The sequence below is a fragment of the Terrabacter sp. MAHUQ-38 genome (genome assembly GCF_014518425.1).
Taxonomy (GTDB): Bacteria; Actinomycetota; Actinomycetes; order Actinomycetales; family Dermatophilaceae; genus Terrabacter.
Genome location: NZ_JACVCU010000003.1, coordinates 687,545 through 745,215 on the forward strand (window position 1 = coordinate 687,545; position 57,671 = coordinate 745,215).

49 protein-coding genes (3 of these 49 only partly in view) are annotated in these 57,671 nt (G+C 71.5%); 24 read left to right on the top strand and 25 right to left on the bottom strand.

Annotated features, from left to right (window positions below):
* On the top strand, window positions 1-3 hold the end of the coding sequence (locus tag H9I49_RS14190; RefSeq protein WP_223128680.1) for a hypothetical protein. Its footprint begins 1,224 nt before the window's first position; 3 of the gene's 1,227 nt are visible here — the last part of the coding sequence; its start codon lies beyond the left edge, outside the window; its stop codon occupies window positions 1-3.
* On the top strand, window positions 1-2,450 hold the 3' portion of the coding sequence (locus H9I49_RS14195; protein ID WP_188030996.1) for a serine/threonine-protein kinase. 1 nt of this gene lie to the left of the window's left edge; the window shows 2,450 of its 2,451 coding nt (coding positions 2-2,451); only part of the start codon is in view: it crosses the left edge, with 2 bases visible at window positions 1-2; the stop codon is at window positions 2,448-2,450. Before H9I49_RS14190 ends, H9I49_RS14195 begins: the two co-directional genes overlap by 4 nt.
* A complete protein-coding gene (locus tag H9I49_RS14200; RefSeq protein WP_188030997.1) occupies window positions 2,447-3,736 on the top strand; it encodes a PP2C family serine/threonine-protein phosphatase in 1,290 nt (429 codons plus the stop codon). The genes H9I49_RS14195 and H9I49_RS14200 overlap by 4 nt, the downstream gene beginning before the upstream one ends.
* Entirely contained in the window at window positions 3,729-5,018 is a 1,290-nt protein-coding gene (locus tag H9I49_RS14205; protein WP_188030998.1) for a VWA domain-containing protein, read from the top strand. Before H9I49_RS14200 ends, H9I49_RS14205 begins: the two co-directional genes overlap by 8 nt.
* Complete coding sequence (locus H9I49_RS14210) at window positions 5,015-5,911, top strand: FHA domain-containing protein (RefSeq protein ID WP_188030999.1); 897 nt, start codon at window positions 5,015-5,017, stop codon at window positions 5,909-5,911. The genes H9I49_RS14205 and H9I49_RS14210 overlap by 4 nt, the downstream gene beginning before the upstream one ends.
* Before the next feature lie 439 nt (window positions 5,912-6,350).
* Window positions 6,351-6,914 (top strand): AAA family ATPase, encoded by a 564-nt coding sequence (locus H9I49_RS14215; protein WP_188031000.1) that lies wholly within the window; start codon window positions 6,351-6,353, stop codon window positions 6,912-6,914.
* Window position 6,915: 1 nt separating this feature from the next.
* The gene (gene soxR, locus H9I49_RS14220; protein ID WP_188031001.1) at window positions 6,916-7,347 is read left to right on the top strand and encodes a redox-sensitive transcriptional activator SoxR; all 432 of its coding nucleotides are present in this window, start codon (window positions 6,916-6,918) and stop codon (window positions 7,345-7,347) included.
* Between the two features lie 87 nt (window positions 7,348-7,434).
* Here the strand turns inward: soxR and H9I49_RS14225 are convergent, their stop codons facing one another.
* The 5 genes from H9I49_RS14225 to H9I49_RS14245 all read right to left on the bottom strand — a co-directional run bounded on the left by H9I49_RS14225 (window position 7,435) and on the right by H9I49_RS14245 (window position 14,248).
* Complete coding sequence (locus H9I49_RS14225; protein WP_188031002.1) at window positions 7,435-9,558, bottom strand: ABC transporter ATP-binding protein; 2,124 nt, start codon at window positions 9,556-9,558, stop codon at window positions 7,435-7,437.
* Window positions 9,558-11,288 (bottom strand): ABC transporter ATP-binding protein, encoded by a 1,731-nt coding sequence (locus H9I49_RS14230; protein ID WP_188031003.1) that lies wholly within the window; start codon window positions 11,286-11,288, stop codon window positions 9,558-9,560. The genes H9I49_RS14225 and H9I49_RS14230 overlap by 1 nt, the downstream gene beginning before the upstream one ends.
* Before the next feature lie 59 nt (window positions 11,289-11,347).
* Window positions 11,348-12,157: a TetR/AcrR family transcriptional regulator gene (locus H9I49_RS14235; protein ID WP_370587577.1), complete on the bottom strand. Its 810-nt coding sequence runs from the start codon at window positions 12,155-12,157 to the stop codon at window positions 11,348-11,350.
* Between the two features lie 142 nt (window positions 12,158-12,299).
* A complete protein-coding gene (locus H9I49_RS14240; RefSeq protein WP_255523999.1) occupies window positions 12,300-13,883 on the bottom strand; it encodes a methyltransferase in 1,584 nt (527 codons plus the stop codon).
* A complete protein-coding gene (locus tag H9I49_RS14245) occupies window positions 13,880-14,248 on the bottom strand; it encodes an anti-sigma factor antagonist (RefSeq protein ID WP_188031247.1) in 369 nt (122 codons plus the stop codon). The genes H9I49_RS14240 and H9I49_RS14245 overlap by 4 nt, the downstream gene beginning before the upstream one ends.
* Before the next feature lie 193 nt (window positions 14,249-14,441).
* Between H9I49_RS14245 and H9I49_RS14250 the strand changes: the two genes are divergently transcribed.
* From H9I49_RS14250 to H9I49_RS14280, 7 genes are all read left to right on the top strand, one after another.
* The gene (locus H9I49_RS14250; RefSeq protein ID WP_255523935.1) at window positions 14,442-16,907 is read left to right on the top strand and encodes a DEAD/DEAH box helicase; all 2,466 of its coding nucleotides are present in this window, start codon (window positions 14,442-14,444) and stop codon (window positions 16,905-16,907) included.
* Between the two features lie 233 nt (window positions 16,908-17,140).
* A complete protein-coding gene (locus H9I49_RS14255) occupies window positions 17,141-17,314 on the top strand; it encodes a hypothetical protein (protein WP_188031004.1) in 174 nt (57 codons plus the stop codon).
* A gap of 211 nt (window positions 17,315-17,525) precedes the next feature.
* Complete coding sequence (locus H9I49_RS14260) at window positions 17,526-18,557, top strand: sulfate ABC transporter substrate-binding protein (RefSeq protein ID WP_188031005.1); 1,032 nt, start codon at window positions 17,526-17,528, stop codon at window positions 18,555-18,557.
* Window positions 18,554-19,552 carry a sulfate ABC transporter permease subunit CysT gene (cysT, locus tag H9I49_RS14265; RefSeq protein ID WP_370587578.1) on the top strand — a complete coding sequence of 333 codons (999 nt, stop codon included), beginning with the start codon at window positions 18,554-18,556 and terminating at the stop codon, window positions 19,550-19,552. The genes H9I49_RS14260 and cysT overlap by 4 nt, the downstream gene beginning before the upstream one ends.
* The gene (gene cysW / locus H9I49_RS14270) at window positions 19,549-20,355 is read left to right on the top strand and encodes a sulfate ABC transporter permease subunit CysW (RefSeq protein ID WP_188031006.1); all 807 of its coding nucleotides are present in this window, start codon (window positions 19,549-19,551) and stop codon (window positions 20,353-20,355) included. Before cysT ends, cysW begins: the two co-directional genes overlap by 4 nt.
* Window positions 20,352-21,362 carry a sulfate/molybdate ABC transporter ATP-binding protein gene (locus H9I49_RS14275; RefSeq protein ID WP_188031007.1) on the top strand — a complete coding sequence of 337 codons (1,011 nt, stop codon included), beginning with the start codon at window positions 20,352-20,354 and terminating at the stop codon, window positions 21,360-21,362. Before cysW ends, H9I49_RS14275 begins: the two co-directional genes overlap by 4 nt.
* Window positions 21,363-21,584: 222 nt before the next feature.
* Window positions 21,585-22,049, top strand: coding sequence for an Rrf2 family transcriptional regulator (locus H9I49_RS14280; protein WP_188031008.1), 465 nt, complete (start codon window positions 21,585-21,587; stop codon window positions 22,047-22,049).
* Between the two features lie 35 nt (window positions 22,050-22,084).
* Here the strand turns inward: H9I49_RS14280 and H9I49_RS14285 are convergent, their stop codons facing one another.
* From H9I49_RS14285 to H9I49_RS14325, 9 genes are all read right to left on the bottom strand, one after another.
* Complete coding sequence (locus tag H9I49_RS14285) at window positions 22,085-22,462, bottom strand: Rv3654c family TadE-like protein (RefSeq protein WP_188031009.1); 378 nt, start codon at window positions 22,460-22,462, stop codon at window positions 22,085-22,087.
* On the bottom strand, window positions 22,459-22,800 hold the full coding sequence (locus tag H9I49_RS14290; protein WP_188031010.1) for a TadE family type IV pilus minor pilin: 342 nt from the start codon (window positions 22,798-22,800) through the stop codon (window positions 22,459-22,461). The genes H9I49_RS14285 and H9I49_RS14290 overlap by 4 nt, the downstream gene beginning before the upstream one ends.
* A 41-nt stretch (window positions 22,801-22,841) precedes the next feature.
* The gene (locus H9I49_RS14295; RefSeq protein ID WP_188031011.1) at window positions 22,842-23,063 is read right to left on the bottom strand and encodes a DUF4244 domain-containing protein; all 222 of its coding nucleotides are present in this window, start codon (window positions 23,061-23,063) and stop codon (window positions 22,842-22,844) included.
* A 236-nt stretch (window positions 23,064-23,299) separates the two neighbouring features.
* Window positions 23,300-24,025: a type II secretion system F family protein gene (locus H9I49_RS14300; protein WP_188031012.1), complete on the bottom strand. Its 726-nt coding sequence runs from the start codon at window positions 24,023-24,025 to the stop codon at window positions 23,300-23,302.
* Entirely contained in the window at window positions 24,022-24,936 is a 915-nt protein-coding gene (locus tag H9I49_RS14305; protein WP_188031013.1) for a type II secretion system F family protein, read from the bottom strand. Before H9I49_RS14305 ends, H9I49_RS14300 begins: the two co-directional genes overlap by 4 nt.
* A complete protein-coding gene (locus H9I49_RS14310) occupies window positions 24,933-26,132 on the bottom strand; it encodes a TadA family conjugal transfer-associated ATPase (RefSeq protein ID WP_188031014.1) in 1,200 nt (399 codons plus the stop codon). Before H9I49_RS14310 ends, H9I49_RS14305 begins: the two co-directional genes overlap by 4 nt.
* Before the next feature lie 82 nt (window positions 26,133-26,214).
* Window positions 26,215-27,021 carry a hypothetical protein gene (locus H9I49_RS14315; RefSeq protein ID WP_188031015.1) on the bottom strand — a complete coding sequence of 269 codons (807 nt, stop codon included), beginning with the start codon at window positions 27,019-27,021 and terminating at the stop codon, window positions 26,215-26,217.
* Between the two features lie 10 nt (window positions 27,022-27,031).
* Entirely contained in the window at window positions 27,032-27,199 is a 168-nt protein-coding gene (locus tag H9I49_RS14320) for a hypothetical protein (protein ID WP_188031016.1), read from the bottom strand.
* Window positions 27,200-27,731: 532 nt separating this feature from the next.
* Window positions 27,732-28,604: a Fic family protein gene (locus H9I49_RS14325; protein ID WP_188031017.1), complete on the bottom strand. Its 873-nt coding sequence runs from the start codon at window positions 28,602-28,604 to the stop codon at window positions 27,732-27,734.
* Window positions 28,605-28,868: 264 nt separating this feature from the next.
* On the opposite strand from H9I49_RS14325, the gene trpS reads away from it, so the two are divergent.
* The gene (gene trpS / locus H9I49_RS14330; protein ID WP_188031018.1) at window positions 28,869-30,032 is read left to right on the top strand and encodes a tryptophan--tRNA ligase; all 1,164 of its coding nucleotides are present in this window, start codon (window positions 28,869-28,871) and stop codon (window positions 30,030-30,032) included.
* Between the two features lie 79 nt (window positions 30,033-30,111).
* Here trpS and H9I49_RS14335 read toward each other — a convergent pair whose 3' ends face one another.
* On the bottom strand, window positions 30,112-31,776 hold the full coding sequence (locus tag H9I49_RS14335; RefSeq protein WP_188031019.1) for an alkaline phosphatase: 1,665 nt from the start codon (window positions 31,774-31,776) through the stop codon (window positions 30,112-30,114).
* A gap of 319 nt (window positions 31,777-32,095) precedes the next feature.
* On the opposite strand from H9I49_RS14335, the gene acs reads away from it, so the two are divergent.
* Window positions 32,096-34,084, top strand: a complete 1,989-nt coding sequence (gene acs / locus H9I49_RS14340; protein ID WP_370587579.1) for an acetate--CoA ligase — start codon at window positions 32,096-32,098, stop codon at window positions 34,082-34,084.
* Between the two features lie 206 nt (window positions 34,085-34,290).
* Here acs and H9I49_RS14345 read toward each other — a convergent pair whose 3' ends face one another.
* On the bottom strand, window positions 34,291-35,253 hold the full coding sequence (locus H9I49_RS14345; protein ID WP_188031021.1) for a YafY family protein: 963 nt from the start codon (window positions 35,251-35,253) through the stop codon (window positions 34,291-34,293).
* A 62-nt stretch (window positions 35,254-35,315) separates the two neighbouring features.
* Between H9I49_RS14345 and H9I49_RS14350 the strand changes: the two genes are divergently transcribed.
* Window positions 35,316-36,173: an SDR family oxidoreductase gene (locus H9I49_RS14350; protein ID WP_188031022.1), complete on the top strand. Its 858-nt coding sequence runs from the start codon at window positions 35,316-35,318 to the stop codon at window positions 36,171-36,173.
* Between the two features lie 166 nt (window positions 36,174-36,339).
* Here the strand turns inward: H9I49_RS14350 and H9I49_RS14355 are convergent, their stop codons facing one another.
* The 4 genes from H9I49_RS14355 to H9I49_RS14370 all read right to left on the bottom strand — a co-directional run bounded on the left by H9I49_RS14355 (window position 36,340) and on the right by H9I49_RS14370 (window position 41,217).
* On the bottom strand, window positions 36,340-37,848 hold the full coding sequence (locus H9I49_RS14355; protein ID WP_188031023.1) for an alpha-N-arabinofuranosidase: 1,509 nt from the start codon (window positions 37,846-37,848) through the stop codon (window positions 36,340-36,342).
* 46 nt (window positions 37,849-37,894) lie between these two features.
* Window positions 37,895-38,812 (bottom strand): carbohydrate ABC transporter permease, encoded by a 918-nt coding sequence (locus H9I49_RS14360; RefSeq protein ID WP_188031024.1) that lies wholly within the window; start codon window positions 38,810-38,812, stop codon window positions 37,895-37,897.
* Window positions 38,809-39,780, bottom strand: coding sequence for a carbohydrate ABC transporter permease (locus H9I49_RS14365; protein WP_188031025.1), 972 nt, complete (start codon window positions 39,778-39,780; stop codon window positions 38,809-38,811). The genes H9I49_RS14360 and H9I49_RS14365 overlap by 4 nt, the downstream gene beginning before the upstream one ends.
* A gap of 81 nt (window positions 39,781-39,861) precedes the next feature.
* Window positions 39,862-41,217, bottom strand: coding sequence for an ABC transporter substrate-binding protein (locus H9I49_RS14370; protein ID WP_188031026.1), 1,356 nt, complete (start codon window positions 41,215-41,217; stop codon window positions 39,862-39,864).
* 283 nt (window positions 41,218-41,500) lie between these two features.
* On the opposite strand from H9I49_RS14370, the gene H9I49_RS14375 reads away from it, so the two are divergent.
* The 3 genes from H9I49_RS14375 to H9I49_RS14385 all read left to right on the top strand — a co-directional run bounded on the left by H9I49_RS14375 (window position 41,501) and on the right by H9I49_RS14385 (window position 43,673).
* Window positions 41,501-42,526, top strand: a complete 1,026-nt coding sequence (locus H9I49_RS14375) for a LacI family DNA-binding transcriptional regulator (protein ID WP_370587580.1) — start codon at window positions 41,501-41,503, stop codon at window positions 42,524-42,526.
* Between the two features lie 130 nt (window positions 42,527-42,656).
* The gene (locus H9I49_RS14380) at window positions 42,657-43,256 is read left to right on the top strand and encodes a hypothetical protein (protein WP_188031028.1); all 600 of its coding nucleotides are present in this window, start codon (window positions 42,657-42,659) and stop codon (window positions 43,254-43,256) included.
* A gap of 123 nt (window positions 43,257-43,379) precedes the next feature.
* On the top strand, window positions 43,380-43,673 hold the full coding sequence (locus H9I49_RS14385; protein ID WP_188031029.1) for a hypothetical protein: 294 nt from the start codon (window positions 43,380-43,382) through the stop codon (window positions 43,671-43,673).
* A gap of 63 nt (window positions 43,674-43,736) precedes the next feature.
* Here the strand turns inward: H9I49_RS14385 and H9I49_RS14390 are convergent, their stop codons facing one another.
* Both H9I49_RS14390 and H9I49_RS14395 read right to left on the bottom strand, forming a co-directional pair.
* Window positions 43,737-44,462 (bottom strand): response regulator, encoded by a 726-nt coding sequence (locus tag H9I49_RS14390; RefSeq protein WP_370587581.1) that lies wholly within the window; start codon window positions 44,460-44,462, stop codon window positions 43,737-43,739.
* Entirely contained in the window at window positions 44,455-46,635 is a 2,181-nt protein-coding gene (locus H9I49_RS14395) for a histidine kinase (protein WP_188031030.1), read from the bottom strand. Before H9I49_RS14395 ends, H9I49_RS14390 begins: the two co-directional genes overlap by 8 nt.
* A 205-nt stretch (window positions 46,636-46,840) precedes the next feature.
* Here H9I49_RS14395 and H9I49_RS14400 point away from each other — a divergent pair, with 205 nt between their 5' ends.
* The 3 genes from H9I49_RS14400 to H9I49_RS14410 all read left to right on the top strand — a co-directional run bounded on the left by H9I49_RS14400 (window position 46,841) and on the right by H9I49_RS14410 (window position 53,266).
* Entirely contained in the window at window positions 46,841-47,545 is a 705-nt protein-coding gene (locus H9I49_RS14400) for a hypothetical protein (RefSeq protein WP_188031031.1), read from the top strand.
* Between the two features lie 212 nt (window positions 47,546-47,757).
* Entirely contained in the window at window positions 47,758-51,261 is a 3,504-nt protein-coding gene (locus tag H9I49_RS14405; protein ID WP_188031032.1) for a hypothetical protein, read from the top strand.
* 19 nt (window positions 51,262-51,280) lie between these two features.
* Window positions 51,281-53,266: a DEAD/DEAH box helicase gene (locus H9I49_RS14410; RefSeq protein ID WP_188031033.1), complete on the top strand. Its 1,986-nt coding sequence runs from the start codon at window positions 51,281-51,283 to the stop codon at window positions 53,264-53,266.
* Between the two features lie 158 nt (window positions 53,267-53,424).
* On the opposite strand, the gene H9I49_RS14415 is transcribed toward H9I49_RS14410, so the two are convergent.
* Window positions 53,425-54,660 carry an HNH endonuclease signature motif containing protein gene (locus H9I49_RS14415; RefSeq protein WP_188031034.1) on the bottom strand — a complete coding sequence of 412 codons (1,236 nt, stop codon included), beginning with the start codon at window positions 54,658-54,660 and terminating at the stop codon, window positions 53,425-53,427.
* Between the two features lie 218 nt (window positions 54,661-54,878).
* On the opposite strand from H9I49_RS14415, the gene H9I49_RS14420 reads away from it, so the two are divergent.
* The gene (locus H9I49_RS14420; RefSeq protein ID WP_188031035.1) at window positions 54,879-55,424 is read left to right on the top strand and encodes an NADPH-dependent FMN reductase; all 546 of its coding nucleotides are present in this window, start codon (window positions 54,879-54,881) and stop codon (window positions 55,422-55,424) included.
* 64 nt (window positions 55,425-55,488) lie between these two features.
* Here H9I49_RS14420 and H9I49_RS14425 read toward each other — a convergent pair whose 3' ends face one another.
* Both H9I49_RS14425 and H9I49_RS14430 read right to left on the bottom strand, forming a co-directional pair.
* Complete coding sequence (locus H9I49_RS14425) at window positions 55,489-56,589, bottom strand: acyltransferase (RefSeq protein ID WP_188031036.1); 1,101 nt, start codon at window positions 56,587-56,589, stop codon at window positions 55,489-55,491.
* A 128-nt stretch (window positions 56,590-56,717) separates the two neighbouring features.
* Window positions 56,718-57,671, bottom strand: the 3' portion of a protein-coding gene (locus H9I49_RS14430; protein WP_188031037.1) for a hypothetical protein. It continues 3 nt past the right edge of the window; only the last 954 of its 957 coding nucleotides appear in the window; its start codon lies off the right edge, out of view; it ends in the stop codon at window positions 56,718-56,720.

The window sequence follows — 57,671 nt, forward strand, 5'->3', positions numbered from 1 at the left end:
TGAACTGCACGCAGCCGGGCTGCACCGGAACGATCGTCGACGGCTACTGCGACGTGTGCGGTATGGCCGCCGGGTCGACGCCTGCCGTCGCCCCCGCGGCAGCCAGTGCCTCCGGCGCCGGCTCCGCGAGCGCCGGAGGCGGCGCCGCAGCTCTCCCGGCCCCGGCGGCCCCCTCGGCAGTGACGGGCACGACGCTGATCCCCGAAGGTGGTGCCTGCCGGCAGCCCGGGTGCGCGGGCACGATCGAGTCCGGCTACTGCGACGTCTGCGGGACACCGGCCGACCAGCCGGGCGTCGCGGCGTACGCCGGTCCTCCCGCCGCCGCAACGGTCGGCGCCGACGGGGGCACCGCGGGCGTCGACCCCGAGATCTCCACGCGGTCCGCCGCATCGAGCAACCTCGCGTCCGCGGCCTTGGGCTCCAAGCGAGCCCGCGAGTCCGGCTCCATCGCGACCCGCCGCACCGGCGGCTCCCAGCGGCTCCGTTCAGCGCGGCTCGGTGGCGGCATCACGACGGTGCGCCCCGCTCCCGAGATCGACGCCGCGAAGGCGCTCCTCACCAACCCGTCGGTGCCCGAGAACAAGCGCTTCTGCCCCAAGTGCGGCGAGCCCGTCGGCCGCGGGCGGGACGGCAAGCCCGGCCGCACTACCGGCTTCTGCGCCAAGTGCCGCCACCCGTTCTCGTTCGACCCCAAGCTCAAGGCCGGCGACCTCGTCGCCGGCCAGTACGAGGTCGCCGGCTGCCTCGCCCACGGAGGTCTGGGCTGGATCTACCTCGCGCGCGACAAGAACGTCTCCGACCGCTGGGTGGTGCTCAAGGGCCTGCTCAACTCGGCCGACCCCGACGCCCTCGCCGCGGCCATCGCCGAGCAGCGCTTCCTCGCCCAGGTGTCCCACCCGAGCATCGTCGAGATCTACAACTTCGTGACGCACGAGGACGCCGGCTACATCGTCATGGAGTACGTCGGCGGCACGTCGCTCAAGTCGATCCTCAAGCAGCGCCTCCAGGCGGCCGGCCGGTACGACCCGCTGCCCGTCGACCAGGCCCTCGCCTACATCCTCGAGATCCTGCCGTCGTTCCAGTACCTCCACGACCTCGGGCTCGTCTACTGCGACTTCAAGCCCGACAACATCATCCAGGTCGGCGACGAGGTCAAGCTCATCGACCTCGGTGGCGTGCGCCGGGCCGACGACGAGGACTCGGCGATCTTCGGCACCGTCGGCTACCAGGCGCCGGAGGTGGCCGAGCTGGGCGTCTCCGTCGCGTCCGACATCTACACGATCGGGCGCACGCTCGTCGTGCTGACGATGGAGTTCCGCGGCTACCAGACGACCTACCTCAACACCCTCCCGGCGCAGGACACCGTGCCGGTTTTCCAGAGGTACGACTCGTTCTACCGGCTCGTCGCCAAGGCGTGCGCGCCCAACCGCGACGACCGGTTCGTGTCCGCCGACGAGCTGCGCTCGCAGATGATCGGCGTGCTGCGCGAGGTCGTCGCCCTCGACCGAGGGTCCGGCGCCGCCACGACGACCGTCAGCTCGCTCCTCTTCGACGTACCGACGCCCGGGGTCGAGCCCGACGACTGGCGCAACCTCCCCACGCTGCGCCGCGACCCCCACGACCCGCTCGTCGGCTGGCTGCAGACGGTGAGCGGCACCCCGATCGAGCGGCTCGACCGGCTCATGAACCCGCCGAAGCCGTCGACCGAGGTGCTCCTCGAGCGCGCCCGCACGGCCCTCGACGCCGGCAAGCGTGACGTCGCCGAGGCCACCGCGAGCGAGCTGCTGACGGCAGACCCGTGGGAGTGGCGGGCGGTGTGGATCCAGGGTCTCGCCGCCCTCGAGCGCGGCGACTCGCGCGCGGCGCAGGCGGCGTTCAACGCCGTCTACGGGCAGGTCCCCGGCGAGCTCGCGCCGAAGCTCGCGCTCGCCCAGGCGTCCGAGCAGGCCGGTGACGACGCGGTCGCCGAGAACCTCTACGTCGCGTGCGCGCGCACCGACACGACGTACGTGCCGATGGCCGCGTTCGGCCTCGCCCGCATCCGTGCCGCGCGCTCCGACGTCGACGGCGCCGTCGCGGCATACCGGCTCGTCCCCGCCCAGTCGAGCGCCTACCGAACGGCGCGCGCGGGGCTCGCCGAGCTGCTCACGAAGGCGAACCGCGGCCTGCCCGACCTCGCCGAGGCGCTGCGTACGCTCGACGACACGTCCCTGACGGCGCGGCGGCGAGCCGAGCTCACGACGCTGATCTACCGTGAGGCGCTCGAGACCGTGGAGAAGAGCGGCAACAAGGCCGACATCCGCCTCGGCGCCCACAAGGGCACTCCCAACGGCCTGCGCATCGGGCTCGAGGAGGCCCTGCGCGAGCTGGCCAAGCGCACCCCCGACCTGTCCGAACGCGTCCCCCTCGTCGACGAGGCCAACGCCATCCGACCCTGGAGCCTCTGGTGACCGACAGCCCGACGACGGGAAGCCCTCAGCCCGCGGGCACCGCATCGACCGTGCAGGCCGCCTCGGCGGCTGACGCCGGAGCGCTCCACTGCCCGACGTGCGGCACCGCCCACCCGGCGGGCGCGAGCTTCTGCGAGGCGTGCGGCGCTGACCTCTCGGCTCCCACGGCCGGCGCACCGCTGCCGCAGGCCTCGGAGGCGGGCACCGTGGTCGGCTCAGCCACCCCGCAGACCGCCCCGGCGGGCGAGGAGTCTCCGCTCGACGTGGGCTGGACCGGCGCCGTGCCCTCCGCGGCCGTCGCCCCCGCCGCCGCTGCCGACGACCTCACCTGCCGGGCGTGCGGGCAGGGCCGCATCGTCGACGGCTACTGCGACCACTGCGGCACCCCGCCACCGGACCCGCGCAACCACTTCGTCGAGACCCCCACGTCGTGGGTCGGCGGCGTGTGCGACATCGGCAGGCGCCACGCGCGCAACGAGGACGCCATGGCGCTCAGCGCCGCCGAGGCCCCCGGGTCGCGCGCCGTCCTCGTCGTGTGCGACGGCGTCTCCATGGCCACCGACTCGCACATCGCGTCGCTCGCCGCCGCCAAGGCTGCCCGATCCGTGCTCGACCAGCCGTTCCCCAAGGGCGTCGGCACCCGGGACGCCTGGGCGGCAGGTGCCGGACGCGCGCTGACGGCCGCCGTGACGCGGGCCAACGAGGCGGTGGCCGGGTCGGTCGTCGAGGACGTGCCCAACCCGCCGTCGTGCACGTTCGCCGCGGCCGTCGTCGAGGACGACGTCATCGTCGCCGGCAACGTCGGCGACAGCCGCGTGTACTGGCTGCCGGATGCCGCCGCGGAGCCCGCCGTGCAGCTGGGACGCGACGACTCCTTCGCGCAGGAGCAGATGGCTGCCGGCGTGCCACGCATCCAGGCCGAGAACGGCCCCCACGCCCACTCGATCACCCGGTGGCTCGGCAGGGACGCCCCCGACGACCTCACGCCCCACCTGACGACGGTCGACGCCACGGCCGGCTGGCTCATGGTCTGCTCCGACGGCCTCTGGAACTACTGCTCCGAGGCCGAGGAGCTGCGCACGCTGCTCCACGAGGCGACCGCGAAGCTCGACGGTGCCGCGACGCCGACCACGGTCGCGGAGGCGCTCGTCGACTTCGCGAACGAGCAGGGCGGACGCGACAACATCACGGTTGCCCTCGCCAGACTGGCTGGGCGAGGATCGAGAACGACGACTGAGGCGCCTGCCGCGGCGGCGCCGGAGGAAGGAATCCCCAGCGATGGCTGACTTCACGGCAGAGGTGTTCCAGAACGAGTTCCTCCCCGACGGTGGCACGGACGTGCACGCGATCGTCCGCGTGACGTCGACGGGTGCCTCGGCCGGCGATGGTTCGGCTGGGCTGACCGACCCGGGTTCGGCCGCCGAGGTCATCCTCATCGACACGTCCGGCTCCATGGGGCGGCGTGGTGTGCAGGCCGCGGGCGAGGCCGCCAAGGCTGCGCTGGGTGAGATCGTCGACGGCACGCTCTTCTCGATCGTGTCGGGCAACGGCACCGCCCAGATCGTCTACCCGTACAGCCACCAGGGCGCGCTCGTGCCGATGTCGGCGCACACCCGCGGGGAGGCCACCCGCGCCATCGAGGGCCTGCGCGCCAACGGTGGCACCGCGATGGGCACCTGGCTCACGCTGGCGCGCCAGATCTTCGAGACCGTGCCGCACGTGACGAAGCGTCACGCCATCCTGCTCACCGACGGCGTCAACGAGGGCGAGACGCCGCAGTCGCTCCAGGCGGCCGTGCAGAGCTGCATCGGCGCGTTCCAGTGCGACTGCCGCGGGGTCGGCGACCAGTGGCGCGTCGACGAGGTGCGCGGCATCGCCTCGGCCCTGCTCGGCACCGTCGACCTCATCCCGGCGCCCGAGGAGATGGCCGCCGAGTTCGAGGCGATGATGCGGGCGTCGATGTCGCGCGGCATCGCCGCCTCCGAGCTGCGTGTGTGGGTGCCGCAGGGCGCCGAGCTGCTCTTCGTCAAGCAGGTCTCCCCGACGCTCGAGGACCTCTCGTCCCGTCGGGCCCCCATCAACCCGCTGACCGGTGCCTACCCGACCGGGGCTTGGTCCGACGAGAGCCGCGACTACCACGTCGCCGTACGCCTCCCGGCCCGCACGCTCGGTCAGGAACAGCTCGCCGCCCGCGTCCAGCTATCGCTCGGTGGCGACCCGGTCGCCCAGGCCCTCGTCAAGGCGAAGTGGAGCAACGACGACTCCTTGACGACGCGCATCGACCCGGCCGTCGCCGCCTACACCGGCCAGGCCGAGCTCGCCACGGTGATCCAGGAGGGCCTCGCGGCCAAGGCGGCCGGGCAGGACGACGTCGCCACCTCGAAGCTCGGCCGCGCCGTCCAGCTGGCCGACCAGACCGGCAACGAGGAGATGACGACGCGGCTCAAGAAGGTCGTCGAGATCGACGACGCCGACACCGGCACGGTGCGCCTCAAGAAGGGCGCGTCGAAGATCGACGAGATGTCGCTCGACACGGCGTCGACGAAGACGAGCCGGGTGCGCCGGTGAGCGCGGTCTGCCCCAACGGGCACACCTCCGAGGCCGACGACTACTGCGACACGTGCGGCTCTCCCATCGACGCGAGCGCCCAGCCCGCGGGTGGTGCGTCCTCCGCCGGCGCGGCCGCCGTGCCCGCCGCGGCGCCGGCCTCGACCGGCTCGTCGCTCGACCTCGACGCACCTGCCGAGACTGCTGCCCCCGGATCGGGTGACGGCGGCCCTGGGGGCAGCGGTGGTGGCCCGGCCGCCCCCAGTGCCCTCGAGTGCCCGAACTGCAACACCGAGAACCCCGACGGCGCGCTGTTCTGTGAGGCGTGCGGCTACGACTTCACGACCGGCGCCATGCCGCGTGACGCGGCCGGCGCCGGCGAACCCGCTTCCGACGAGGCCTCGGCTGCGGGTGGCGTCCCGACGAGTGGTGCGGCCGCGGGTGGCGCTGCCGCCGGTGGCGCTGCCGAGGGCGCTGGTAAGGGCTCGGGCAGCACGACCTTCGAGTGGCTCGCCGAGGTGTGGGTCGACCCCGACTGGTACCAGACCCAGGAGGCCGAGGACCCGTGCCCGTCGCCCGGGCTGCCGACGATCATGCCGCTGCGCCACCGCAGCGTGCTGCTCGGCCGGGTGTCGACGAGCAAGAACACCCACCCCGAGATCGACCTGTCGTCCGACCCCGGGGTCAGCCGTCGCCACGCTCAGCTGACGACGGACGGCACGCGCTGGTTCGTCGAGGACCTCGGCAGCTCCAACGGCACGTTCGTCGGCCCGGCGTCCGGGCCGCTGCCCGAGCGCCCGATCGCGGTCGGGCCCAAGACCGAGCTCGACGACGACGACCGGCTCTACGTGGGTGCGTGGACCCGCGTCGTCGTCCGCCGGGCCACTTCCGACGAGGTCGACGCCTACGCCTGACGTACGGAATCGACCACTCGACGGATCACCCAGCTCGAGTGGTCACTTCCGTACGCCCCCTCCCACCCCACCCAGCTCGAGTGGTCACTTCCGTACGTCCCCACCCCACCCAGCTCGAGTGGTCACTTCCGTACGTCCCCACCCCACCCAGCTCGAGTGGTCACTTCCGCGCGTACGGAATCGACCACTCGACGGGTCACCCAGCTCGAGTGGTCACTTCCGTACGCCCCCTCCCACCCCACCCAGCTCGAGTGGTCACTTCCGTACGCCCCCTCCCACCCCACCCAGCTCGGGTGGTCACTTCCGCGCGTACGGAATCGACCACCCGGAGGGCGGTGGGAGGTGGCATACGTCGTCGGGACGATTGGTCGCCCAGGCGCTACTTGAACGGCACATGAACTCTGACGACAATCGCCCCACGGGGCCATAGGGTTGCGCTGTGAGCGACCGGCCCCTCCACACCGCCGTCGACACCCCGCAGGTCATCGTCGTCACGGGCGTCATGGCCGCCGGCAAGTCGACCGTCTCCCAGCTCCTCGCGGAGCGCTTCCTGCGCGCGGTGCACCTGCGCGGCGACGAGTTCCGCCGCGTCGTCGTCCGTGGCCGAGTCGACATGTCACCGCACGGCGACCCCGAGGCCGAGCGGCAGCTCGCCCTGCGTCACGCGATCACGGCCCACTCGGCCAACGAGTACGCCGCGGCCGGCTTCACGGTCGTCGTGCAGGACCTCTTCGTCGGCGCGAGCCTCCAGCCGTTCCTCGACCAGCTGACGGCCCGGCCGCTCAGCCTCGTCATGCTCGCGCCCGATGTCGGCACCGTCATGCGACGCGAGTCCGAGCGCGTGAAGGTCGGCTACGGAGACCTGTGGTCCATCCGCGACTTCGACCACAAGGTGCGCACCGAGACCCCGCACATCGGGCTGTGGCTCGACAGCTCGCAGCAGACGCCCGAGGAGACCGTCGACGAGATCGTCGCGCGCCTGCCCGAGGCAAGGATCGGCTGACGTGTCGGCGCTGACCATCGGCCAGGTGGCCGAGCGCACCGGGGCCGCCACCTCGGCCCTGCGCTACTGGGAGGACCTCGGCCTCATCAGCTCCGTCCGCACGACCGGCAACCAGCGGCGCTACGAGCGGGCCACGATCCGGCGCGTCTCGTTCATCCGGGCGGCCCAGCGGGTCGGCCTGTCCCTCGACGAGATCGGCGCCGCGCTGGCGACGCTGCCCGACGGCCGCACGCCCACCGCGAACGACTGGGCCCGGTTGTCACGCGCGTGGCGGTCCCGGCTCGACGAGCAGATCCGGCGCATCGAGAAGCTGCGTGACCAGCTCGACTCGTGCATCGGCTGCGGCTGCCTCAGCCTGCGCACCTGCGCACTGAACAACCCGTCTGACGTGCTGGCCGACCACGGCCCGGGCGCCGTCCTCCTCGAACCCTGACGGCTCTTCCCGCGAAGCCCTTGCGCCACAGCGTGAGAGGCCCCGCCGTCCACGTGGACGGCAGGGCCTCGCGCTCTGCTGCGACGATCAGTCGGCCGTCGGGTCGGCCGGCGTGGCCGAGTCCGGCGCGGGCACGCCGGGGCCGCCGGCAGGGCCGGGCGCAACCGCGCCGACGCCCGCGAGCTCCGGTAGGCCGCCGGGCCCGCCGGGTGCGCCGGCCGCCTCGTCGAGGTCGGCTGCGGCACCTGAGAACTGGGCGGCATACAACGTGGCATACGCGCCTTCGACCGCGAGCAGCTCGGCATGCGAGCCCTGCTCGACGATGCGGCCCTCCTCCATGACGAGGATGAGGTCGGCGTCGCGGATCGTCGAGAGACGGTGCGCGATGACGAAGCTCGTCCGGTCGGAGCGGAGCGCCGCCATGGCGTGCTGCACGAGCAGCTCGGTACGCGTGTCGACCGAGCTCGTCGCCTCGTCGAGGATGAGCAGCGCCGGGTCGGTCAGGAACGCGCGCGCGATGGTGATGAGCTGCTTCTCGCCGGCGGAGATGTTGGACGCCTCGTCGTCCAGCACCGTGTCGTAGCCGTCGGGCAGCGAGTGCACGAAGCGGTCGACGTAGGTCGCCTTCGCCGCAGCCATGACCTCCTCGTCGCTGGCGCCCGGGCGGCCGTACGCGATGTTGTCGCGGATCGTGCCGCCGAAGAGCCACGTGTCCTGCAGCACCATCCCGATGCGCGAGCGCAGGTCGTGACGGGTCAGGTCGCGGATGTCGACGCCGTCGAGCGTGATGCGCCCGCCGTCGAGCTCGTAGAACCGCATGATGAGGTTGACGAGCGTCGTCTTGCCGGCACCGGTCGGGCCCACGATGGCGACGGTCTGCCCCGGGCTGACCGACAGGTCGAGGTCCTCGATGAGCGGCTTGTCGCGCGTGTAGGAGAACGCGACACCCTCGAAGGCCACCGCGCCGTGCGGGTCCTCGATCGTCGTGGGCGACGCTGCGTCGCGCTCCTGCTCGTCGGCGTCGAGCACCTCGAAGACACGCTCCGCCGAGGCCACTCCGGACTGGAGCACATTGGCCATCGACGCGACCTGCGTCAGCGGCTGCGTGAACTGCCGGGAGTACTGGATGAACGCCTGGACGTCACCGAGGCTCATCGTGCCGGACGCCACCCGCAGGCCACCGACGACGGCGATCGCGACGTAGTTGAGGTTCCCGACGAACATCATGACCGGCATGATGATGCCGCTGATGAACTGCGCGCCGAACGCGGCCCCGAAGAGCTCGTCGTTCTTCTCCTTGAAGTTCGCCTCGGTCTCCTTCTGGCGGCCGTAGACCTTGACGAGGCCGTGGCCGGTGAAGGTCTCCTCCACGATGCCGTTGAGCTCGCCGGTGTTGCGCCACTGCTGGACGAAGAGCTTCTGCGAGCGCTTGGCGATGAGGCTCGTGACGACGATCGAGATGGGGATCGTCACGAGCGCGATGAGCGCGAGCAGCCACGAGATCCAGAACATGATGCCGAGCACGGCGACGACGGTGAGCAGCGAGTTGAGCAGCTGCGAGAGCGTCTGCTGGAGCGACTGGCCCACGTTGTCGATGTCGTTGGTGACGCGGCTCAGCAGCTCACCGCGCGGCTGGTTGTCGAAGTAGGGCAGCGGCAGCCGGTTGAGCTTGGCCTCGACCTCCTGGCGGAGGTCGTACATCGTCTTCTGCAGGACGCCCTGGAGGATCCAGCCCTGGATCCACATGAGCAGGGACGCCGCGACGAAGAGCCCGACGACGATGAGCAGCACGTGCCCGACCGCATCGAAGTCGATGCCCCGGCCCGGCACGAAGTCCACGTTGCCCAGCAGGTCGGCGTACGTGGTCTGGCCGCGGTCGCGCAGACCCTGGATGACCTGCTGCTTCGTCGTGCCCGGCGGCGCCTTGATCGAGCTGCCGATGGCGCCGGCGAAGATGAGGTCGGTCGCCCGGCCGAGGATCTTCGGCCCGATCGAGCTGAGCACGACGCTCGCGACGGCGAGCACGAGCACGACGATGACCTTCGCACGGTGCGGGCGCAGCCGCCCGATGAGGCGCTTGGCAGACGGCCCGAAGTTGAGCGACTTCTCGCCCGGCTGACCCAGCTGCATGTGCGGCGGGCCGCCGCGCCGGACCGGTCCGCGCCGGCTCTCCGCGGCCTTCTCCTCGGCCGTCTTCACTCCCTCGGCCATCAGGCCGCCTCCTCCGCGCTGCGCTGGGACTCGACGATCTCCTGGTAGGTCTCGCAGGAGAGGGCGAGCTGGTCGTGCGTGCCCTGACCGACGATGCGTCCGTCCTCGAGCACGATGATGTGGTCGGCATCGACGATGGTCGACACGCGCTGGGCCACGATGACGACGGTGGCCGCGGACGTGGCGGGGCGCAGCGCCCGGCGCAGCCGGGCGTCGGTCGACAGGTCGAGGGCCGAGAACGAGTCGTCGAAGAGGTAGATGTCGGGCCGCTTGACGATCGCCCGGGCGATGGCGAGTCGCTGGCGCTGGCCACCCGAGACGTTGGTGCCGCCCTGGGCGATCGCCGAGTCGAGGCCGCCCATGGCCTGGACGAAGTCCTGCCCCTGCGCGATCCGCAGGGCGTCCCAGAGCTCGTCGTCCGTGGCCTCGGGGTTGCCGTAGCGCAGGTTGGAGGCGACGGTGCCGCTGAAGAGGTAGGGCTTCTGCGGGACTAGCCCGATCCTGCCCCACAGCGCGTCGAGCTCGAGGTCGCGCACGTCGACCCCGCCGACGCGGACCTTGCCCTTCGAGGCGTCGAACAGGCGCGGCACGAGCCCGAGGAGCGTCGTCTTGCCGGCGCCGGTCGAGCCGATGATCGCTGTCGTGCGGCCCGGCTCGGCGCTGAAGGTGACGTCGTGCAACACGGCGGCCTCGGCGCCCGGGTAGTGGAAGTCGACGCCTGAGAGCTCGAGACCGGCGGCAGCGGCCGGCATAGGCAGGGGCTGGACGGACTCGACGACCGTGGACTCGGTGCCGAGGACCTCCTGGATGCGGCCTGCCGAGACCGCCGCACGGGGGATCATCGTGGCCATGAAGGTCGCGAACATGACGGCCATGAGGATCTGGACGAGGTAGGACAGGAACGCCGTCAGCTCGCCGATCTGCATGTCGCCCGACGCGATGCGGTGACCGCCGAACCACATGACAGCCACGGTCGAGAGGTTGAAGATGAACATGACGATCGGGAAGACGAGAGCCATGAGCCGCCCGACCTGTAGGCCCGCGTTGGTGAGCTGCCCGTTGGCGTCGGCGAAGCGGGCCTCCTCGTGCTCCTCGCGGACGAAGGCGCGAACGACCCGGATGCCGGTGATCTGCTCACGCATGACGCGGTTGACGCCGTCGAGCGAGGTCTGCATCCGCCCGAACCACGGCACCATCCGCGAGATGACGAGGCCGACGGCGAGCCCGAGGAGCGGCACGGCCACGCCGACGAGCCACGAGAGGCCGACGTCCTCGCGCAGCGCCATGATGATGCCGCCGACCATCATGATCGGGGTCGACACGAGCATCGCGAAGGCCATGAAGACGACCATCTGCACCTGCGTGACGTCGTTGGTGTTGCGCGAGATGAGGGTTGGCGCGCCGAAGCGGGTCACCTCCTGCGCCGAGAAGTCGACGACCTTGCCGAAGACGCTGCCGCGGACGTCTCGGCCCATTCCCATCGCGACCCTCGCCGCGAGGAACGTCGCCGCCACGGACGCGGCTATCTGCACGAGGCTGACGACGAGCATGACCCCGCCGTGGCTGACGATGAAGCCGGTGTCGCCCTTCGCCACGCCTTCGTCGATGATCTCGCCGTTGAGGCTCGGCAGGTAGAGCGAGGCCATCGTGCTGACGAGCTGGGCCAGCACGATGAGCACGATCTGGCCCCGGTAGGGGCCCAGATGACTGCGGAGCAGCCGGATCAACATGTGGTGCCTTTCGGTGGGTGGTGTCGCAAGGGACGTTAGGGACTCACGTGGGGTGAGGGTCAATGGGTTTGTCGCGTATGCCGGGTGGCGGCCTGCGCGGCCGCGGCCCGGTCGTGCACCCGATCGTGCGCCCGGCTGGGCTCAGGGCCGGGCTGGTCGGCCGCCAGCGACGCCGGGTCGCCGCCGAGCTGCTCGTAGAGGTCGGTGACGGACAGGCCGCTCTCGGTCGACCGTGGCCGCCGCACGAGGCCGTAGAGGACGGTGTCGACGATCTCGTCGGGCGTCAGGGTGTTGCCGTCGGCGATGCCGGGGTGGCTGCCCGAGAAGCAGAGCAGCCGGATGCGGTGCACGACGTCCCGGGTCGGCACGACGAAGTCTTCGGCGCTGTCGAGCAGGAGCGCGTGGATGGTGTCGAGCAGCGGCTGGTGTGCCTCGGTGTGGTCGTGGCCCTCGTCCGAGGCGCCGCGCAGGTGGCGGCCGGCCGCGTAGCAGGCGAGGTGCGGTCCGCGGTTCGGCGGCTGGGTGAGGCCGAGGGCCGACATGAGCCCGAAGACCTCCGTGAACCGCTGTTGCATGATCGTGGTGAACGCGACGAGCCGGTCGCGCACCGAGAGGTCGTCGCCGATCGCGGCGATCGAGCGACGCACCGGGGCCGGGCAGAACGCGACCTGGACGGCCTCCTCCTGGAGCGCGTCCTTGGTCGCGAACGCGCGGAAGATCGTGCCCTCGGCCACCCTGGCCTCCCGGGCGATCTCGCTCGTCGTCGGTGGGCGCCCCTCGCGGTGCGCTAGATCGAGGAAGACGGCGATCAGCGCGTCGCGCCGGTCGTCCGGATGCATGGGGGCGGCCCGCCCCGCTCGTTGTGCCACCCGCCCATCATGAATGAGTGAGCACTCACTCACAAGTCGTTTACGCCGACGACGTGCCCGCCAACTCAGCCAGGGCGCTGCTCGCGCGGTCGAACCAGGGTCGAGGGACCGCGCCAACTCGGCCGTGGCGCAGTTGCCGCGGTCAGATGAGCAGGCCGTCGGCGACGAGGTCGCGCAGCTGCGGCACGACCTCGGCGCGCACCTGCTCCGGGTCGAGCTCGAGCACGGTCGCGATGGCGTCGAGCGCGGCCCGCGCTGTCAGCTCGCCGTCCGCGACGCCGACGTACGCCGCGAGCAGCGTCCCGGCGCGCACGACACGTCCGAGCCCACCGCCCTGGCGGACGAGGATGACGCTCGGGTCCTCGGCGCCGGGCCGGGCGTGCCGCTCCTCGGTCACGTCGGGGGCGCACGACCAGGCGACGTCGAGCAGCTCGTCGTCCGAGTGCTCGGCGAGCCACGTGCGGGCCCGCAGCCCCGCGTCGACGACGGGACCCATCGGTGTCGCGACCGGGCCGGGCGCCTCGTCGAGCGATCGCCACGTCGGCCGGTCCGTGGCCGGGCGCTGGAGGGTGACCACGCCGAAGCCGACCTCCTCGACGTCTCGTGCGGCGAAGTCGCGCAGCCAGGCGGCATACATCCTCGAGTGGGCCTCGCTGCCGGGTTGCGCACCTCCGTCGCGGGCCCAGAGCTCAGCGTACTGGGCCGGGTCCTGCGACTCGCGCTGCACGACCCAGGCGTCGAGGGCCACGCCGTCGCGGGCCTGTTCGTCGAGCCACTCGGCCCAGACGTCGCGCCACGTGCGACCGGCCGGCACCTCCCAGTTGCCGAGGAACTGGGCGACGCCGCCAGGCTCGAGCACGGTGCCGACCTGGCGCACGAGCGAGCGCACGAGCGTGTCGCCGGCACGCCCGCCGTCGCGGTACTCGTAGAGCGGGAGGCCCTCGTCGCGTGGTGTGATGACGAACGGCGGGTTGCTGACGACGAGCGAGAACCGTTGTCCGGCAACGGGATCGAGCAGGTCGCCCGCGACCAGCTCGAACGCCGGGGGCGCAGTGGCCCCGCCAGCCGCGAGCGCGAGGTTGAAGGCGGCATACGCGAGGGCCCGCTCGGAGATGTCCGTCGCGACGATGGTGCGGGCGTGCCCGCTCAGGTGAAGCGCCTGGACTCCGCAACCGGTGCCGAGGTCGAGCGCGCGCTCGACGGGTCGGCGGACGGTCCACGTCGCGAGGGTCGTCGAGGCGCCGCCGATACCGAGGACGTGGTCGGCGCGCAGCGGGCCGCCGAGGGCGAGCTCGGAAAGGTCTGAGGCGACCCACCAGTCGTGGGCGTCGTCGCCGTACGGACGCAGGTCGCACGTCGCGAGGGCCGTGCGCGAGGGCGGCTCCCAGCGGTCCGGGACGAAGCCGGCGCGGCCGCTCTCGAGCCGCACGAGGCCGAGCGCCACGGCGCCCTCGACCCCGAGGGTCGGCAGTGCGTGTGCGAGCGCGGACGCCTGGACCGGACGGCCGAGGGTGAAGAGACGCACGAGGATGCCGCACGAGTCAGGATCCGACCCGTCGACCGACTCAGTGGCGAGCAGCGCCGGGAGCGACTGCTCCCGGTGCAGGGCCGCCGCAGCCACGGGCCCGAGCCTTGCGGCGACGCCGTCGACGGTGAAGCCGGCCGCGGCGAGGTCGGCGCGCAGCAGCCCGACGAGCCGATCGTCGACGACGGGCGTGTCGCTCAGGACCCCTCGCCCGATGCGGCAGGCGTCTCGCTCGCGGCGAGCGCGGTCTCGAGGTCGGGGTGGATCTCGAAGACCTTGTCGAGGCCGGTGATCGAGAAGACCTTGAGGACCCGGTCGTCCTTGCCGACGAGGCGCATCGAGCCACCCCGACTGCGGGTCAGCTTGAGGCGACCGACGAGGACCCCGAGCCCCGTCGAGTCGAGGAAGGTGACCTCCGTGAGGTCGACGATGAGCTGGGTGCGCCCGCTCTGGATCTGCTCGTCGAGCTTCTCGCGGACGAGCGGTGCGGTGTAGACGTCGATCTCGCCGCCGAGGTGGACCACGGTCTGGTCGCCATGGTCGGCTCGGGTGATCGAGAGATCCACCTGTGCCCCTTCCTGATTCCCACACGTTTCCACACATTGTCGCGGGTCGTGGCCGAAACGGCTCGGCGGCGGCATCCCGGGAGCGGAGGCCTGACCGAACACCGTCGGTCACGAATCCCCTCGCGTGACTGACCGCGGAGTAACATGCCCCGCACGTCGGTTACCGTACCCCGACGGCATACGGTTGCTCCACATGAACGGCGAGCCAGCGCCCACCGACACCGTGCCGGGAAGGTCCGACCACGGCTCGCCGGACGCCGCCCGCGGGCACGGCGGGGAGCACGGCCAAGGGCACGGCCCGGAGTACGGCCAGGAGGGCGATCGCGAGCGCTCTGCGCACCCCTCTCCCGAGGACCTGCTGCGCCTCCTCGTCGGCGACCACCCCGAACGGCTCGTCCACGTCCACGAGGAGCCCGCGCGCCCGGCGCGGCACGCCGGCTGGCCGGACTGGGTCGACCCGACCCTGCTCGGCGCGCTGCTCGGCTCGGGCATCGAGGCGCCGTGGTCGCACCAGGTCGAGGTGGCCGAGGCCGCGCACGCGGGCAGGCACGTCGTCGTCAGCACGGGGACGGCGTCGGGCAAGAGCCTCGGCTACCACCTGCCCATCCTCACCGACCTGGTCTCGGGTGCCAGTGCGCCGAACGGCCGCGGTGCGACGGCGCTCTACCTCTCGCCCACGAAGGCCCTGGCCGCCGACCAGCTGACCCGGATCGACCGCCTCGCGCTGCCCGCGGTCCGGCCCGCGACCTACGACGGCGACACGCCCACCGACGAACGCCGGTGGATCCGCGACCACGCCAACCTGGTGCTCACCAACCCGGACCTGCTCCACCACTCGCTGCTGCCCGGGCACGAGCGGTGGAGCTCGTTCCTGCGGGCCCTGCGCTACGTCGTCGTCGACGAGTGCCACGTCTACAAGGGCGTCTTCGGCGCCCACCTGGCGGCCGTGCTGCGTCGCCTGCGCCGCGTCGCCGCGCGCTACCGCTCGGAGCCGACGTTCGTGTTCGCGAGCGCCACCGTCGCCGACCCCGAGCAGCACGCGTCACGCCTGCTCGGTATGCCGGTCCACCCGGTCACCCTGGACGGGTCCCCCCGGGCGTCGATGACGTTCGCACTGTGGGAGCCGCCGCTGCTCGTCGACGAGACCGGGCAGCCCCGGCGGGTCAGCACGATCACCGAGACGGGCGAGCTGCTCGCGGCCTGCGTGCGCGAGAAGGTGCAGACCGTCGCGTTCGTGCGGTCGCGGGCGGGGGTCGAGGTCGTGGCGCGGATCGCCCGCGAACGCGTGTCCGTGACCGACGAGTCGCGGGTCGCGGCCTACCGCGGCGGCTACCTGCCGGAGGAGCGCCGCGAGCTCGAGAAGGCGCTGCGGTCCAAGGAGCTGCTCGGCCTCGCGGCGACGAACGCCCTCGAGCTCGGCGTCGACGTCAGCGGGCTCGATGCCATCCTGCTCGCGGGATGGCCGGGCACGCTGTCGTCGTTGTGGCAGCAGGCCGGACGCGCCGGACGGTCCGGCGAGCGATCGCTCGCGGTCCTCGTGGCCGCCGACGACCCGCTCGACACGTACGTCGTGCACCACCCCGAGGCGATCTTCGGCCGAGGCATCGAGGCGACCGTCGTCGATCCCGACAACCCCCACGTCCTCGCACCCCATCTCGCGGCAGCCGCCGCGGAGCTGCCCGTCACCGAGGCCGACGTCGCCGTCTTCGGGCCGCAGACCCGGTCCCTGCTCGACGCGCTCGTGGGCCGCGGCATCCTCAAGAAGCGGCCCCGCGGCTGGTTCTGGGGACGGGAGGGCCGGCCGGCCGACCACCTCTCGCTGCGCGGCGCGGGCGAGCCCGTCCGGATCATCGAGACCCGGACCGGGCGCGTCGTCGGCACCGTCGACGACGCGGCGGCGCACTCGCAGGTCCACACCGGCGCCGTCCACCTCCACCAGGGGCAGACGTGGGTCGTCACGGAGCTGGACCTCGACGACCACGCGGCCTTCGCGGTGCGCGGCGACCCCGGCTGGACGACCCAGGCACGGTCGGTCAGCGACTTCCAGATCATGCACGAGGTCGAGCACGCGGAGTGGGGACCACTGCGCTGCTCCTTCGGGCACGTCACCGTGCGCAACCAGGTCACCTCGTTCCTGCGGCGGCTCCCCGGCGGCGAGGTGCTCGGCGAGCACCCGCTCGACCTGCCTGCACGGTCGCTCGCGACGAAGGCCGTGTGGTGGACGATGCCCGTCGAGGAGCTGGCTGCTGCCGGCGTGGAGGAGGACGGCATACCCGGGGCGGCGCATGCGGCCGAGCACGCGGCCATCGGCATGCTGCCGCTCTTCGCGACGGCCGACCGGTGGGACATCGGGGGTGTCTCCACCGCGCTGCACCCGGACACGGGCCTGCCGACGATCCTCATCTACGACGGGCACCCGGGCGGTGCGGGCTTCGCCGAGCGCGGCTACCGTCGGGTGCACGCCTGGCTCGCCGCCACGCGCGAGGCGATCGAGTCGTGCGAGTGCGCGACCGGCTGCCCTTCCTGCATCCAGTCGCCGAAGTGCGGCAACGGCAACGAGCCGCTCGACAAACGCGGCGCCGTGGCGCTGCTCGACCTCACGCTGCGGCACGCCGGCTCGTCGCAGCAGCGCCCACCGGGAGCGGAGCGGCAGTCATGAGCCGGCGACGACCGGAGGGACGGCACGGACGGCCCGCGCGCGGCCGCGACGTGTCGGGATCACGCCCGCCTCATCCTCGAGATGCGACGGATCCGGTTGCGCCCGAAGGGTCGTCGCGTCCGTCGGCGGACCCGGGGGCGCTGGCTCGAGCCCTGGGCGGTCAGGACAGGCCGGCGCCCACGACTGTCGTCCGGGGCACCCTGCGTCGGGTCGAGGTGGAGTCGCAGCCGCTCGTGCTGGACGACGATGACGGGACGACGTGGGAACTGCTCTTCCCGGCCGGGTGGTCGGTGGAGACCGAGCCCGGGGCGCGGGTGACCGTGGCCGGCGACCCGGCCCCGGACGTCGCGACGACGTCCGGGGCCGGGCCCGTGCTGCGAGTGCGATCGCTGTCGCGAGGTGACTGATCGGCTGTGACTCATCGGCGGCAGGTGAGCGGCGCCGCTGGGTGAGCGTGGCGGGACCACACTCTGAGACATAAGCGGCCGTTATTTGACCGGTAACCTCGCGCTATTCGAAACTCCCATGCAACAGATAGGAAAGCATCCGCTTCTCCCCTGGGCACGGCGCCGCGCGACCGTGCACCTCCACGTCGTCTCACCCCTCAGGAGCCCCTCCATGCGACGCCCAGCCATCGCCCTCGCCGCCATCGCCGTCACTGCGACCCTTGGCCTGACGGCGTGCGCCGGCGGGGGCGCGAGCGACACCGTGGCGGCCCCGGGATCCGACTCCTCCAGCGCTACGAGCACGATCAACCTCTACGCGTACGCCGTCCCCAAGGTGGGCTTCGACGCCGTCATCCCGGCCTTCCAGAAGACCGCCGCCGGCAAGGGCGTCCAGTTCCAGCAGAGCTACGGCGCCTCGGGCGACCAGAGCCGCAAGGTCGCCGCGGGCGCCGAGGCCGACTTCGTCAACTTCTCGGTCGAGCCCGACGTCACCCGTCTCGTCGACGCGGGACTCGTCGACCCGAGCTGGAACGCCAACGAGCACAAGGGAATCCCGTTCGGCTCGGTCGTCACGATCGTGGTGCGCAAGGGCAACCCCAAGGGCATCAAGGACTGGGACGACCTCCTCAAGCCGGGAGTCGAGGTCGTGACGCCCAACCCGTTCTCGTCGGGCTCGGCCAAGTGGAACCTCCTCGCCCCGTATGCGGCCAAGAGCAACGGCGGGGCCGACAAGGCGGCCGGGCTCGCGTACGTCAGAGCCCTCGTGTCGGACCACGTCAAGATCCAGCCCAAGTCGGGCCGTGAGGCGACGGAGGCGTTCCTGCAGGGCAGCGGCGACGCGCTCCTCAGCTATGAGAACGAGGCGCTCTTCATCGAGAAGAACGGCGACCCGGTGCAGCACGTGACCCCGCCGACCACCTTCAAGATCGAGAACCCCGCCGCCGTGCTCAAGGGCAGCGAGAACCTGAAGGCGGCCACGGCCTTCAACACCTACCTCTACACGCCTGAGGCGCAGAAGCTGCTCGCCGAGGCCGGTTTCCGACCGGTCGACACCACGGTCGCCAAGGAGTTCGCCTCGAAGTTCCCGGCCCCGACCAAGCTCTGGACGATCGCCGACCTCGGTGGCTGGAAGAGCGTCGACGGCACGCTCTTCAAGAAGGACGTGGGCGACATCGCCAAGATCTACGACCAGGCCACGCAGTGACGGCCGAGACCGACCAGCAGCGCAGGGGAGCCGCCGACGCGGCGCCCCTGTCGCCGCGTCCGGGGTCGGACGGGGCGGGCGCAACCGACGCCGCCGAGCTGACGCGCCGAGACGGCACACGCCCTGAGGACGACCGGCCGGTCGGTCACGACGGGCACCCGGGTCACGGCTCACCCGAGCCGCGCCGGCGGCGGCTCCCGCGCATCGGCGTGGCCCAGCCTCTGGGTATCGGCGTCGTCACGCTCTGGCTCAGCGTCATCGTGCTGCTGCCCCTCGCAGCGCTCACCGCCGCATCCTTCGGCGAGGGACTCTCGGGCCTCTGGGACGCCGTCACCGCGCCGTCCGCGATCGCGGCGCTCTGGGTGACCGTCCTCGTCTCGGCGATCGTGGCCGTCGTCAACGCCGTGCTCGGCACCCTCGTCGCATGGGTGCTCGTGCGCGACGAGTTCCCGGGCAAGCGCGTCGTCAACGCGCTCATCGACCTGCCGTTCGCGCTGCCGACGATCGTGGCGAGCATCGTGCTGCTGTCCCTCTACGGCCCGAACAGCCCGATCGGCCTGCAGCTCAACGCAACCCGCTGGGGCCTCGTCGTGGCACTGCTCTTCGTCACACTTCCGTTCGTCGTCCGCTCGGTGCAGCCCGTGCTCATCGAGGCCGACCGGGAGGTCGAGGAGGCCGCGGCGTCCCTCGGCGCCTCGAACTGGACGACCTTCCGCCGGATCGTCCTGCCGACGCTCGCGCCGGCCATCCTCGGCGGCACCGGCCTCGCGTTCGCGCGGGCCATCGGTGAGTACGGCTCGGTCGTGCTCATCGGCGGCGACATCCCGCGTGAGACCCAGGTGGCCTCGCAGTACATCCAGCAGCAGATCGAGATCGACCGGCCGCTCAACGCTGCAGCCGTCTCGGTGGCGCTCCTCGCGATCGCCTTCCTGACGCTCCTGCTGCTGCGCGTCCTGTCGAGCCGCACCCAGCGACGTGAGGAGCGTGACGTATGAGGGTCTCCCGAGCCACCCGCCTGTCGCTGCGCCTCGTCGCGCTCGGCTACCTCTTCGTGCTGCTCGCCGTGCCGATCGGCGTCATCCTGTGGCGCTCGTTCTCGCCCGGCCTGTCCGAGTTCATCGCCTCGGTGTCGACGCCCGCAGCGCGGTCGGCGATCAACCTGTCGCTGCTCATCGTCGTCATCGTCGTCCCGCTCAACGTCGTCTTCGGCATCGCCACAGCCCTCGCCCTCGTGCGCGGGCGCTTCCGGGGTCGCGGTCTGCTGCAGGCGGTCGTCGACCTGCCCTTCGCCGTCTCCCCCATCGTCGTCGGCGTCGCGCTCATCATGCTGTGGGGTGCCGGCGGCTGGTTCGGCGCGCTCGACCAGGCCGGGCTCAAGGTGATCTTCGGACTGCCCGGCATGGTGATCGCGACGATCTTCGTGACCCTGCCGTTCGTCGTGCGCGAGGTCGAGCCGGTGCTCCACGAGATCGGCCAGGAGCAGGAGCAGGCCGCCTCCACGCTCGGAGCGAACCGCTGGCAGACGTTCTGGCGGATCACGCTGCCGGCGATCCGCTGGGGCCTGACCTACGGCGTCGTCCTCACCGTCGCGCGCGCCCTCGGCGAGTTCGGCGCCGTGATCATGGTGTCGTCGGGCTTCCCCGGCGTCTCGCAGACGCTGACGCTCCTCGTGCACTCGCGCTACATCGACGACCACAACACGTACGGCGCGTATGCCGCCGCCACCCTCCTCATGGGCATCGCGCTCGTCGTGCTGCTGCTCATGACCCTGCTCGACCGCAAGAGGAGCGACCGATGATCACCGTGACCAGCGCCCGCAAGAACTACGGCTCGTTCGCCGCGCTCGACGACGTCAGCCTCGACATCCCGAGCGGGTCGCTCACCGCCCTGCTCGGCCCGAGCGGGTCGGGCAAGTCGACGCTGCTGCGCTCGATAGCGGGCCTCGAGGGGCTGGACTCGGGGACCGTGACGATCCAGGGCCGTGACGTGACGAACGAGCCGCCGCAGCGGCGCGGCATCGGCTTCGTCTTCCAGCACTACGCGGCGTTCAAGCACATGACGGTGCGCGACAACGTGGCCTTCGGCCTGACGATCCGCAAGCGCCCCAAGGCCGAGACCGACAAGAAGGTCGACGAGCTGCTCGAGATCGTCGGCCTCGAGGGCTTCCGCCACCGCTACCCGGCGCAGCTTTCCGGCGGCCAGCGCCAACGCATGGCCCTGGCCCGGGCGCTCGCCGTCGACCCGCAGGTGCTCCTGCTCGACGAGCCGTTCGGGGCCCTCGACGCCAAGGTGCGCACCGACCTGCGCCAGTGGTTGCGGCGGCTGCACGACGAGGTGCACGTGACGACGGTCCTCGTGACGCACGACCAGGAGGAGGCCCTCGACGTCGCGGACCGGATCGCCGTGCTCAACAAGGGACAGATCGAGCAGGTCGGCGACCCGGTCACTCTCTACGAGCGTCCGGCGAACGACTTCGTCATGGGTTTCCTCGGCTCGGTCGCGCGGCTCGGCGGCCAGCTCGTGCGACCCCACGACATCGCCCTCGAACGCGACCGCACCACGGCTCTCGCGAACGACGCCAAGGTGCCCGACTCACCGGGCGTCATCGACGCCGTGGTCGAGCGCGTCGTCCCCCTGGGGTTCGAGGTGCGTGTCGACCTGCGCGCCGACTCGGGCGAGCGCTTCGCCGCGCAGATCACCCGCCGCGACGCAGCCGAGCTCCAGCTGCGTGAGGGCGAGACGATCCACGCGCGCGCCATCGGCCGCTCGAGCGTCGTGGACGTCGACCCGGCGCTCGCCATCTGACCTCCCGTCAACGTGGTCCGACTGGCGTGAGACCAGCCGCCCCTGCCGAGGCGGGACGGCATAACGTGTGCCGTGAACTGGGGCGGCGAGGGGACGACACCTCGCCGCCCCAGTCCGTCGCCCCGCCCTCAGCTCGTCGAGTGGGCACGTCGCACTCGCCTGACGACCGGTGGAAGCTGCCCACCCGACGTGGGTGGTCGCCGGGTACGGCAGACTGCACGCGTGGACATCTCGGCACGCGTCGATTACGCGGTACGCGCGATGCTCATCCTCGCCGAGGCAGACGAGCAGGGATCGGGCCCCGTCAGCATCGACACGCTCTCGACGCGGCAGGAGCTGCCGCGCAAGTTCCTCGAGGCGATCTTCGCCGACCTGCGCCGCGCCGACCTCGTCCTCAGCCGACGCGGCGCGCGAGGCGGCTACGTGCTGGGCCGCGAACGTGCGCGGATCAGCGTCGGCGACGTCTTCCGCGCCGTCGACGGACCACTCGCGGAGGTCCGCGGCCTGCGTCCGCACGAGACGGCATACGAGGGCGTCGCCACGCACCTGCCGAGCCTGTGGGTGGCCGTGCGGGCGAGCTTGCGCGAAGTGCTCGATGAGACGTCGCTCGACGACCTGCTCACCGGCGACCTGCCCGACCGGGTGCGCCAGCTGCTCACCGTGCCCGACGCCTGGCAGAACCGCTGATCCGTGTGGTGACGGCTTGCTCAGGGCTGCCCACGTCATGAGGGCTCGGGGCCGGCCCTGGAACGGGCTGAGGCCGGCCGCGGCCAGAGCGCCGCATCGACGGACACAAGGACCGTGACGATGGCATCCCCTGACGAACACCCTTGCAGGGCAGCGCCGTTCGCGCGGGCGACTCGGCCCGCCACAGTACACGCGCGGCCGCCGTCGGCGCCGTCCTGAAGCACCGCGGCACCTGCGAGAGCGGCGAGGTCGCCGGCCACCCGGGCGCGGTGGCTCGCGACGACTGCCGAGGCGATGACCAGGGCGCCGGCCGTCAGCACGAGCAGGGCCGCGACCAGGCCGACGACGAGCACCGTCGCCGCACCACGGTCACGCACCCGGCACCGGAGCCCTCGCTGCCGCAGCTGGGTCACCGCGGCCCTCCGGCCGCTGTCGACTCAACGGGCGTCACGGCCGAGGCAGTGAGCGTCCACGAGGGGAGTACCCCGCCCCAGCCGCCCGTTCGGGCGGTGACGGTGACGCGGACCCCGCCCCCGACGCCGGCGATGGCGATCTCCGCGGCCCGAGGTGCAGCCGCGGCAGCCAGCGCCCGCACCCTCGCGGGGTCGTCTCCGCGTGCGGCGGCCCGACCGGCGACGCGCGCGGCATCGACGCACCGGATCTGGTCGACCCCGGCGCCGACGGCGACGAGACACAGGGCCAGGACGAGCACCACCGACGGGATGGCGACGGCGAGCTCAGCCGTCACCATCCCGCGTTCGCGAGCGTGTCGGCTCCGGTGCTGGGCCAGGGTCACCCCGCGATGCCGAGTGCGCTCTGGACGATGCCCGCCAATGTGGATCGGACCGCGTCGGACTTGACGACACCGAGCAGCACGAGGGCGAACGTGCATGCCGCCATGATGCCGACTGCGTACTCCGCCGTCGTCATGCCGACGTCGCGCCTCCGTGCGACGAGTCCGGTCAGTCTGTGGGTCAGTCGGTGGCTCGGTCGGTGGGTCAGTCTGCGGGTCATGGTCTCTCCTTTGTCCTGCCCGAGCGGGGTGCCCGGGTCGTCGATGGCCTCGGCTCGTGCCTGAGGTCGTGAGCGAGGTGTCGCGAGCGGGTCGTCGGGCGCCTGGCCCCAGTGCACGGAGGCCCGGCGAGGGGTGTCGGCGAGGGGGTGTCGGTGACCGTTCGCCCATGGGGCGTGCAGGCCGCGCTGACACCGACGGCTCTTGGACGGGCTCATGAACGCGCTCTTGCGTGGGCTCATGCACGCCCCTCGAGCAGGTCGCCGGCCAGCGCGATGACGAGGGGTGCGACGGTCGTCAGGCAGAACGCTGGGAGCAGCACCAGGCCGAGGGGCGCGACGAGCCGCACGCCGACCTTGGCGCCAGAGACCTCGAGTCGTTCGAGCTCGGCCGCGCGCAGGTCGTCGGAGGCGGCGAGCAGCATCGGCCCCGGCGGCACGCCGGCCTGGTGGGCCACGGCGACGGCGCGGGCCGCCGGCGCCCAGGTGGCTCCGACACAGGCCCAGGCCTCGTTCTCGGTCGCGCCCCAACGCAGTGCCGTGGCGACCTGCCGGAGGTCGGTCGCAGGTGCCCCGTCAAGACCATCGGCCACGGCCTCGAGCACGTCCCAGGTGGGCAGCCCGGAGCGGTAGCCCAGTGCGAGCAACGCGAGGGCGGACCCGACCTCGGACTCGTCGGCATGCCGACCCGATGCGACGGGCCGGTCCCCCACCACCCCCGTGAGCCCCGGCCTCGTCAGCGCCGCCGCCCCCGGCGTTCGGCCCGCCGAGCCACCCTGAGAAGCAGGGCCGCGGAACCAGCGCGCGAATGGCCCGCTGCGCCGGTGTCGGCGCGGCTCCTCGCCCGGCGGTTGAGGTGCGGGGTGCGCGATGTGTGGGTCCACCTGGTCGACGCCGTGACGGGGACCGCCGGGCAGCAGGTACACGGCGAAGGCCACGAGCAGTGCGGCAACGACGCCGGTCATGGCCGCACCGCGGAACGGATCATCCTCCGACACCAGGCCCGGCCGGCCCACCCCAGGGTGATGCCGGACGCCGCCGAGATCGTCGCGACGGGCGAGCCGAGGTAGAGCGTGACCGGGTCGATGCCGCAGGCCATCCCGAAGAGAGGACCGGTGAGCGGCAGCACGGTGAGCACCGTGACGGTCGCACGCGGGCCGGCGACCGCGACCGCCACCTTGCCGCGACGTGCCCTGGCGTCGAGCAGGCCGCGGACAGCGCGGTCGACTGCGGAGGCGAGCGGCGCGCCGGTCCTCTCGGACAGCCGCCACGCAGCCGCGACAAGCCGCAACTCGGCCGAGGCGCTGCGCTGCGCCCACTCCGCCCAGATCGGTGACAGGGGTTGGGCGTGCTCCGCCACGTGGAGAAGCTGCCCGACGAGCAGGTCGATGTCCTGCCCGGCCGAGGCGCCACGGGCGGTGGTCCGACGACGGCGCGCGAGCACAGCTTGGCGCGCGAGGGCTACCCGGTCGGGACCGAGGCCCGACGTCGCGGCCAGGTCGATCGCCCGGCTCGGTGTCAGGCCCGACTCGAGGCCGGGCGCGATCCCTCGCAACAGGTCGAGGACGTCGTCGACCAGTTCGCCGGGTCGGCGACGCAGCCGCCACCGGCGGTAGAGGTCGACCGGGTCCTGCTGCCACAGGCTCGGCGTCTGCTCGCGCTCGTCGCCGGCAGGATGCGACACCGACCCGCCCGGAAACGCACCGTTCTTCGTCTGCCCGGCCGTGGTCTGCCCGGCCGCGTCCTGCCAGTTCGAGGTATGCCGCTCCGAAGGCCCGAGGACGGCTGGGGAAGGAACCCGCGAGGTCCGGGGCCAGACGACCACCGCAACGCCCACGAGCAGTGCTGCGACCGCCCCCGAGGCCATGGCACTCACGACGCCTCCGCGGCCGCCGGCCGAGGGGCGGCCGCCGGGCCGCTCACGACCGAGGGCAGATCGGCACCGAGGCCCAGGCGAGCCGCGAGCGCCGGCCACGCCACCTCGGTGCGCGGCGCGCGTCCGGGCCCGCCCCACTCCAGGGCGGGCACGACGCGGGGAACGCCGTCACGGCGGAAGACCGCCGCGACCGAGGCGACCCGGCGGGCACCCTTCTCGCGAGCGAGGTGCACGACGAGGTCGACGGCCGCCGAGAGCTGCACGCGGACCGCCTCGGGAGCCATTCCGGCGAGCGCGCCGAGGGCCTCGAAGCGGGCGACGACGTCGTCCGGGGCGTTCGCGTGCACGGTGCCGCAGCCGCCCTCGTGGCCGGTGTTGAGGGCCGCGAGGAGCTCGCGGACCTCCGCTCCTCGCACCTCCCCGACGACGATGCGGTCGGGTCGCATGCGCAGCGCCTGCCGGACGAGCGTCGTCAGGGTGACCTCGCCGGCGCCCTCGACGTTCGCCGGGCGAGCCTCCAGGCGGACGAGGTGCGGGTGGTCGACGCTCAGCTCGCGGACGTCCTCGACGACGAGCAGCCGCTCGACCGGGTCGATGCACCCGAGCAGCGCAGCGAGGAGCGTCGTCTTGCCCGCGCCGGTGCCACCTGACACGACGAACGCCAGCCGGTGCCGGACCACTGCCCGAAGCACGGGCACCCACTCGGCCGGGACCATCCCGCGGTCGCAGAGCTCCGACAGGGACACGGGCTCCACCGGCGGCACGCGGATCGTGATGTGCGGGCCGCCCTCGACGAGCGGCGGCAGCATCGCATGCAGCCGGGCTCCCGAGGGCAGCTGGCCGTCGACCCACGGACTCGCCTCGTCGAGCCGGCGCCCCGCGATGCCTGCGAGCCGGACCGCGAGGGCCCGTGCGTCGTCGGGCTCGATGCGTTCGCCGACCGACTCCATGCCGTGGCCGCGGTCGATCCACACCCGGCCGTCACCGTTGACGGCGATGTCGGTGACGCCCGGCTGGGTCAGCCACGGGTCGAGCGGGCCGGCTCCGAGCACCCGCGCGGCCAGCGCAGAGCGGGTCGCGGCCACGCGGTCGGCTCCGAGGGCTCCGTGCTCCTGCGCGGCCACTCCGGCGACCGCGTCGCCGTCGGGGCTGACGCCGTCGCGCACGCGTTGCCACATGGCGGAGGTGAGCGTCATCGCCACCACCCGGAGCCACCACGGCCAGCCCCTTCCACGCCGCGGTTCACGCCGCGGTTCACGCCGCGGTTCACGCCGCGGTTCACGCCGCGACCGCCTGGCTCGTGATGCGGACCAGGATCTCGTCTCCCGCTCGGACGACCTCGCCGCGGCCCCTGACACCGGGCGGTAGTCCCTCGGCGACCTCGGCGGCGAGGCGCCGGTCGTCGCCGACCGTCGCGACGAGCGGCACGTCGAGCTCGTCCATGACGAGGTCCTCGAGGTCGGGCTCCACGCGGTTGCCGCGCAGGACGACCCACGGCTCGATGGGCAGCAGCGGCTCGTGCTCCCACGCACGGCCGGCGTCGCGCAGACCCGCCAGGACCTGCCGCACGCCGCTGACTACGCCGGATGCCGCGGCCAGCTGTGGCACCTGGACCCCGGCCACGACGACGAGGGCGTCGACGAGCAGAGCGACCGAGGCCAGCACCGCGACGTCGCGGGGCAGGTCGAGGACGGTCAGGTCGTGCGCGTCCGCGAGGCCTGCGACGACGTCGGGCAGAGTCTCCAGCCACGGGCCGTCCGTGCCGTCACCGGGGCTCGTGGGACCCCCGGATGCCGCCCAGCCGGCGCCGCCGCCTCCCGACAGGACCGGCACACCGCACGCCACCGGCAGCTCGGCCGCGAGCCCGCCGCCGTCGACGACGCCGGCGACCCCGGCGAGCTCGGGCCAGCGCCAGCCCGGCTCCTGCTCCAGCCCGAAGACGACGTCGAGGCGCCCGGAGAGCCGGTCGAGGTCGACGGCCACGGCTGAGCGGCCGGCTGCCGCGGCACGAACGGCCACAGCGGCCGCGAGGGTCGAGGACCCGACCCCACCCGAGGCGGGCATGAAGGCGATGACGTTTCCCATGCGCCCACCGTCACGCAGCGTCGAGAGCCCGCCCAGCGGCATACGCCCAGCGGTGGACAACGGCGCCGGCAGCGGCGCAGGTGTGGACAACCGAGCCCATCATCGGCGGCGCCCACGGCCGGCTGGTGAAGCCCCCGAACGCGTTGGTGGCCTCCGTCCGGGGGAAGACGGAGGCCACCTCACGAGACTGGCACCGGGGGGGAGGAGCCAGATCGCGCGGTGCTCGACCCCAAGGGGGAGCACCACCCACAATCGTGGACGCTCGCCCTTCGGAATGCAAACCCAGATGTCACGACACGCAGCGATTTGTCGGCATCCGTCCCGATACGTCCCGAGTGTCCGTCATGGACACGCCGACGATTCCGTAGACCAGTGCGCCGGACCGGGAAAGGAGAGGCCCCTCGACCGTGGGTCGAGGGGCCTCCAGAGAAGTACCGGGCTACCAGGCGTGCAATCTCAAAGTGTCGCCCCGGTTGTGCGCCCGGGGGTGGACGGTTCCAAGGGAACTGCTCTCGCGTGGGTACTCGGCATCTTCTCGAGGAGTTCTGTCTTGCGTGGATCCGGCCTACGCCTCACGGCGATGTGGTTCCTGTGTCCGTTGTACTCCACGGCCTCGGCGTGGCAACACCCCCCATCGCGAAGCGGCCGGAAGAAACTGTCCAGCATCGTGGACATCCCGCACGAATCGACCGTCCGGGGCCGCCGGCTGGTCAGGTCAGTCGCCCCGCCCGCACGGCGTCGCTGATCCGCTCCCCCTCGGTCGCCCCGCGGACGAGCGCGTCCCCCGCCTGCGCGAGCCAGAGACCGACGCCTTTGGCGTCACCGCGGGCGTATGCCGTGAGCGATCCGAGGTAGGCCGGGCCACCTCCCGCGACGTGGCCGGCCTCGGGCACCGCGACGCCGGTCGGGTCGAGCCCCAGGGCCTGGACGAGGGCGCGCTCCATCGCGCGGGCGACGAGCCCGTTGCCGTGGACGAACGGTCGGATCGCGGCCACCTCCGCGTGCACGAGGGCGGCGACGACGGCGGCGGGGACGCGGTTGCTGCCGGCGGCCACGACGATGACTTCCGAGAGCGACGCGAGCCGCGCGGCGACGACGGCTGGGGCCGGGACCGGCCCGAGGTCGACGAGCTCGGCGCAGTCCTCGTCGCCGACGCGAGGGCGCCCGAGCCAGTCGCCGGTGCCCACCGGAGCGGCCGCGGCGACGTGCAGCCGGGCCAGCGCCTGCAGCGGCGCGGTGCGCACGAGAGCGACGACGCGCTCGCTCTCGGCGGTCGCGGCCACGGCTCCCTTGAGCGTCCTCAGGCCCGGGTCCAGCTCGGAGGGCCACTCGCGCGCGCCGCTCATGAGCTCGCGCACGAGGTCGACGGGGAACTCGGCGCCGTCGAGGGCCGCACTCGCCTGGGCGCCCCGCACGCGTGACTCGGCGGACGCCTCGGGGATCCGGCGACGCAACGCCTCGTGGAAGCGCAGCCGGGTGCACGCCTCCCGCGCCGCCTCGGCGCGGTCGCGCACGTCCGGCAGATGGGTCAGGGCGGCGAGCCGGTCGAGCAGCGCGGTCTGGACGGGAGTCGGGTCGGGCACCGCACCAGCCTAGGAGCGGCTCGACGGCGATCCAGCCGTTCGACAGTCCGGGAGGGCGTGAGTACCCTCACTGACATGTGCTCGATGTCCCGACCCGTCCTGAACGGCGCGTGGTGGCTGCCCAGCTGAGGCGGCCCATCGAAGCAACTCGTCAGACAGACGATCCGGAGCCGCCCACGGGCGGCTCTTCGCATGTCCGGTCGCACCAGGACCGTCACCGCGAAGCCCGGGCCTCCCCGTGGGCACCACCACAGGAGAGAGACCATGACCACACTGACCGAACCCATCCCCGCCGCGACGTCGGCCGCGACGTCGGCGGCCCCGCCGTCCCGGGCGTCGTCGGCGGCCGTCCACGCCGACGAGAGCGCGACCTACGCCACGGCGCGTGAACGCAGCGCCGTCCTCGACGCGCTCATCGACGAGCACGCCGCCGGCGACCCCAGCCGCTTCCGGATGCTGACCGGCGACCGACCCACCGGGCCGCTCCACGTCGGCCACTACCTCGCGAGTCTGCGCAACCGGGTGCGCCTGCAGGACAAGGGAGTCGAGACGTTCGTCGTCATCGCCGACTACCAGGTCATCACCGACCGCGACTCCGTCGGCGAGATCGGGGCCAACGTCCAGGGGCTCGTCCTCGACTACCTCGCTGCCGGCATCGACCCGTCCCGAACGACGATCTTCGCGCACAGCGCGGTGCCTGCCCTGAACCAGCTGATGCTGCCCTTCCTCTCGCTCGTCACCGACGCAGAGCTGCGCCGCAACCCGACGGTCAAGGACGAGCTCGCGCTGTCGGACGGGCGACCGCTCTCGGGGCTGCTGCTCACCTACCCGGTGCACCAGGCGGCCGACATCCTCTTCTGCCACAGCCGGATCGTGCCGGTCGGCCGCGACCAGCTGCCGCACCTCGAGCAGACGCGTGCGATCGCGCGCCGCTTCAACCAGAGGTATGCCGCCGGGCACAGCGTGTTCCCCGAGCCCGAGGCCCTGCTGAGCGAGGTGCCGCTGCTCCTCGGCACCGACGGGACGAAGATGTCCAAGAGCAGGGGCAACGTCATCAACCTTCGTGACACGGCGGACGAGACGGCGGCACGGATCCGCGCAGCACGCACCGACTCCGATCGGCGGATCACGTTCGACCCCAGGGCTCGTCCCGAGGTCGCGAACCTCCTCACGATCGCCGGCCTCCTCCTCGACGAGTCGCCGGAGTCGGTGGCCGAGCGGGTCGGGGACGGCGGCGCCCAGGCCCTCAAGGCCGTCGTCACCGAGGCCGTCAACGAGTCCCTCGCGGGGCACCGGTCGCGCCGGCTCGAGCTCGCGCGCGACCCCTCCCACGTGACGGCGGTCCTCCGCGAGGGCAACGCACGTGCGAACGAGGTCGCCGAGCGCACCCTCGCGACGGTCCGGGCGGTGATGGGCATGAGCTACTGAGCGTTTCCGCCCGCACGTCGTCGGCGTGGCGCGTCCGGATGGGACCGGCCACGCCGACGTGCGACCACGGGGCCGAGGGTCACTCGGCGCCGTGCGTCTCCTCGCGGATCGTGTCCGCGATGATCTGGTCGTCACTCGGCGCGGCGCGGCGCGCGGCGAGCGACGGGAGCGGGTTGTCGGCCGTCTGGCGCAGGCCGCGGACGCCGTCGTCGATGACGAACTCGGCCCGCGTGAACGCCTCCGCTCCCGGCGTCGACACGACGGGCACGCACCGGTATCGGGCCGTCAGGTCGGTCGGGGTGATCGTCGTCGAGACGTAGCCGCGCAGGTTGGTCCAGAAGCGCAGGTTCGGGTTCCAGTCGGCCCACGGGTGCCGGCCGGTCGGGCTGTCGTAGCCGTTGCCACCGCTCGTGATCGAGCTCGTGACGAGCTCGGAGCCGACCGGCTTGTCGGGGGCAGCCCAGTCGAGGTAGAGGTCCGAGGCCCAGTGCGCATGGACGTCGCCGGTCAGCACGACGGGGTTGCGCACCCCGGCGTCGACCCAGCCCTGCGTGATCCGCTGACGCGAGGCCGGGTAGCCGTCCCACGCGTCCATCGACACGGTCGTCCCGGCCGTCGGGTTGTTGTCGCGCCGGCCGAAGAAGACCTGCTGGCCGAGCAGGTCCCATCGCGCCGCGGACGTGCGGAAGCCGTCGAGCAGCCACTGCTCCTGCTCGAGGCCGGGCAGCGAGCGCGCGGGGTCGGCCGCGTCGGGGCAGTCCTTGTAGCCGTCGCCGCAGGCCTGGTCGGAGCGGTACTGGCGAGTGTCGAGCATGTGGAGGTTCGCGAGCCGGCCCCACCGGACCCGGCGATAGAGGTCGAGGTTCGGGCCGTCCGGCACCGAGGACCGGCGCAGCGGCATGTTCTCGTAGTAGGCCCGGTAGGCGGCGGCGCGGCGCTGCAGGAACGTCGGCGTCTCGGCCACCTTCTCGGGGATGCCGCCGGCGTAGTTGTTGTCGACCTCGTGGTCGTCCCAGACGGCGAGCCACGGGGCGGCGGCGTGCGCGGCCTGGAGGTCGGCGTCGCTCTTGTACTGCGCGAACCGCTGGCGGTAGCCCGCGAGCGTCGTCGTCTCCGGCCCGGCGTGGTTGCGCCCGAGGCTGTTGCCGGCTCCCTCGTACTGGTAGTCGCCGAGGTGGAGGATGACGTCGGGCCGCTCCTCCGCGAGGCGCCGGTAGGCCGTGAAGTAGCCGGAGGGGAAGTTGGAGCACGAGACGAACGCCATGGCGAGCGCGGACGGCGTCTCCCAGGGGTTCGGCGTGGTCACGGCGCGCCCCGCCGCGGACAGGTGGGCGCCGAGGCGGAAGCGGTAGAAGTACTCGCGGCCCGGGCGCAGGCCCTGGACCTCGACGTGCACCGAGTGGGCCCAACCCGGCTCTGCCGCAACGTTGCCCGCCTTGACGACGTCGGCGAAGCGCTCGTCCGTCGCGACCTGCCAGTTCAGCTGGAAGGTGGAGGACGGCATACCTCCGAGGCCGTCTGCGGCCAGGGGTTCGAGGGCGAGGCGCGTCCAGATGACGAACCCGTCGGGCGCGGGGTCACCGCTCGCGACCCCCAGCGTGAAGGGGTTCGCGGCCGGGATGACGGCGGCCGCGCTCGGGCGGCTGTCGACGACGACGCCGGCACCGGCGAGGGCGATGCTCCCGGTGGCGAGGCCACCGCGGAGGACGGTTCGGCGAGAGGGTTGCTGGAGAGTCGTGTCCATGTCGTCCACATTCGTGAGTCGCCGCGGTCCGCGGCCCACCACCGGAGGAACCTCAGGTGAACCGTTGGCGCCGAGTCGTTGGCGTAGTGGCCGTCGCATGCCGTCCGGCCCGCTCGGCGCCGGTCCTCGCCTGCGCGGCCTGACCGCTCGTCCTCGGAGCCGGACCGTTCGGCGGGCTACTCACCGGTAGCGACGAGACCTGCCTCACTCGGCCCTTGATGGGCGAACTAGCCTGCGTTTGAGTTGTGGCAGGCACCTCCCGGCGATGGACGCTGGACTGGTGCGACCGCTTCATCGTCGATGCGAAAGGTGGACCCCTGTGAGCGAAGAGACGCTCGAGAACCTGCTGACCGAGAGCCGGACCTTCCCGCCGCCGCCGGAGTTCGCCGCGCAGGCCAACGGCACCGCCGAGCTCTATGCGAAGGCCGAGGCGGACTACGAGGGGTTCTGGGCCGAGCAGGCCCGCAAGTACGTCACCTGGGGCAAGGACTTCACCCGCACGCTCGAGTGGGACTCCCCCTTCGCGAAGTGGTTCGAGGACGGCGAGCTCAACGCCTGCTACAACGCCGTCGACCGGCACGTCGAGGCCGGCCGTGGCGACCGGGTCGCCATCCACTTCGTCGGCGAGCCCGCCGGCGACACGAAGGACATCACGTACTCCGACCTGCATGCGGCGGTCCAGCGTGCAGCCAACGCCCTGCTCGACCTCGGCGTGCGCAAGGGCGACCCCGTCGCCATCTACCTGCCGATGATCCCCGAGGCCGCGATCGCGATGCTCGCCTGTGCCCGCATCGGCGCCCCGCACTCCGTCGTCTTCGGCGGCTTCTCCGCCGAGGCACTGCGCACCCGCATCGACGACGCCAAGGCCAAGGTCGTCATCACGGCCGACGGCGGCTACCGTCGCGGCGCGCCGTCGGCGCTCAAGCCCGCCGTCGACGCGGCCCTCGAGGTCGGCGGCGACACGGGCACGGTCACCAACGTCCTCGTCGTCCAGCGCACCGGCCAGGACACCGCGTGGACCGAGGGCCGCGACATCTGGTGGCACGACGCGCTCGAGGCCGCAGGCGCGACCCACGAGGCTCCGCTGCACGAGGCCGAGCACCCGCTCTTCATCCTGTACACGTCGGGCACGACGGGTAAGCCGAAGGGCATCTTCCACACGACGGGCGGCTACCTGACGCAGGCGGCCTACACGAACGCCGTCGTCCACGACGTCCATCCGGACACCGACGTCTACTGGTGCACGGCCGACATCGGCTGGGTCACCGGCCACTCGTACATCGTCTACGGACCGATGACGAACGGCGCGACACAGGTCATGTACGAAGGCACGCCCGACACCCCGCACCAGGGCCGCTTCTGGGAGATCGTCGAGCAGTACAGGGTCTCGATCCTCTACACCGCGCCGACGGCGATCCGCACCTTCATGAAGTGGGGCGAGGACATCCCGGCGAAGTTCGACATGAGCTCGCTGCGCCTGCTCGGGTCGGTCGGTGAGCCGATCAACCCGGAGGCCTGGATGTGGTACCGGCGCGTCATCGGTGGCGACCGCTGCCCCATCGTCGACACGTGGTGGCAGACCGAGACGGGCGCCATCATGATCAGCCCGCTGCCCGGCGTGACGGACGCCAAGCCCGGCTCCGCGCAGCGTCCGATCCCCGGCATCGTCGCGGACGTCGTCGACGACGAGGCCCAGTCGGTGCCCAACGGCCACGGCGGATACCTCGTGCTCAAGAAGCCGTGGCCCTCGATGCTGCGCGGCATCTGGGGCGACCAGGAGCGCTACAAGGAGACGTACTGGTCGCGGTTCGAGGGCCTCTACTTCGCCGGCGACGGCGCGAAGAAGGACGACGACGGTGACATCTGGGTGCTCGGCCGCGTCGACGACGTCATGAACGTCTCGGGCCACCGCCTGTCGACGACCGAGATCGAGTCGGCGCTCGTGTCGCACCCGAAGGTCGCCGAGGCCGCCGTCGTCGGGGCGACCGACGACACCACCGGTCAGGCCGTGTGCGCGTTCGTCATCCTGCGCGGCGACGCGGTGCAGGAGGCCGACGAGGAGGGCGAGGGCCAGGACCTCGTCCAGGAGCTGCGCAACCACGTGGCCAAGGAGATCGGCCCCATCGCGAAGCCGCGGCAGATCATGATCGTGCCCGAGCTGCCCAAGACGCGCTCCGGCAAGATCATGCGCCGCCTCCTGCGCGACGTCGCCGAGAACCGCGAGGTCGGCGACGTGACGACGCTCGCCGACAGCTCGGTCATGGAGCTCATCAAGACCGGCCTCTCGAGCGGATCCTCATCGGACTGAACGGCCTCTCGAGCACGTATGCCGCCCGCCTCCCCCTCGTGGTGAGGCGGGCGGCCGCGTATGCTGCACGGCTCTCCGACCCCTTCCGTCGGAGCCCGGTTCCGGCGTCTTCCTCTGGTCCGGGAGGGGCGGTGAAACCTCCGACGAGGGTGGCCTGGAGGCACGCGGGTTTCGCGAGGGTGACTGCGCGCGACGTCGAACGAGCCTCAGCGAGCGCCGCTGGTAGCACGTTCGACCGCGTGGGCTATCCGGACGGCGAGGACACGCAGGGCATCCAGCACATCGGGGCTCGCATCCTCGACGACGAACTCATGGCCGACGAGCAGCAGGTTGGTGGCAACCGTGTCGGCCGTGTCACCGGACGCGCGCACCCGGCAGCTGGTGTCGTCGACCACCTCTACCGGCACGACTGCCGGCAGTCGCGCGCTGACCACGGTGGCCGGCGCTGCCACGACCGCGTCGGCCCAATGCTTCCGGTACATCGCGTCGATGTTCTCGACGAGAGCCTGCGAGGGGGGCGCCACCCTCGGGCGGAACCTCGCACCCGCCGGCTGCTTCACCGTCATCCGGTCGAGCCGGAAGTGTCGCCAGTCGGCGCGCTGGGGATCGAACGCCAGCAGGTACCACCGTCCGCCGGTCTGCACCAGACGGTAGGGCTCCACGTCGCGTGCCGACGTGTTGCCGAGGCGGTCGGCATAGTCGAACCTGACCCGCCTCAGATCCCGGCAGGCGCCGGTCAGGAAGACCACATCGGCCGGCTCCGTCCCACGCCCCTTCCTCACGGCCGTGTCGGTGAAGGTGCGCAGCGTGCTCATCCGCCCGCGCAGCCGCCGCGGCAGCACCTGCTCCAGCTTGGCCAGCGCCGTCACGGCCGCCTCGCCGACCCCGGCGGTTCCGCCGGCCGCGAGGCGCAACCCGATCGCCATGGCGACGGCCTCATCGTCCTCCAGCAGGAGCGGTGGAAGTGTGCTTCCGGCCCGTAGCACGTAGCCGCCGACCACGCCGGTCTCGGACTGCACCTCATAACCGAGGTCGCGGAGCTTGGCGATGTCGTAGCGCAGCGTTCGGCCGCTCACGCCCATGCGCGAGGCCAGCTCGGGCCCGGACCATCGCGTACGCGACTGGAGCAGGTTGAGGAGCTGCAGGAGTCGTGCAGATGGGTTCGTCATGTTCTGAATATTGTCTCGCACTGCGGCAAGGATCTTGCCGCAATGACTGACATGTTTGGGCCATGAACCCAACCACACCGCAAACCATCCTCGTGACCGGCGCCACAGGTCAGGTCGGTCGCCACCTCGTCTCCGAGCTGCTCGCCGCCGGTCATCGCGTCCGCGCACTGAGCCGCACGCCGGAGACCGCGAACCTGCCCGAAGCCGTCGACGTCCTCCCCGGCAATTTCAGCGGCGAACTGCCCGATGGCCTCTTCAAGGACGTCGACGCGGCCTTCGTCTTCGCGGCACACGGGGCCGCGTCGTTCGTCGAAGCGGCGGCCGCCGCGGGGGTGCCCCGGCTGGTCCTGCTGTCCTCACTCGCCGCGGCACTCGAGCACGAGCGCGACCACGGCTCGTTCAGCCAGCTGCACCACTCCGCCATCGAAGAGGTTGTTCGCGCGAGCGGCACGTCCTGGACGATCCTGCGCCCGGGCACGTTCGCCAACAACCTGCTGACCTGGGCCACGCCGATCCGCTACACCGGTGGTGTCACGGGGCCCTACCCGACGTCGGCGCAGGCCCCGATTCATGAGGCGGACGTCGCCGCTGCGGCCGCGGTCGTGCTCACCAGGCCGGGCCACGACGGCAAGATCTACCCGATGACCGGACCCCAGGCGCTCAGCCGCACGGACCAGCTTGCCGCGATAGGCGCCGCGATCGGGCGCGAGCTCACGTTCACCGAGAACACGCCTGACGAGTTCCGCGCGGAGATGGCTCGGTACGGCGTCGCCGACGGCGTCGTGAAGATGCTGCTCGACTACTGGTCCGACACCGTCGACAGCCCCGACGTGGTGCGTTCGACCGAAGCGTTGACCGGGGGTCCGGCACGCACGCTCGCCGCGTGGGCGCAGGACCACGCCGCCGACTTCGGCGGTTGAGCTGGCCCGCCGGCCCACCGAGAAGGCCGGTGTGATCACCCAAGCCCGTCCGTGGGACGCACGGGGTGCCGCCGGCAGAGGCGGTGGCACCCCGTTCACCCGCGCCCGCTCGGCGCGGTCAGCGCCCCTCCCCTACGGCCCAGAGGCCGCGGTGACACGGCGAACCTCAGGCTGGGCCGAGCCGGATGGCGCACCACGACACGGGCGGGAGGGTTGCCGTCAGCGTGGCGCCGGCCACGCTCGCGGAGTCCAGTGGCTCCGGACGCACCCGGTCCGGGTCGTCGGCGGTGTTGCGCGCGTACGGGTCGTCACCACCCACGGTCCAGGCCTCGAGCACGGTGAGCGCGCCGAGGTCGCTCAGGGCGACGGTGAGGTCGACCGGGCCTGCGACGTCGCGGTTCACGGCGAAGACGGTCACCTCCCCCGTCTGCGGGTCGTGGGTCGCGACGGCGTCGAGGACGGGGACGGTGCCGAACCGCTGCGTGTCGTACGTCGGGCCCTGGGGCTCGACGCGCAGGACGTTCCCCTGGGCCAGCCGTGACGTCAGCGCGAACGGGTGGAAGATGGTCTGGCGCCACGCCCGACCTCCCGGCTCGGTCATGATCGGCGCGATGACGTTGACGAGCTGCGCCTGGCAGGCAGCGGTGACGCGGTCGCTGTGGCGCAGCAGGGAGATCAGCAGGTTGCCGACGACGACGGCATCGGCGGCGTTGTAGTGGTCCTCGATGACGGGCTGGGCCACGGCCCAGTCGCTCGGCTTCTCGGCGTTCTCGAACCGGCTGAGGTACCACACGTTCCACTCGTCGAACGAGATGTTGATGCGCTTGCGGCTCTTGAGCCGTGCCCCGACGCTGTCGGCCGTCGCGACGACGCTGTCGACGAAGTGGTCCATGTCGACCGCCGAGGCGAGGAAGCTGCCGAGGTCGCCGTCGTGCTCCTCGTAGTACGCGTGGGCCGAGATGGCGTCCACCTGCTCGTACGCGAGCTCGAGCACGGTGGCCTCCCACGAACCGAACGTCGGCATGGAGGAGCTCGAGCTGCCGCAGGCCACCAGCTCGAGGTCCGGTTCGGCGGACCGCAGGGCGCGGGCCACCTCGGCGGCCAGTCGGCCGTACTCGTGAGCCGTCTTGTGCCCGGTCTGCCACGGGCCGTCCATCTCGTTGCCGAGGCAGAACATCCGTATGCCGTGTGGTTCCTTCGCCCCGTTGCTGCGGCGGAGCTCGGCGAAGTGGGTGCCCTCGGGGTGGTTGAGGTACTCGTGGACGTCGAGCGCCTCCTGCACCCCACGGGTGCCGAGGTTGAGGGCGTACATGATCTCGACGTCGGCCTTCGCCGCCCAGCGGGCGAACTCGTCGATGCCGACCTCGTTGGTCTCCAGCCCGTGCCAGGCGAGGTCTCGGCGCACCGGCCGCTGCGTGACCGGCCCGATGCCGTCCTCCCAGCGGTAGCCCGACACGAAGTTGCCGCCCGGGTAGCGCACGACGCTGACACCGAGCTCGCGCGTCAGTGCGAGGACGTCCTCGCGGAACCCGTCGGCGTCGGCCGTCGGGTGGTCGGGCTCGTAGATGCCTGTGTAGACGCAGCGGCCCATGTGCTCGACGAACGAGCCGAAGGTACGGCGGTTGACGGGGGCGATCGTGAAGCCCGGGTCGAGGCGGAAGGAGGCGGAAGGCATTCGGAGTCCTTGGAGAGTGGTGGGAGAGGGTGGCCGGGCGTGCGGGTTACTTGAGCGAGCCGCTGCTGACGCCGCTGCGCCAGAACCGCTGCAGGAAGACGAACGCGACGACGAGAGGGATGATCGCCAGGAGCGCCCCGGTGGTGACGAGGTTGAAGAGCACGCGCGTGCCGGCCTCCTGCTGGGCCGTGTTGAACCACGTCGTCAGGCCGACGGTCAGCGGGTACAGCTTCGCGTCGCTCAGCATCACGAGCGGGAGGAAGTAGTTGTTCCACGTCGCGACGAGGGTGATGAGGAAGACCGTCACGATGGCCGGCCGCATCATCGGCAGTACCACCCGCCAGAAGATCCGGAACTCGCCCGCTCGGTCGATGCGCGCGGCGTCGAGCAGCTCCTGGGGAACGCTCTCTGCCACGAAGACCCGGATGAGGTAGGTGCCGAACGGGCTCAGCAGCGAGGGCAGGATGACCGCCCAGATGGTGTTCACGAGCTCGAGCCGGGACAGCAGGAGGTAGGTGGGCAGCACCAGCGCGGTGGCCGGGACCATGACCATCCCGAGCAGGCCCGACTCGATGAGACGCTTGCCGGGGAAGCTGAACCGCGCGAGTCCGTAGCCGGCGAGGGCACAGAGGGACGTCGCCCCGAGCGCGCTCGCTCCGGAGTAGAGCGCGGTGTTGACGAGCCACCGCCCGTAGACGCCGTCGTCCTCGCTGAAGAGCTGGCGCAGGTTGGCCATGAGGTCGAACCCGTTGCCGAACCACAACGCCGGCGTGGACAGCAGGTCCGGCTGGCTCTTGGTGGCGGCGAACACGATCCAGATGAGCGGGATCGTGAAGTAGACGATCCCGAGTCCCATGACGGTGTGGGCGAGCCGGGTGTTGGGCTCGCCGAACCGACGGCCACGTGGCCGGGCCGCAGCCCGCAGTCCCGCTCGACCTGCCTCGGTCGTCGTCAGCTGTGTCATGCGCGGGCCGCCCTTCTGCGAGAGACGAAGACGAACAGGTACGACAGGACGAAGACGCTCAGCCCGAGGGTGAACGAGATCGCCGCCGAGTAGCTGAACGCCGAGAACCGGAACGCCTGGCTGTAGGCGTAGAGGTTCGGCGTGTAGCCGGCGTCGATGTCCGGTGCGAAGCGCGCCAGGATCGCCGGCTCGTTGAAGAACTGCATGGTGCCGATGACGGTGAAGATGGCGGCGAGGGAGAGCGCCGGCTTGATCGCCGGGACCTTGACCCGCAGCGCGATCTGCACCGGGGAGGCGCCGTCGATGACAGCCGCCTCGTACATCTCCCGGGGCACACCCTGCAGGGCGGAGTAGAGGACGATCATGTTGTAGCCGGTCCAGGCCCAGGTGACGACGTTACCCAGCGAGACGAGGAGCAACGAGCCGCCGAAGAAGTTGACCGGGGCTGCGCCCCAGAGGCCGGACACCCCGGCGAACGGCCCGAACGTCTTGCTGTACAGGAACCCCCACATGAGCGCGCCGATCACGGCGGGCACGGCATACGGCATGAACGCCACGAGCCGGAACACCTTGGCGACGCGGCTGTTGATGGCATCCAGCGCCAGCGCCCCAGCCAGGGCGAGGCCCAGCATGATCGGGATCTGGATGACGCCGAAGAGGATGACGCGCCTCAGCCCGGTGAGGAACTGCGGGTCGGTGAACGCCTCCTTGTACTGCTCGAGCCCGCTGAAGTGCGGGCCGAGGACGAGGCTCTCGCTGTGCAGGCTCAGCCAGAACGCGTAGCCCAGCGGAAGGGCGAGGAAGAGAAGGACGATGACGAGGAACGGCAGGACGAACAGCGAGCCCGCGACCGCCTGGCGCGTCTGGTGCGACAGGCCACGGCGGCGAGCGGCGCGCACGGGCGGTGTCGGGGTCACCGGCGGCGGTGGTGCAGTGAGTGCGGGGTCTGCCGGCAGGAGCTGGCTCATGGGGGACCTCCTGGTCCGGTCGGTCCGGGTCGGCAGGCAGGGAGGAAGGCTGCCTGCCGACCCGGGGCCAGTGGGGACGGGCTACTCGCTGACCTTGAAGCCCTGCTGCTGGGCGTAGGCCACGACCTTCTTCTGCGTCTCGTCGAGGACGGTGCTCCACGGGCGCTTGCCGGCGAGCGCCTCGGCGCTGAGGTCGTTCATGGTGGCGAAGACGTAGTCCTGGAACGGCGTGTACTGGAACTCGCCGAGGCTGTTGGAGACCGGGACGAAGATCTGGTTCACCTTCTGGCCGCCGAAGAAGTCGTACGCCTTGTCGGTGAAGGAGGCGTTCGCGGCGACGTCCTTGACCAGCGGGTAGAGGAAGGCCTTGTTCAGGCCGATGTCCCAGGCCGCCTTGGACGAGCCGAACAGCTCCCGGGCGACGATCGTCGCCTCCTTCGGGTGCTGGCTCTGGGTCGTGACGGTGAAGGTGGACCCGCCCCAGTCGCCCTGGTCGTTGGCCCCTTCCGTCCACTGGGGCATGGGCGCGACGGCCCACTTGCCGGAGGTCTTCTTCAGCGACCCGGCGAGGTACCCGGGGGTCCAGCCCGCGGCCGCCCAGGTCCAGTACTTGCCGCTGTCGAGCGCCGCGCTGGCGTCGGCGGTGAAGAACGGGTCCTTGGCCATGAGGCCCTTGTCGACGAGGTTGCCGTAGAAGTCGACGACCTTCTTGCACTCCGGAGACGTCAGCTTGATGCCGACGGCGTCCTTGGCCTGCGCCTGGGAGTAGCTGTACGGCTTGCAGCCGGCCTGCCACATCAGCCCGTTGAGCCAGCCGCCGTCCTTGCCGAAGCTCGCGATGTAGGCCTTCGGGTCGGCGGCCTTGATCTTCTCGGCCGCCGCGGCGTAGTCGTCCCAGGTCTTCGGGACGGCGATCTTGTACTTGGCGAAGAGGTCCTTGCGGTACATCAGGGCCATGGGGCCGCCGTCGACGGGGATGGCGTAGACCTTGTTCCCGTCGGTGGACTGCTTCCAGGCCCAGTCGGCATAGAGGGACTTGTCGTCGTTGGCGCCGTACTGCCCCATGTCGACGAGCTTGTCGAGGATGACGAAGCTGGGGATCTCCTGGAACTCCACCATCGCGACGTCGGGCGCGCCGCTGCCGGCCTTGAAGGCCGTCTTGAGCTTGGCGTACTGGTCGGGGCCGGTCCCGACGTTGCTCCAGTCGACCTGGATGTCCTTGTGCGAGGCGTTGAAGGCGTCGACGACGCCCTTGAACTCGGGATACCAGGCCCACACCTTGATGTGTACGGGCCCAGCCCCGCTACCGCCCTGGCTCGCGCCGCTGTCCGCGGCGGACGAGCCTCCGGCGCAGTTGGCAAGAAGGGTGGCGGCGGTCAGGGCGGCGGCAACGATGCTCCCGGCACGGGTGAAGGGGGCGAAGCGACGGTGCTTCATCGGGTTCTCCATCTTGGTGACATCAGCACACACGGCGTGTGAGCGTTAACATTCGTGGTTCTAAGAAAAGGGTGCTACGTCCGGTCGGACGCGCACCCACGGTCGTCGGGTGGGGCGGAGAGCCGAGCCCCTGGCCAGTGGGCCTCGGCGGGGCGGCGCCGTTTTGCGGCGCTGCAAAAGGAGTATGCCGGTCCCTTTGCAGCGTGGCAATAGTTGTGGTCAGATTGGCGTCAGCGCCCATCCCGGGCGCATCGACATGCCTCTTCCCGTGACAGGAGCCCCCGTGCCGGACGCCACGCTGCGGGATGTCGCCTTGCTCGCGGGGGTGTCGCCGCGCACCGTCTCCAACGTGGTGGGCGGCTACGCCCAGGTGAGTCCCGCGACGCGGGCCAAGGTGGAGAAGGCCATCGAGGCGCTCGACTACCGGCCCAACCTGCTCGCCAGGAACCTCGCCAACGGGCGCTCCGGCCAGATCGCCGTCGTCGTCCCCTACCTCGACACGCCCTACTTCTCGGAGCTGCTGCAGGCGATCATCCCCCGCGCACGCGAGCGCGGCTTCAACGTGCTCATCGACCAGACCGACGGCGACCCGGAGCACGAGGCGGAGCTGATCAAGCGCCGCGCTCGCGGGTTCGCGTACGACGGCATGATCTTCAGCCCCCTGGGACTGTCCCAGGCCGAGCTCGCCGTTCGGGATCCGGACCTGCCCCTCATCGTCCTCGGCGAGCGCGAGTCGGACGGCCACTTCGACCACGTGGGCATCGACGACGTCGCCGCCTCACGCGACGCGGTGAACCACCTGATCGCCTTGGGGCATCGACGGATCGCCGCGATCGGCGACCAGCCGTACCGCACCGGCGAGGCTGCCCAGCGGCGCACGCGGGGCTACCACCTGGCCCACGAGGACGCGGGGGTCCCCGTGGACGATTCGCTCATCATCTCCACCCCGCGGTTCAACCGGGCTGACGGGATGGCCGCGATGGCCGCGCTCCTCGAGCGGGACGACCCGCCGACGGCGGTCTTCGCGTACAGCGACCTCGTGGCGCTCGGCGCGGTGCGGGCGGTGCTGCAGCGCGGCCTGCGCGTGCCGGAGGACGTCGCCGTCATCGGCTACGACGACATCGAGGACGGCCGCTACTCGACGCCGACGATCAGCACCATCGCCCCGGACAAGGCGAGCATCGCCGCCGAGGCGGTGGACCGGCTGTTGACCCGCATCGAGGCGCGGGCCCCGATGCCCGGGGAGGACGTCCACTCCAGGTACACCCTGATCCCGCGGGAGAGCACGCTGGGAGCGACCGCCGGCTGAGGCAGGATCGCCCATTCGCGGACACGCGCCCCACATCGGTGGTACAAAACGTGGCAGATGGGGCACGTGTGCCTTATCCACCGTCGGGGGTGTGCGACGCGATCCCCAGAGCTCTCACTCCGGAGGCATCATGTCTGACAACGACGACCACAGGTCCAAGGCGCCCAGCAGGCGCTCGGTCGTCAAGGGTGCGGCCTGGACCATGCCGGCCATCATCGTGGCGGCGCCCGCACCGACCATCGCCGCGTCGGCGGGACCACTGAGCTTCACCGGTGCGGCGTGCAAGCTGCCCGGCAAGTCCTCGGACTCCTACAAGGGCTATGTCTTCGAGCTCCTCGCCACCAGCGCCAGCGGCTCGGGCTCGGTCGACACCGTCACGGTGATCACGGGCGTGACGGTGGACGGCGTCATCGAGCCGAAATTCGCGGTCGTCGAGAGAGGCGCCGCGTGCTCGTGCTCGTCGTGCGGTGGGGCACCGTCGAACCACCAGTTCTGCACGCCGCGCAACACGAGCGCGCAGCGGATCCTGCTCTACACGGACGGCGCGGCGAGCGGCACCAGCTCGAACACCGAGGTGTGCCTGACCTACGTGCGGTACGGCTGCGACTGCTCGCCCCTGTTCGGCACGACCCAGCCCGCGACCGTGTGCAGCGGCCGGCACTCGACCCCGCCACTGACCGGCGGCGGCGGCGCGTGCCGCATCTCGGATGTCTTCCCCCTCCCCGCCTGACGTCGCCCCGTGCAGGCTCTCGGTCTCGACGGGCGCTGCTGTGGTCATGAGGACACGGTAGAGTCGCCGACTGACAATGGATGACGCCGTCATGCATGGACCGCCCAGGCCCCGAGGAGTCAGATGACCGAGACCAGCAGGCCCGGCGACCGCAGCAAGGTCATCTCGGTGCGCTTCACCGTCGAGGAGTTCGAGGCGCTCTCGGGCCGCGCGGCCGAGCTCGGCGTCGGACCGTCCACGCTCGCGCGCACGCTCGTCCGCCAGGGCCTCGGCGCGAGCGGGTCCACCCTGTCCGCAGCGACCAAGGGCTCCCCACAGCCTGCCGGGCAGCACGCACCGTCCGTGCTCGAGGAACGCCTGGCAGCCGATCTCGTGGCCCGCGTGGAGGCCTTGGAGCGCTGGGTCGCCGAGCACTGACCCACGCCGCCAACACTGACCTACGCCGCCAACACTGACCCACGCCGCGAACGAGGCGGTGGGTCAGTGGCCGAGGCCGGCCTCGCGGGCGCGGACGATGGCCTCGGCGCGGTCGGCGACGTGCAGCTTGGCGAAGACGTTCGACACGTTGTTGCGCACCGTCTTCGGCGACAGGAAGAGTGTGGCCGCGATCTGGGCGTTGGAGCGTCCTGCGGCGACGAGGTCGAGGATCTCGCCCTCGCGCGCGGTCAGCTGCGGAAACGCCGACTGCGCCACGGGAGTCCGCGCCGCGAAGAAGTCGGCGATACGCCGGGCCAGCGCCGGACCGAAGATCGCCTCTCCCCCGGCCACCGCGGTGATCGCGCGGACGATCTCGGCCTGGTTCGCGCCCTTCAGCAGGTAGCCGCGGGCCCCGGCCTGCATCGCCGAGAAGACCGTCGCGTCGTCCTCGCTCATCGTCAGCACGACGACGCCGATGTGCGGGTGCGCCGTGGTCACCGCGCGCGTGGCCTCGATGCCGTTGAGCACGGGCATCGACACGTCCATGACGACGACGTCGGGCTCGTGCTCGGCGGCTGCTGCGACGGCCTCGACTCCCGTCGCCGCCGTCGCGACGACGTCGATGCCACTGACCGACCCGAGCAGCGCGGCGAGCCCGTCGCGGTAGACCGGGTGGTCGTCGGCCAGCACGACGCGGATCGCGGCGTCCCTCTCCGCGGCTCGGTGCGGGTCACCGGGGTCGCCGCGTCCCCCGCCGTCACCGGTCCTGCCGGGCTGCGACTCAGACACCGCTCGACTCCTCCATCACGGCTCCCATCACGCCCTTCTTCAAGGGATCCATCTCGCCCTCCGTCACGGGTTCCGTTGCGTCCGTGGACCTTCCGGCCGGCCGCGAAGCACCGATCGGCAGCTGCGCACGCACGACCGTGCCACCGTCCGGCGGGCACGTCACCGCGCACGCACCCCCGAGCTCGGCCGCCCGCTCCCGGAGCGAGAGCATGCCCACCCCGGCAGCCACGTCGGACGGGATGCCGTGCCTGTCGTCGCGCACCTCGACGACGAGGAGCTCGTCGTCCGGACTGGTGCCAGCCACGGTCAGGCGCACGTCGCACTGGGTGGCCGCCGCGTGCCGCACGACGTTGGTGAGCGCCTCGGACACGATCCGGTATGCCGCCACCTCGACCGCCGCGGGCAGCTCCCCCAGGTGCCCGGCCCGCACCGAGATGGCCAGCGACTCGGACGACAGCCGGCGGGCCTGCTCCTCGACCGCCGACGCGAGACCGAGCTCGTCGAGGGCCGGGGGCCGGAGGTCGTGGGCGAGCCGGCGGACGTCGGCCAGCACCTCGGCGACGGCGGCCGTCGCCGCCGCGAGCAGCTGGTCCGCAGCGGCGGCGTCCCGGCCCGCGAGGTTGCGGGCCGTCTCGATCCTCAGCGTGACTGCGCCGAGGCTCGGCCCGAGGCTGTCGTGCAGGTCGCGGCGCAGCCGGCGCCGTTCCTCCTCACGAGCCAGGACGATGGCCTCGCGCGAGCGCTGGAGCGTCAGGCTCAGCTCGCTGGCCCGAGCCGCGGCGGCGGCCTGGCGCACGACGTCGCCGAGCAGCCGCTGGTCCCGCTCCGACAGGGTCGAGCGGCCGGCAGGGACCAGCAGCAGCCGACCCACGGGCTCGCCGCGGTAGACGACCGGCAGCACCACAGGAGTGCCGGTGAGCCGGCCGTGCTCGACGTGAAGCGTCGCGCCGGACCCCTGCTCGATCTCGACGCGCACGAAGGGTGAGCGGAACGCCTCGGCCACGGACCGCGCCACGGCAAGGAGCTGCTCGGCGGGGTCGCTCGACACCTCGAGCCGCTCTGCGAGGGCCGACACGACGGCATACGGGTCGTGGCGCGCACCGCGTTGGAGCCGCCGCACGAGGCCGGTGAGCCGGTCGCGCAGCGGACCGTAGAGTGCGGCCACCACGGCGATGGCGACCAGGGCCGAGTCGCGTTGCCCCAGAACGGCACCGGCGAGAGCGAAGACGAGCACGTCGACGCCGACGACGATGACGGCGAGCACGGCATACACAAGGGTGGCGGGCAGCAGACGCTCGACCTCGTACAGCCGGTGACGGGTGACCGCCACCACGACGGCCGCCGACGTGACCCCTACCCCCACGGCCAGCAGGAGACCGGCGAGAGGATCCTCGGCGAGCAGGCCCGCAGCGAGCACGACGACGTCGACGACGGCGGCCCAGACGAGCCAGCGCAGCTGCTGGCGCCGCTCACCGGTGGAGGCCCGGTAGCGGCGCACGACCACGGCCAGGGGCACGAGGAGGGAGACCCAGATGCCCGCGAAGGCGACGCCGAGCAGCACCCGCCACACGGCATCCGGCAAGGGGAGGCTGACCGGGTCGATGTCGAGGGAGCGCAGCTCGGGGGTGAGCGAGCTCTCCGTCACCGCCTCCGCGACGTGGGACGGCACGAACGCGAGCACGGCTGGCAGCAGCCCGGTGAAGACGAGCGAGACGACGGACGCGGTCCACCAGGCCCGAGCCCGCGGCAGGCGCCCGTCGGGAAAGAGCAGGAGCAGCAAGGGGATTCCGAGCAGGAGCGAGGCTCCGAGACGCTGGTAGACGTAGAACGCGGCGGACGCGCCCGGCAACCCCGGGCTCGTGTAGACCGCGTATGCCGTCCAGCTGCTCGCGAAGGAGTCGACGACCCACGCGGCGCCCGAGACCACGAGCACCCACGCGACGGGGTGGCGCGGCAGGCGGCGCAGGAGCAGCAGCCCCGGGAGCAGCTGGGCAAGGCCGGTGGCGCAGCCGACCCAGCCGGCCTCGAGCCCGGCTGCGGCCGGGACTCCCGTGCGGCCGTTCGCGACGTCGAGCCACACCGTCACACCGGTCAACGCGACGAGCAGCGCGGCCGGCCCGACGACGGCCGCGCTCGCGGCGAGCTGCCCTCGAGGGCCGGGGGGCGCGTGCACCCCAGCATGATCGCAAGGAAGGTGTCCCGCTGTCCCGAGGACACGTGTCCCGACCCGCACGGGACACGAATGGGGACGCAGGAGCGGACTCGCGACCCTGCCGGCCCGGGACGCGTGGCCCGGAGAGTGGTCCCAACGGCGCCGGACCACCCGGCCGAACGCCGACGACGAGGTCCTGCGGACCACGAGACCCATGGAGACAGCCATGCACGACAGCACCACGACCCAGCCGGCGCTCGCCCGCACCGACTCGTCGCGACGCACCGCCGCGAGCGCATCGAGCAGCTCGGGCACCAGCACGACGGCCACGCCGAGCATCCCGAGCGCGGTCCCGACCGTCTCGCAGGCCATGGTGCGCCGGCTCGGCCTCGCCCTGACGGGCGGCGCCGCCGCCTGGGCGGCGTCGATCTTCGTCTACGGCACGAACGCCAAGGGTTTCGGCGGCCGCGTGGGCGACCTGACCGGCCTGCTCTTCCAGCTCGGCGTCTTCGCCCTGCTGACGGTCATGTTCCGCACCCGCGCCACGGGCTCGAGCCGGTCGGCTCGGATCATGATCCGCGTCGAGTACGTCCTGCTCGGACTGGCGTCCGTCTGGTCGCTCGTCCACGGCGCGGCACCCGACGCGGTCCGCGAGTCCGGTCCGGTCATGGCACTCGACCTCTTCTGGCCGCTGTCGATGCTGGGCATGTTCGTCATCGGCGTCAAGGTGGCGTTCGCCGGCCGGTGGCGAGGCGTGCTCCGCGCGTGGCCGCTCGTGGCCGAGACGTGGGCCGTCGTCACGGTTCCCGCGTTCCTCATCGTCGGCGAGCCCGTCTCGAGCTGGGTCGGCGGCATCCACCTGCTCGTCGGCTACGCGACGCTCGGCGTGCTCCTCGCCCGACGGCCGGAGCTGACCGGGGCCACCGGCTGAGCGTGGCTCAGCCTGCGTGCGCGACACCTCCCCCGCCGTATGCCGTCCGCTCCCTGTCGCTCCAGGGTGCGGACGGCATACGGCTGGTCAGTACACACGGTGAGAGCAGCCCTGACCGGTGACACCGACGGAGTATCACGAAAGCGGCTGCCCTCCACCGGGACTCGTGCCACCCTCACATGAGGGGTGGTCCGACCTGAGGCAGGTGTGCCGTGTCCGTGACCAAGATCGCCAGCGGTATCAAGGGCGGTTCCGCCGTGTGCGGCCTGCCGGACGGCTCGTTCGTCGTCGCGTCCGGGCAGGGGGTCCTCACCCGCTACGACGCGGCCGGAGCAGAGATCGACTCGATGTCGCTCGGGTGGGTGGTCAGCGGGCTTGCGGCGCACCCGACCGGCTCGGGCGTGTTCGCCGCGTGTGCTGCGACCGGCGTCTGGGAGGTGCTCTTCGGCGCAGCGCCGTCGGTGCGAAAGCTCAAGTCGCTCAAGGGAGCTCGCGCCCTTGCAGTGGACGTCGCGAGTGCCTCGATCCACGTCGTGGCGACACGCGACGGCGGCACGTACGGCCGCATCCCGATCACGGGCAGCGGCAAGGGGCGCATCGTCGCCCGCGGTATCGGCAACGGGCGCGCTCTTGCGCGCCGCATGGGCGACGCGTCCGCCTGGGTCCTCCGAGTGGGTGGCACGTCAGGCGCGGCGCCGACCGAGTCGAGCCTCGCGGCATACGACGTGTCGAGCGGCGAAGCCGGCCCGGTCGTCGCGGACCTCGGGCTCGCCCGCGACGTCGCATGGGTCGCACCGGCCGGCGGCCGGCTCGCCCTCGCCGACTCCCGCGGCCGCATCCTGCTCGTCGACACGCAGCGTCCGGCGGACCCGCCCGTCGTGCTCGAGGACGGGCTCCCCCGCGTGTGGTCCGTCGACCTGTCGGCGGCGCCCGGCCCTGGTGGCGGTGCCGCCCTCATCGCGGGCGTCGGCGACGCGCTCGTCCTCGTCGACCTGCCGCCCGCGCCCAGCGTCCAGCTCGACCTGCCGGCCAAGCCGCTCTACCTGTCGAGCTGGGCCCGCGTCGGCGTCGCCCTCACCGGTGGCCTCTCTCTCGACGACCTCATCTTCAGGGTCGAGCCTCCGGAGGGCGGGCTCGTCTCCCAGTCACGCGACGCCACCTTCACGCACCGGCCCTCCGTCGTCCTGGCCGCGAGCGCCGTGCCCGGCGCCTACAAGCTCGTCGTCCACGACCGGGCCACGGGCGACGAGCTGCTCGGCGAGCCGTTCGAGATCACCGATGCGTGGGACGGCGTGGACGGGCCTCCCGTGAGCCACGTCGGAACCGTCGGCGTCGACTCGCCCGACCCCGCGTGGGGCGGCGGCGACCCCTTCGTCCCGCAGAACCTGGGTGTCACACCGGCGCTCGGCACGAAGAACGTCGCCGTCGTCATCGTCGAGACCAACGACAGCACGGCGCTGTCCGCGGCCGACCAGGGCACCCTGCGCACCGAGTGGAGCAACGAGGTCTTCGACGGCGTCACCCGCGGCGGCGTCGTCGAGTCGACGCGCGGTTACTGGCGCGACGTCTCGGAGGGTCGACTCGACCTGTCGAACTCCGGCATCGTCGGCCCGATCCGGCTGGCCAACAACTGGGCGTCGTACGGCACGACCATCAACACGATGACGGGCAAGACGGACGGCTGGGAGGGCTTCGCGCGCGCGGCCGTCGCAGACCTGCGCACCCAGAACGAAGCGGCCGCCGCGGCCGGCAACCCACCCGTCCTCGATCTGATGACGGTGGACTCGATCGTCCTCGTCGTCCGCTCGCTCCCGGCCGCGGGCACGAACCCGGGCCGCTTCGTCTGGCCGAGCGCCACGCGGCCGGGCGCCTACCAGCTCTCGTTCGAGGTGGCTCGGCAGCGCGTCAGCGTGCCGGTGCCCTTCGGCAGCATCGAGATCAGCGTGCCGATCATGCGGACGATCCAGATGTTCTCGATGCCGGACGACTGGGAACCGCGCGAGTCGAGTGGCCGGGTGCGTGGCGAGACGGTGTCCCACGAGCTCGGGCACAACCTCGGCCTGCCGGACGAGTACGCCCGGTCGGCCCATCCGCAGTGGGCCAAGGACCGTGACCTCGCCAGCACCACCGCGGCGGGTGCGAGCTGGTCGCTCATGTCGTGGGAGGAGGAGTTCCCGCAGACCACGGTCGTAGAGAAGATGCGGCTCGGCTGGGTCGATGCCCCGCACGTGCGCAACCTCAGCTTCGCGACGCTCGGGCCGGTGGACGAGACGGTGACGCTTCACGCCTCCGACCTCGGGCCACCCCCTGCCGGACGCTTCTCCGCGGTCGAGGTGCGCATCGCCGACGGGCACAACTACTACTTCGAGTACCGCCGCGAGCTGCCGTCGTCGACGAGCGACCAGGACGTCCCGGCCGACCGCACCGTCATCGGCGTCGACTGCCGTTCCGGTGCCGAGCCGACGGACCGGCGCAACATCCTGCGGATCAAGAACGACTCCGACAGCGACAACGGCGAGTTCCAGTCGGGTGACGACTACCGCGAGCAGGACACGTCGGACCCGGGCTACCCGAACGACTTCCGGATGAGCGTCGTGAGCACGAGTGCCGACTCGGCGCAGGTCCGGATCCAGTACGGCGACTCCAAGCCGGACCCACAGCTCCGCCCGTGGGCGCCCAGCACGAACTGGAAGAGCCCCGACCTGCGGGTCACCAACGCCCGCAACGCCATAGACAGCCGATTCCGCGACATCCCCTGGGAAGGGCACGACAACCGGATCGTCGCGACGGTGCGCAACCCCGGCCTGCTCAACGCCCGGGGCGTGCGGGTCGACTTCTTCGTCAAGGACTTCACGCTCGGCGGCGGCGCGGAGACACCGCTCGGCAGCGACACGCACGACGTGCCGACCGGCGCGACCGTGGAGTTCACGTCGAGCGTGGCCTGGGTGCCACCGCCGCTGTCGGCCATCCCGTTCCTCGGCATCCGGCCGCACTACTGCGTCGTCGCCCGGATCGCGGAGTACGTCGACCCCGTCGACCCGGCCATCCGCGAGATCACCCGGGACAACAACGAGGCACAGTCGAACCACACGCAGCTGATCTCCGTCAGCGCCTCGCCCTCGAGCCGCGAGATCGGCTTCGTCAAGGTGACGAACCCGCTCCCCGCCGCGGCGGACTGCCGGGTGCAGGTGCGGCAGACGAGCGAGTACGCCCGCACCTATGTGGAGCACGCGTGGGTGCACCTCCAGCCGGGTGAGGAGCGCGAGGTCATGTTCCTGACCGAGTCGCTCATCGGTGACCCGCTGCTCGGGCACGAGGCTCGGGAGGGTCGCGAGCGGATCTACAAGGAGCCCAACAGCGTTCGCCTCACCGGCATCGCAGACGACCATGAGACCTGCGAAGGCTTCGTGACCGGAGGCGCGCACGTGCTCGTCCGGTCGGCCCGGGCAACGCGCTGGGTGAAGTTCGCTCGCCACGGCGGCCACGCGTTCGGCCGGGTCGAGGTGGTCGACGACGGCTCCGGTGCCGACGGGACCGTCCTCGTAACGGTGTGGCCGGAGGGGGCGCCCGAGAAGGCGATCGTGCACGAGGGACGAGCGGTCGACGGAGACGTCAACGTGGAGCTGGGTCACGTCGAGGACGACTGGCTGACCCAGGCGCACTACCTCGGCGGGTTCGATGTCGCGCCCTCAGACAGCGAGGTCTTCCGTCGGTAGCCGAGCGGGCACGACCAGCATGCCCGCCACGGACTACCGTCATGGGGTGAGTGAGATCAGCGCCGAGTCCCCGTCCCCCGAGTCGGCACCACCCGAGACCCCCACCACGGTGGACGGGTCACCGGCGCCCGACCGCGTGTCGTTCGCCGACCTCGGCCTCGACGAACGCGTGCTCAAGGGGCTGCGCGACGTCGGTTACGAGCACCCGTCGCCGATCCAGGAGGCGACGATCCCGGCACTGCTCCAGGGCAGGCACGTCGTCGGTCTGGCGCAGACCGGCACCGGCAAGACGGCGGCGTTCGCACTACCGATCCTGAGCCAGCTCGACCTCAAGCAGAAGGCGCCGCAGGCGCTCGTTCTCGCCCCGACGCGTGAGCTCGCACTCCAGGTCTGCGAGGCGTTCGAGCGGTATGCCGCCCGCCTCCCTGGAGTTCACGTGCTCCCCGTCTACGGCGGACAGGCGTACGGCGTGCAGCTGAGCGCGCTGCGTCGTGGCGTGCACATCGTGGTCGGCACGCCGGGCCGCATCATGGACCATCTGGAGAAGGGGACGCTCGACCTGAGCCAGCTGCGCTTCCTGGTGCTCGACGAAGCGGACGAGATGCTGAAGATGGGCTTCGCCGAGGACGTGGAGACCATCCTCGCCGACACGCCGGACGAGAAGCATGTCGCACTGTTCTCGGCGACGATGCCCGCCCAGATCCGCCGCATCTCGAAGAAGTACCTGCGCGACGCCGTGGAGATCACGGTCGAGACGAAGACGACGACGGCGCCGAACATCGCGCAGCGCTACCTGATGGTGTCCTACCCGCAGAAGGTCGACGCCCTGACCCGCATCCTCGAGGTGGAGAACTTCGAGGGCATGATCGTCTTCGTCCGGACCAAGAACGAGACCGAGACGCTGGCGGAGAAGCTTCGGGCGCGTGGCTTCTCGGCGATGGCGATCAACGGTGACATCGCCCAGAACCAGCGCGAGCGCACCGTCGGCCAGCTCAAGTCGGGCAAGCTCGACATCCTCGTCGCGACCGATGTGGCCGCGCGCGGCCTGGACGTCGAACGGATCAGCCACGTCGTGAACTACGACATCCCGACCGACACGGAGTCGTACGTCCACCGGATCGGTCGCACCGGCCGTGCCGGCCGCAGCGGTGACGCCATCTCCTTCGTCACCCCGCGCGAGCGGCATCTGCTCAAGGCGATCGAGAAGGCCACGCGCCAGTCGCTCACGGCGATGAACCTGCCCACGGTCGAGGACATCAACGCGACGCGCCTGAGCCGCTTCGACGACGCCATCACCGAAGCTCTCGCGACGGACAAGGTCGACTTCTTCCGCGACGTCATCGGCCACTACGTCAACGAGCACAACGTCCCGGAGGTGGATGTCGCCGCTGCCCTCGCGGTGGTTCTGCAGGGAGAGGAGCCGATGCTGCTCGAGCCCGAACCCGTTCGTCCTACCCGGCAGTTCGACGACCGTCGGGGGCGTGACGGCGGGCCGGACGGAGGCCGCCACGGAGGCCGCCACGGAGGCCGCTACGGCGATCGTGACGGTGACCGGCCCGGCCGGGGCCGACGCGATGACGGCGACGACCAAGGCGGCGCGCGTGGTGCGGGGCGCTACGAGCGACGCGACGACCGGCCCGGACGCGGCCGGCGAGACGGGCCGAGCGCGGCGCTCGCCACTTACCGGATCGAGGTCGGCAAGCGGCACCAGGTCGAGCCACGTCAGATCGTGGGAGCGATCGCCAACGAGGGCGGTCTGCAACGACAGGACTTCGGACACATCGACATCCGGGGCGACCACTCGCTCGTCGAGCTGCCCGCCGACCTGCCGACCGGCGCCTGGGAGGCGCTGCGCGGCACCCGGATCTCTGGTCGGCTCATCGACCTGACGCGTGACGAGGGACGTCCGCCGTCCCGCCGGTCGACTCCCTCGGAGCGCGGCCCTGGTGCCACGGACGACGGGTCGAACCCGCCGCGCAAGAAGAAGCCACGCCACAAGGGTTGACTCTCCGGCCCCCGCTCGCGGGTGAAGGTGCCCGCTCGACCCCGGAAGAACGTGGTGACGGGGGCCGCGGCGCACGCGTACTCCCAGCCGGGCCCCGCGACACGGCCGAGACATGCCTCCAACTCGGCATGCTCGGGCGGGGTGTCGGGGCGGAGCAGCTACAGATGCCAGGTCACTCCGAATGCGGTGACCGTCGCCGTCAGTCCACGCTGGTGGACGACGGTGTGGTGCCGGCCGCACAGCAGAACCCCGTTGCATAGGTCGGTGGGCCCGCCGTGGAGCCAGTGCACCACGTGGTGGGCCTCGCACCACATCGGCGGGACCGTGCAACCTGGGAACGTGCAGCCCTTGTCGCGGACGGCGAGGGCCCGGCGCTGTGCGGGTGTGAACAGTCGCTTGGTGTAGCCGAGGTCGAGCACCTCGGAGGGCGCCCCGAGCACCATCGGCACGATGCCGGCCTCACAGGCCAACCTCCGCACCGCCGACGGCGACAACGCACCGTCGTTGTCGAGCACGCCGGCGCCGCGGACCTGCTCGAGCAGCGCCTCGAGCGTCATCGTGATTACCAGGGTCGACCGCGGGGACCGCGTCGCTCCCTCGGGCGCCGCGACCCCTCTGCCGATGACCTCGAGCAGAGCGTCCGCCCGGCGGGTCGCCGCGGTGCGCGGGTCGGCCTCACCGACACCGCCGTCGAGCGCGAGCTCGGATCGCGGCCTGGCCAGGCGATCGATCGCCGCCTCGACGATCGCCGCACCCTCTGCGTCGAGCCGCAGCTCGAAGACCGTGAAGCCGGCGCACGAGCGCACCGTGCGGAAGGCCCGGCCCAGCCGCTTGCCGGCCTCTTCGGACTCGAGCTCGGCCGGCGGCTTGACGGTGGCCCTGGCGTGGGTGATGAGTCGGCGCAGCTCTCGACCGGTCAGGACGTCGCACGCCTCGACCATCGAGTCGACGATGCCCGCGAGGTGCTCGGGGTCGGCGATGCGGGCCACGTCGTCGTGGAACCGGACGATCGCCGCGGCGTGCTCGACCGACACCTCGGCCGCAGCGACCCGCTCGGCCAGCCGATTCCAGCATGGCTCGTTCATGGCCGCACCCACGCGGGTCAGTGCCGAGGCCTGGGGACCCTCGAGCCCACCGGCCTGCGCCCGCACCCAGTCGGTGGCCGACAGCCCGTCAGCCTCTCCGAGGCCTCGCGAGTCGGCCTCACGGGCCAGCACCGCGGTCAGCGTCTGGCTCAGCTCGTGCACCGTCTGCGCCTGGCCGATGACCTCGCCGACGTCACCCTCGGGCAGTGACCACGTGGGGAAGTCACGAGCGAGCGTGCGGAGCGTGTCGGCCATCGAGCGCAGCACGTCGACGAGGCTCTCGGTCTCGACGGCTGCTGCGGTGGTCATGAGAACACTCTATGCACCACCACTGACAATGCATGACGAAGTCATTTCCACCACACCCCTCTGGATGCGAGCGCACCGACACACCACTTCGTCAGCCCGCACGGGGAGCCGCCCTTCTCACGACGTGGACGGCATACGTCCGCGGCGTGTGAGGCGAACCACACTGCGAGCACAGGGCCTCAGGGACTACCCAGCTACCCATGGTAGTTAGTTGAAACATGAAGCAACTTCGTGTCGTCGTGTCGAGCACCCGCCCTGGCCGCATCGGGCCCAAGATCGCCGAGTGGGTGGCAGCCCAGGCGCCCGCAGGCGAGTGGGAGGTCGGCCTGCTCGACCTCTCGGCACTGCCGTTCTTCGACGAGGAGGACATGCCGCGCAACGGCAACTACGCCAAGCCGCACACGAAGGAGTGGGCCTCGAAGGTCTTCGAGTCCGACGCCATCGTCATCGTGACGCCGCAGTACAACCGCAGCTTCCCGGCGCCGATCAAGAACGCGATCGACTACCTCTTCGCCGAGTGGGACGCCAAGCCCATCGCGCTCGTCGGCTACGGCTGGAACGGCGCGACCGACGCCACCGCCGACCTGACCAAGGTCCTCGGCCACGTCAAGGCCGACGTCGTCGGCTCGACCGGCCTCGTGTTCACCCAGGACGTGTCGCCCGAGGGCTCCCTCGACGTCACGCCCGAGCGCCGTGCCGAGCTGGCCGGGCTCCTCGAGTCCCTCGCGGCCAAGGTTGACGAGCCAGCCACCGCCACCGTCTGACCGCACCCTTCATGGGCCCGGGGCTCGCCCAGGTGCGTCCCGGTCCAGTTCGTATGCCGTGCGCTCAGCCGATTACGGGACGACCGAGCACCTCAGCTGCCGTCGCGGACGGCGCGGAAGCGGGGCGCGTGCCGACGGGGACGACCCGGCGCAGCCGCATCGACGGCTTCTCGACGAGCAGCCACGACGCCCATGCGACCGGCACGGTCACCGCGACGGAGAGCACCGCGAACCAGAACGAGCCCACAACCTCCGGCACCCGCCCGACTGCCATCAGCTGCTGCAACGGGAAGGCGAAGACGTAGACGCCGTAGGAAATGTCGTTTCTAGCGCCCACCCGCACCGGGAGTCGCGCGCCCAGCCAGAGCAGGACGAAGGCGAGTGGGACCGGGGCGAGCATGAGGTACCAGGTGCCGTCCAGCAGCAATGCTGCGACGACGACCGCTCCCGCCACGGCCGCGACAGCGCGCGAGCCAGGAAGCCGTTCGCGGAAGAACCACAGCAGGACCCCAGCGGCGAAGAAGGACCACAACCGGGTCAGGTCGCGAAGGGCATCGGGCCCCACGCCGAGCCCGAACTGGACGACGATGCAGACCGCCAATCCGGCTGACAGCAGCGCAGCAGTCCTGATGCGGAACCACACCGCGCCGATGACGAGACCGAACGCCACGTAGGCCGCAGCCTCGTACAGCAGGCTCCAGACAGAGACGTTCCACAGTCCGTGGTACGCCACGTCGGTCGGGGTGCCTGCGATGCCCATCTGGGTCGTGACAAGCAGGGAGTTCTTCACCACGTAGCTAGCCGCGCTCCTCCAGTCGTAGGCGTTCCTCGTCATGGTCGTCGAGACAGGAGCAGCGACGAGTGCCGTGAAGAGCAGCACCGCCCAGTAGGCCGGCATGAGGCGAAGTGCCCGCCGCCACAGGAATGGCCGCATCCCCATGCGCGTCCGGCTGCCGGCGATCAGGTAGCCGGAGATCGCGAAGAACCCGTCGACTGCGAATGCGCCGAGGTAGGGCCAAGGACCCGACTCCCCTGTCGCGGCCTTGAAGGAGTGGTCGACCACGACGAAGGTGGCGAGGAGCAGTCGGACGGCGTTGAGGGCGTTGTCGCGCCCCGCAAGTCGCGCATGGACGGACGCCGCGCCCCCACTCCCCCAGTTCGGCATGGGCCAAGAGTGCCCGAGCGCCCGCATGCTGACCCGAGAATGCCAAAAGCCTTGTCTCTCAGTTCAATTGGAACATGCACAAGTTATGACAAAACGGACGTTGCAGTACGGTGCGAGACGGCCGCGAGTTACGGGATCGACACGTCAGTGCAGGGCCGGTGTTCGTAGATCTGTCCCCAGCCGGTCTCGGCGGCGAGGCAGAAATCCCGACGGACCATGTCGTTCGCCTCTTCCGATTCCTGGGTCAAATAAGGGAAGAGGCGCTCCCTCAGCCCGTCGGGCATCGGTGTCAGGAGCAACACGTCCGCCGCGCGAATGTCGTCCACCAGTCCGGAGCCCGCCTGCTCGGAGACGCCGACCGCGAGCTCGAGGAAGTAGGCGCGCGGGCGCAGCTCGGGCATCAGGTAGTACATCTCGATTCGCGACAGAGACGCGCGACTCATGTCCGTTGAGCCCACGAAGAGCGTCTCGCCCGGTGACGCGTGCCTGAGGAGCTGAAGTCTGGTGTCGCTGAGTCTGGACGCGTCGTCCGCCTCGATGAGCGCCGACCGGTCCTCGACGCGCACCCGCACCGCTTCCGGCGACGGACGCAGCAGAGTTGCTGCCATACCGCCCACCAACGCCACGCTCAGGGACGCCATGAGCATCTTTCGTCGACGGATCGACGCCGCCGTCGGACGTGAAGTCGCCGCCCCGATCACAACGAGGGGTGCCGTGACGCACAGGGTGTAGATCGCATGCTCCGCATCGATGCGTTGGAGGGCCTGAGGCAGGACTCCGAGCGCAAGCAGCGCATGCGAGATGGAGACGCGGCTTCGACGAGTCCAAGCGAACCACAACAGGATGCACGTGACGGCCCCCACCGGAGCCAGGACCACGACGGACCGAAGGGGATCGTCGGCCAGCCGGAGAGATCCATTCACGCCCACGCGGCCGAGGACGATGTTCTGCCACATTCGCTCGCCCGCCATCACTGAAAACACGGCGATCGGTGAGACGCCGACGAGAAATCCGGTAACAGCCCACTTCCCTCTGCCAGTTCGCCAGACATGAGGCGCCAACACCGGGAGGATCACCACCAG

Excerpts from the sequence above, each read along its gene's own strand:
- H9I49_RS14205 (WP_188030998.1), top strand. The coding sequence starts at position 3,729 with ATGGCTGACTTCACGGCAGAGGTGTTCCAGAACGAGTTCCTCCCCGAC.
- H9I49_RS14225 (WP_188031002.1), bottom strand. The coding sequence starts at position 9,558 with ATGGCCGAGGGAGTGAAGACGGCCGAGGAGAAGGCCGCGGAGAGCCGG.
- H9I49_RS14230 (WP_188031003.1), bottom strand. The coding sequence starts at position 11,288 with ATGTTGATCCGGCTGCTCCGCAGTCATCTGGGCCCCTACCGGGGCCAG.
- H9I49_RS14250 (WP_255523935.1), top strand. The coding sequence starts at position 14,442 with ATGAACGGCGAGCCAGCGCCCACCGACACCGTGCCGGGAAGGTCCGAC.
- H9I49_RS14260 (WP_188031005.1), top strand. The coding sequence starts at position 17,526 with ATGCGACGCCCAGCCATCGCCCTCGCCGCCATCGCCGTCACTGCGACC.
- cysW (WP_188031006.1), top strand. The coding sequence starts at position 19,549 with ATGAGGGTCTCCCGAGCCACCCGCCTGTCGCTGCGCCTCGTCGCGCTC.
- H9I49_RS14275 (WP_188031007.1), top strand. The coding sequence starts at position 20,352 with ATGATCACCGTGACCAGCGCCCGCAAGAACTACGGCTCGTTCGCCGCG.
- H9I49_RS14290 (WP_188031010.1), bottom strand. The coding sequence starts at position 22,800 with ATGGTGACGGCTGAGCTCGCCGTCGCCATCCCGTCGGTGGTGCTCGTC.
- H9I49_RS14295 (WP_188031011.1), bottom strand. The coding sequence starts at position 23,063 with ATGACCCGCAGACTGACCCACCGACCGAGCCACCGACTGACCCACAGA.
- H9I49_RS14300 (WP_188031012.1), bottom strand. The coding sequence starts at position 24,025 with ATGACCGGCGTCGTTGCCGCACTGCTCGTGGCCTTCGCCGTGTACCTG.
- H9I49_RS14310 (WP_188031014.1), bottom strand. The coding sequence starts at position 26,132 with ATGACGCTCACCTCCGCCATGTGGCAACGCGTGCGCGACGGCGTCAGC.
- H9I49_RS14315 (WP_188031015.1), bottom strand. The coding sequence starts at position 27,021 with ATGGGAAACGTCATCGCCTTCATGCCCGCCTCGGGTGGGGTCGGGTCC.
- trpS (WP_188031018.1), top strand. The coding sequence starts at position 28,869 with ATGACCACACTGACCGAACCCATCCCCGCCGCGACGTCGGCCGCGACG.
- H9I49_RS14335 (WP_188031019.1), bottom strand. The coding sequence starts at position 31,776 with ATGGACACGACTCTCCAGCAACCCTCTCGCCGAACCGTCCTCCGCGGT.
- H9I49_RS14345 (WP_188031021.1), bottom strand. The coding sequence starts at position 35,253 with ATGACGAACCCATCTGCACGACTCCTGCAGCTCCTCAACCTGCTCCAG.
- H9I49_RS14350 (WP_188031022.1), top strand. The coding sequence starts at position 35,316 with ATGAACCCAACCACACCGCAAACCATCCTCGTGACCGGCGCCACAGGT.
- H9I49_RS14355 (WP_188031023.1), bottom strand. The coding sequence starts at position 37,848 with ATGCCTTCCGCCTCCTTCCGCCTCGACCCGGGCTTCACGATCGCCCCC.
- H9I49_RS14360 (WP_188031024.1), bottom strand. The coding sequence starts at position 38,812 with ATGACACAGCTGACGACGACCGAGGCAGGTCGAGCGGGACTGCGGGCT.
- H9I49_RS14365 (WP_188031025.1), bottom strand. The coding sequence starts at position 39,780 with ATGAGCCAGCTCCTGCCGGCAGACCCCGCACTCACTGCACCACCGCCG.
- H9I49_RS14370 (WP_188031026.1), bottom strand. The coding sequence starts at position 41,217 with ATGAAGCACCGTCGCTTCGCCCCCTTCACCCGTGCCGGGAGCATCGTT.
- H9I49_RS14380 (WP_188031028.1), top strand. The coding sequence starts at position 42,657 with ATGTCTGACAACGACGACCACAGGTCCAAGGCGCCCAGCAGGCGCTCG.
- H9I49_RS14385 (WP_188031029.1), top strand. The coding sequence starts at position 43,380 with ATGACCGAGACCAGCAGGCCCGGCGACCGCAGCAAGGTCATCTCGGTG.
- H9I49_RS14400 (WP_188031031.1), top strand. The coding sequence starts at position 46,841 with ATGCACGACAGCACCACGACCCAGCCGGCGCTCGCCCGCACCGACTCG.
- H9I49_RS14410 (WP_188031033.1), top strand. The coding sequence starts at position 51,281 with ATGCCCGCCACGGACTACCGTCATGGGGTGAGTGAGATCAGCGCCGAG.
- H9I49_RS14415 (WP_188031034.1), bottom strand. The coding sequence starts at position 54,660 with ATGACCACCGCAGCAGCCGTCGAGACCGAGAGCCTCGTCGACGTGCTG.
- H9I49_RS14420 (WP_188031035.1), top strand. The coding sequence starts at position 54,879 with ATGAAGCAACTTCGTGTCGTCGTGTCGAGCACCCGCCCTGGCCGCATC.
- H9I49_RS14425 (WP_188031036.1), bottom strand. The coding sequence starts at position 56,589 with ATGCCGAACTGGGGGAGTGGGGGCGCGGCGTCCGTCCATGCGCGACTT.